This is a genomic window from Aliiglaciecola sp. (assembly GCF_039982535.1).
Taxonomy (GTDB): domain Bacteria; phylum Pseudomonadota; class Gammaproteobacteria; order Enterobacterales; family Alteromonadaceae; genus Aliiglaciecola.
Genome location: NZ_JBDWYG010000038.1, coordinates 461,370 through 519,040, shown reverse-complemented (window position 1 = coordinate 519,040; position 57,671 = coordinate 461,370). Strand labels below are relative to the sequence as shown.

General features: G+C 40.3%; 38 protein-coding genes (2 of these 38 cut by a window edge). 12 read left to right on the top strand and 26 right to left on the bottom strand.

Features of this window, described 5'->3' with window-relative positions; all coding sequences use genetic code 11:
• From ABJV04_RS11410 to ABJV04_RS11400, 3 genes are all read right to left on the bottom strand, one after another.
• On the bottom strand, nt 1-282 hold the beginning of the coding sequence (locus tag ABJV04_RS11410; RefSeq protein ID WP_348491644.1) for a DNA polymerase II. The gene continues 2,094 nt to the left of window position 1, outside the view; the window shows 282 of its 2,376 coding nt (coding positions 1-282); its start codon is at nt 280-282; the stop codon falls past the left edge of the window.
• A 126-nt stretch (nt 283-408) separates the two neighbouring features.
• Complete coding sequence (locus tag ABJV04_RS11405; RefSeq protein ID WP_348491643.1) at nt 409-2,316, bottom strand: GGDEF domain-containing protein; 1,908 nt, start codon at nt 2,314-2,316, stop codon at nt 409-411.
• Nucleotides 2,317-2,442: 126 nt separating this feature from the next.
• A complete protein-coding gene (locus tag ABJV04_RS11400) occupies nt 2,443-2,916 on the bottom strand; it encodes a histidine phosphatase family protein (RefSeq protein WP_348491642.1) in 474 nt (157 codons plus the stop codon).
• 246 nt (nt 2,917-3,162) lie between these two features.
• On the opposite strand from ABJV04_RS11400, the gene ABJV04_RS11395 reads away from it, so the two are divergent.
• Nucleotides 3,163-4,002, top strand: coding sequence for a DUF2797 domain-containing protein (locus tag ABJV04_RS11395; protein WP_348491641.1), 840 nt, complete (start codon nt 3,163-3,165; stop codon nt 4,000-4,002).
• 81 nt (nt 4,003-4,083) lie between these two features.
• Here ABJV04_RS11395 and ABJV04_RS11390 read toward each other — a convergent pair whose 3' ends face one another.
• Together ABJV04_RS11390 and ABJV04_RS11385 are read right to left on the bottom strand one after the other, a co-directional pair.
• On the bottom strand, nt 4,084-7,188 hold the full coding sequence (locus ABJV04_RS11390; RefSeq protein ID WP_348491640.1) for an efflux RND transporter permease subunit: 3,105 nt from the start codon (nt 7,186-7,188) through the stop codon (nt 4,084-4,086).
• On the bottom strand, nt 7,188-8,228 hold the full coding sequence (locus ABJV04_RS11385) for an efflux RND transporter periplasmic adaptor subunit (protein WP_348491639.1): 1,041 nt from the start codon (nt 8,226-8,228) through the stop codon (nt 7,188-7,190). Before ABJV04_RS11385 ends, ABJV04_RS11390 begins: the two co-directional genes overlap by 1 nt.
• 470 nt (nt 8,229-8,698) lie before the next feature.
• On the opposite strand from ABJV04_RS11385, the gene ABJV04_RS11380 reads away from it, so the two are divergent.
• The gene (locus ABJV04_RS11380) at nt 8,699-9,118 is read left to right on the top strand and encodes a hypothetical protein (protein WP_348491638.1); all 420 of its coding nucleotides are present in this window, start codon (nt 8,699-8,701) and stop codon (nt 9,116-9,118) included.
• 52 nt (nt 9,119-9,170) lie between these two features.
• Complete coding sequence (locus tag ABJV04_RS11375; RefSeq protein WP_348491637.1) at nt 9,171-10,961, top strand: hypothetical protein; 1,791 nt, start codon at nt 9,171-9,173, stop codon at nt 10,959-10,961.
• A 41-nt stretch (nt 10,962-11,002) separates the two neighbouring features.
• Here ABJV04_RS11375 and ABJV04_RS11370 read toward each other — a convergent pair whose 3' ends face one another.
• The 6 genes from ABJV04_RS11370 to ABJV04_RS11345 all read right to left on the bottom strand — a co-directional run bounded on the left by ABJV04_RS11370 (nt 11,003) and on the right by ABJV04_RS11345 (nt 19,993).
• The gene (locus tag ABJV04_RS11370; RefSeq protein WP_348491636.1) at nt 11,003-12,307 is read right to left on the bottom strand and encodes a PAS domain-containing methyl-accepting chemotaxis protein; all 1,305 of its coding nucleotides are present in this window, start codon (nt 12,305-12,307) and stop codon (nt 11,003-11,005) included.
• Between the two features lie 450 nt (nt 12,308-12,757).
• Nucleotides 12,758-13,750 carry a two-component system response regulator gene (locus ABJV04_RS11365; protein ID WP_348491635.1) on the bottom strand — a complete coding sequence of 331 codons (993 nt, stop codon included), beginning with the start codon at nt 13,748-13,750 and terminating at the stop codon, nt 12,758-12,760.
• Between the two features lie 14 nt (nt 13,751-13,764).
• Nucleotides 13,765-17,103, bottom strand: coding sequence for an MHYT domain-containing protein (locus ABJV04_RS11360; protein WP_348491634.1), 3,339 nt, complete (start codon nt 17,101-17,103; stop codon nt 13,765-13,767).
• A 434-nt stretch (nt 17,104-17,537) separates the two neighbouring features.
• Complete coding sequence (locus ABJV04_RS11355; RefSeq protein WP_348491633.1) at nt 17,538-17,810, bottom strand: DUF2845 domain-containing protein; 273 nt, start codon at nt 17,808-17,810, stop codon at nt 17,538-17,540.
• A 150-nt stretch (nt 17,811-17,960) separates the two neighbouring features.
• Entirely contained in the window at nt 17,961-18,794 is an 834-nt protein-coding gene (locus ABJV04_RS11350; protein ID WP_348491632.1) for a nitrate- and nitrite sensing domain-containing protein, read from the bottom strand.
• Nucleotides 18,795-19,264: 470 nt separating this feature from the next.
• Complete coding sequence (locus ABJV04_RS11345; protein WP_348491631.1) at nt 19,265-19,993, bottom strand: hypothetical protein; 729 nt, start codon at nt 19,991-19,993, stop codon at nt 19,265-19,267.
• A gap of 306 nt (nt 19,994-20,299) precedes the next feature.
• On the opposite strand from ABJV04_RS11345, the gene ABJV04_RS11340 reads away from it, so the two are divergent.
• The 5 genes from ABJV04_RS11340 (at nt 20,300) to ABJV04_RS11320 (ending at nt 25,290) form a co-directional block, all read left to right on the top strand.
• Entirely contained in the window at nt 20,300-21,304 is a 1,005-nt protein-coding gene (locus ABJV04_RS11340; protein WP_348491630.1) for a 5'-methylthioadenosine/S-adenosylhomocysteine nucleosidase, read from the top strand.
• A 509-nt stretch (nt 21,305-21,813) separates the two neighbouring features.
• Nucleotides 21,814-22,413: a PepSY-associated TM helix domain-containing protein gene (locus tag ABJV04_RS11335; protein WP_348491629.1), complete on the top strand. Its 600-nt coding sequence runs from the start codon at nt 21,814-21,816 to the stop codon at nt 22,411-22,413.
• 12 nt (nt 22,414-22,425) lie between these two features.
• Nucleotides 22,426-22,956 carry a DUF2271 domain-containing protein gene (locus tag ABJV04_RS11330; RefSeq protein WP_348491628.1) on the top strand — a complete coding sequence of 177 codons (531 nt, stop codon included), beginning with the start codon at nt 22,426-22,428 and terminating at the stop codon, nt 22,954-22,956.
• 21 nt (nt 22,957-22,977) lie between these two features.
• Nucleotides 22,978-23,811 carry a DUF4198 domain-containing protein gene (locus ABJV04_RS11325; protein ID WP_348491627.1) on the top strand — a complete coding sequence of 278 codons (834 nt, stop codon included), beginning with the start codon at nt 22,978-22,980 and terminating at the stop codon, nt 23,809-23,811.
• Nucleotides 23,812-23,832: 21 nt separating this feature from the next.
• Nucleotides 23,833-25,290 carry a sulfite reductase flavoprotein subunit alpha gene (locus ABJV04_RS11320; RefSeq protein WP_348491626.1) on the top strand — a complete coding sequence of 486 codons (1,458 nt, stop codon included), beginning with the start codon at nt 23,833-23,835 and terminating at the stop codon, nt 25,288-25,290.
• A 223-nt stretch (nt 25,291-25,513) separates the two neighbouring features.
• On the opposite strand, the gene ABJV04_RS11315 is transcribed toward ABJV04_RS11320, so the two are convergent.
• The 4 genes from ABJV04_RS11315 to ABJV04_RS11300 all read right to left on the bottom strand — a co-directional run bounded on the left by ABJV04_RS11315 (nt 25,514) and on the right by ABJV04_RS11300 (nt 29,284).
• Nucleotides 25,514-26,908, bottom strand: a complete 1,395-nt coding sequence (locus tag ABJV04_RS11315; RefSeq protein WP_348491625.1) for an NAD(P)(+) transhydrogenase (Re/Si-specific) subunit beta — start codon at nt 26,906-26,908, stop codon at nt 25,514-25,516.
• A gap of 29 nt (nt 26,909-26,937) precedes the next feature.
• A complete protein-coding gene (locus ABJV04_RS11310; RefSeq protein ID WP_348491624.1) occupies nt 26,938-27,219 on the bottom strand; it encodes an NAD(P) transhydrogenase subunit alpha in 282 nt (93 codons plus the stop codon).
• Complete coding sequence (locus ABJV04_RS11305; protein WP_348491623.1) at nt 27,219-28,382, bottom strand: NAD(P) transhydrogenase subunit alpha; 1,164 nt, start codon at nt 28,380-28,382, stop codon at nt 27,219-27,221. Before ABJV04_RS11305 ends, ABJV04_RS11310 begins: the two co-directional genes overlap by 1 nt.
• Nucleotides 28,383-28,687: 305 nt before the next feature.
• Nucleotides 28,688-29,284: a YigZ family protein gene (locus tag ABJV04_RS11300; protein ID WP_348491622.1), complete on the bottom strand. Its 597-nt coding sequence runs from the start codon at nt 29,282-29,284 to the stop codon at nt 28,688-28,690.
• A 492-nt stretch (nt 29,285-29,776) separates the two neighbouring features.
• On the opposite strand from ABJV04_RS11300, the gene ABJV04_RS11295 reads away from it, so the two are divergent.
• Entirely contained in the window at nt 29,777-31,681 is a 1,905-nt protein-coding gene (locus ABJV04_RS11295; RefSeq protein WP_348491621.1) for a propionyl-CoA synthetase, read from the top strand.
• Between the two features lie 209 nt (nt 31,682-31,890).
• Here the strand turns inward: ABJV04_RS11295 and ABJV04_RS11290 are convergent, their stop codons facing one another.
• From ABJV04_RS11290 to ABJV04_RS11280, 3 genes are all read right to left on the bottom strand, one after another.
• A complete protein-coding gene (locus ABJV04_RS11290) occupies nt 31,891-33,747 on the bottom strand; it encodes an EAL domain-containing protein (RefSeq protein WP_348491620.1) in 1,857 nt (618 codons plus the stop codon).
• 293 nt (nt 33,748-34,040) lie between these two features.
• On the bottom strand, nt 34,041-34,910 hold the full coding sequence (locus ABJV04_RS11285; RefSeq protein WP_348491619.1) for a tetratricopeptide repeat protein: 870 nt from the start codon (nt 34,908-34,910) through the stop codon (nt 34,041-34,043).
• Nucleotides 34,911-35,070: 160 nt separating this feature from the next.
• A complete protein-coding gene (locus ABJV04_RS11280) occupies nt 35,071-37,749 on the bottom strand; it encodes a bifunctional acetate--CoA ligase family protein/GNAT family N-acetyltransferase (protein ID WP_348491618.1) in 2,679 nt (892 codons plus the stop codon).
• A gap of 69 nt (nt 37,750-37,818) precedes the next feature.
• Here ABJV04_RS11280 and ABJV04_RS11275 point away from each other — a divergent pair, with 69 nt between their 5' ends.
• On the top strand, nt 37,819-38,748 hold the full coding sequence (locus ABJV04_RS11275; RefSeq protein WP_348491617.1) for a histone deacetylase family protein: 930 nt from the start codon (nt 37,819-37,821) through the stop codon (nt 38,746-38,748).
• Nucleotides 38,749-38,837: 89 nt separating this feature from the next.
• On the opposite strand, the gene ABJV04_RS11270 is transcribed toward ABJV04_RS11275, so the two are convergent.
• The 3 genes from ABJV04_RS11270 to ABJV04_RS11260 all read right to left on the bottom strand — a co-directional run bounded on the left by ABJV04_RS11270 (nt 38,838) and on the right by ABJV04_RS11260 (nt 43,122).
• Nucleotides 38,838-39,785, bottom strand: a complete 948-nt coding sequence (locus ABJV04_RS11270; RefSeq protein WP_348491616.1) for a PfkB family carbohydrate kinase — start codon at nt 39,783-39,785, stop codon at nt 38,838-38,840.
• A gap of 87 nt (nt 39,786-39,872) precedes the next feature.
• Nucleotides 39,873-41,387: a mannitol dehydrogenase family protein gene (locus tag ABJV04_RS11265; protein ID WP_348491615.1), complete on the bottom strand. Its 1,515-nt coding sequence runs from the start codon at nt 41,385-41,387 to the stop codon at nt 39,873-39,875.
• Nucleotides 41,388-41,400: 13 nt separating this feature from the next.
• Nucleotides 41,401-43,122 (bottom strand): hypothetical protein, encoded by a 1,722-nt coding sequence (locus tag ABJV04_RS11260; protein WP_348491614.1) that lies wholly within the window; start codon nt 43,120-43,122, stop codon nt 41,401-41,403.
• 630 nt (nt 43,123-43,752) lie between these two features.
• Here ABJV04_RS11260 and ABJV04_RS11255 point away from each other — a divergent pair.
• On the top strand, nt 43,753-44,076 hold the full coding sequence (locus ABJV04_RS11255; RefSeq protein WP_348491613.1) for a hypothetical protein: 324 nt from the start codon (nt 43,753-43,755) through the stop codon (nt 44,074-44,076).
• Nucleotides 44,077-44,090: 14 nt separating this feature from the next.
• Here ABJV04_RS11255 and ABJV04_RS11250 read toward each other — a convergent pair whose 3' ends face one another.
• A complete protein-coding gene (locus ABJV04_RS11250; RefSeq protein WP_348491612.1) occupies nt 44,091-46,532 on the bottom strand; it encodes an MMPL family transporter in 2,442 nt (813 codons plus the stop codon).
• Nucleotides 46,529-47,431 carry a VacJ family lipoprotein gene (locus tag ABJV04_RS11245; protein ID WP_348491611.1) on the bottom strand — a complete coding sequence of 301 codons (903 nt, stop codon included), beginning with the start codon at nt 47,429-47,431 and terminating at the stop codon, nt 46,529-46,531. Before ABJV04_RS11245 ends, ABJV04_RS11250 begins: the two co-directional genes overlap by 4 nt.
• Nucleotides 47,432-48,079: 648 nt before the next feature.
• On the opposite strand from ABJV04_RS11245, the gene ABJV04_RS11240 reads away from it, so the two are divergent.
• A complete protein-coding gene (locus ABJV04_RS11240; RefSeq protein ID WP_348491610.1) occupies nt 48,080-50,149 on the top strand; it encodes a response regulator in 2,070 nt (689 codons plus the stop codon).
• A gap of 4 nt (nt 50,150-50,153) precedes the next feature.
• On the opposite strand, the gene ABJV04_RS11235 is transcribed toward ABJV04_RS11240, so the two are convergent.
• The 3 genes in view from ABJV04_RS11235 to ABJV04_RS11225 are tightly spaced (at most 11 nt apart) and all read right to left on the bottom strand, a layout consistent with a single transcriptional unit that may run on beyond the window.
• On the bottom strand, nt 50,154-53,177 hold the full coding sequence (locus ABJV04_RS11235; protein ID WP_348491609.1) for a sigma 54-interacting transcriptional regulator: 3,024 nt from the start codon (nt 53,175-53,177) through the stop codon (nt 50,154-50,156).
• 11 nt (nt 53,178-53,188) lie between these two features.
• Entirely contained in the window at nt 53,189-54,958 is a 1,770-nt protein-coding gene (locus ABJV04_RS11230) for an EAL domain-containing protein (protein WP_348491608.1), read from the bottom strand.
• Nucleotides 54,948-57,671, bottom strand: partial view of a two-component regulator propeller domain-containing protein gene (locus ABJV04_RS11225; protein WP_348491607.1) — the 3' portion only. The gene runs 1,839 nt beyond the window's last position; only the last 2,724 of its 4,563 coding nucleotides appear in the window; its start codon lies beyond the right edge, outside the window; its stop codon occupies nt 54,948-54,950. Before ABJV04_RS11225 ends, ABJV04_RS11230 begins: the two co-directional genes overlap by 11 nt.

The window sequence follows — 57,671 nt, the reverse complement described above, 5'->3', positions numbered from 1 at the left end:
ATAAAAAGAAGCTGTTGTTGAGAAATAAACAGCATTAACAGGCACTTGTTCAAAGGTTTTTAGCTCAACCGGTTTAAACTGAGCATTCAGACCTGCTTGGTTTATTAGTTTCTTAGCCGTAGATACATCTTGATTTGCTAAAAACATCACCGGCTTTTGTTGCTCAGTGATTAGTTTTACCGGCCCTTGCTCGGTACTCAACCAAAACTCGATATATGAATATCCACTTCGCTCAATCACTTTGCGGGTGAGAATAAACCCTTGCTGTGGGACTTGTTGCAAAAGTGGAAAGGCTCCCAAGGAATGATCTGAAAGGTCAAATTGTACAGCCTAGGCGCATTCCAATCCAGACTAAAGATTTTTACCTAATTGGTATTTTGGGAAAGTTTATAAAGCAGACAATTAACGTTATAGAGCCAGTTGCATTGAAGAAGGATTTTGACTATCGAAGATCACTATCTGATCTCGACCACTGCCTTTCGCCTGATAAAGCGCACTATCACATTGCAACATCAAATTTTCTAATGTCATTCCCGCAACATACTCAGTTAAGCCAATGGAGATAGATAGTGTAAGGCCATTCAAGTCAAACGATATGGGTAACTTTTTAACGTTATGTGACAGTAGCTTTAGGGTCTGTTCGGCATCATGTAGTGACGTGTGTGGGAAAACGATAACAAACTCCTCACCGCCAATTCGCCCCATCACATCCGTCTGACGAAAAGTATCTTGGCATAATTCCCCAAATTTAGTTAACACCTCATCACCTGAAGCATGACCAAAGGTATCATTTATTTTTTTGAATAAATCGATATCAATAATGGCAACTGACAACTGAAATTTATGGCGATGGGCTAAATCAATCTGCTTTTGCAGTAATTCCAGAGCATTTCGACGGTTGGCCAGTCCAGTTAAACCATCAACATTTGCTAGCTCTTCTAATTTGGTTCGATTTTGTATCGTGCGATAAACCATCACAATTAACAATCCGCAAATAATTAACGTGGCTCCAAACAACATGAGTAGCTGTAAGTTTTTAGTTTCTACATCGTTAATACTGATTTGTTGTGATGCGTTTTTTTGCTCCAACAGTTTATTTTCTCGATCTTTAATTTCAATTTCGTATTTGGAGCGCAAACTATGCAATTGTTGCGTACTTTGTTGGCTTAAAATACGCTGTTTTAAAAAAACTGTTGAATCTAGCAGTTCGAATGCCTGACGATGTTTACCCTCTAACGCTAATAATTTTGCATTCATTTCTTCAAGTGAAATATTTTGCAGTGGCATTTGTTCTGGGTCGACATTAGCTTGAGCAGCAGCTAAATATTGCTTGCCAAGTTCAATATTCTTTTCTGCAATAGCCACGCGTAGTAACGACAAATTAGTATCGAGAAGCATATATACATTCTGGCTTTTTTGAAAAATACTAGAAGCTTGTTGTAACTTTGCTCTGGCCTCTATAAATCTTTTTTCTAATAACAATATCCCAGCTAATTCCTTCAAAGCATAAGCAACACCTTGCTCATCCCCTACTTGCTCAGCTAAATCTTGGGATTGTTGGAGTTGCGTACGTCCAATTTCGATATTTCCAATGTTTTTATGTGCCCTTCCTAAACCGTATAACGCAATACTCAACTCTAAATAGTTTTGATTTTGCTCATGAAAGTGCACAGCCTCCTGAAAAAACGGAATGGCAAGGGCATCTTCCCTTCTATATTCATAAACCAAAGCCAATACACCAGCAACATCGCCTTGACTATGTAGCTCAGTTTGAGGAGCCAACTCATACGCCAATTGCAGATCACTCAAGGCACTTTGGTAATCCAACATAGAATTGGAAATTATTCCTCTGACATATAAAGCGCTAACTCGTAAATTGATATCCTTGTTTAGCTCCGCCCAAACTAACGCGGCGTTACTGGCTGCTAACCCTTCTTTAGGTTTTCCTGAGAGGTCCAATGCGCGCGCTTCGTTGAGCTTAGTCATATGAAATAACCAAGGTTGTGTACTTGGGTCAATGAAAGTCAGAGCAGTTTGAGCATGCTGCAAAGCTTCTTTAGGGTAAGTAAGAGAATAGTAAATTATACTTAATACAGAATGATATTGGCCATGCTGTAGATAGTTTTGCTCTTGAGTTGGAGTTTGTTTAAGTAACTTTTGCAACACCTCTGTAGGGGCTTTTGCGGTTTGAAGTATCAACTCTTTGTAAGGCGATTGCCACATAGAAATAGGCTCAGCTTGTGCTTTGAAACTGCTAAAGAAAGTTGTCAGCAAAATAGAGAACAAGGCAACTTGAAGCCATCTAAAATGGTACAAATGTGTTCCTTAAATAAAGCTAGATAAAAAACAGGGTTTTCATTGTAGAACAATTTTTGTGCAAAATATTATATTATTTTTTATCTAACCCACATTTATTGACCGTTAAACATACTTTAAATGTGTTTATTTAGACGGGATCATGACACTGTTAGTTTCTACTTTGTCTTCAGATATTTGCAATATAAACAGCTCACCGTACTCACTTTCATCAATTTTTTTCGAAGCTCCACCCAATAGTGAAACTAATGAGGGAGTGGTATTACTGTGACCGACAATAAGTACATTACGTTGAAGTGATTGAATAGTTTCTGCAAAAGTGGCTAATTGTTTAGGTGAGTAGAATTGTATTTCTAACCCAGAAGCCTGTGCGAAAGGCTGTGCGGTTTGTTTAGTTCGGTGATATTTAGTTGAGTAAATATGTTGAATATTTTTCGACAGTAAATAATCAGCAAGCGCATTGGCACGGACTTGACCTTGTTGGGTTAGTCCCGGATCAGTACCACCTGATAGCTTTTCAAAATGTCGGATAAGATATAGGTCGTAACAATAACCATTTATAGGTAATAATATTAACGCTGCAAAAATCAATTTAATCATAGTTATCTCCATGCCTATTGTTCACCGATAGACTATTATTTTAAACACTAAGTTAACCTGAAATTTAACCGAACAACACACTAAACCTGTATCTTTGTTTAACAATCGCATTTGCTTTTTGATATCAAGTTAAGATTCTATTAGCATGCGTCACTTTATAGAATGAACCGATTTAGGTTGGTTCACCAATAGATTCATTATTCTGACGGCGATTAATTGCGCCCAATAAACTAAGAAGTAACGTTCATGCCCATTTATTCTGGAAATATTCGCAAAATGCACGGTGAAGCTGAGATTGGCTCAACGGTTGAGTATAAATTACCCATTGGTGATTCACATATCAGCATGAATTCGTTGATTGGATCCTCTGTGAAAGTCACCCATACAGGAATGATTAATTGTATTCACTGCAATAACAAAACCAAAAAGAGCTTCAATCAAGGCTATTGTTATCGCTGTTTAATGAAACTAGCTCAATGTGATACTTGTATTATCAAACCGGAAACCTGCCATTACGATCAAGGTACCTGTCGGGAGCCGCAATGGGGTGAAGATAACTGTATGAGCGACCATTTTGTGTATCTAGCCAATACAGGTACGTTAAAAGTGGGCATCACTAGACATGTTAGCGACGGAGTTTCAAGCCGCTGGATTGATCAAGGGGCCACCCAAGCCATCCCCATTTTACGGGTTAAAAACCGATTACTTAGTGGTTTAGTGGAAACGGTTATTAAGCAACACATTGCCGATAAAACCAATTGGCGCACAATGTTAAAAGGCGAACCAGATCAAGCTGACTTAATCGCCATGCGTGAGCACCTATTTGGTTTAGTGGAGATGGAGTTAGACGATATTGGCTCTCAATATGGGATCCAAGCAATCAGCTTAATCGATATGCCAGCCATTGATATTCAATACCCCGTAAGTGAATACCCGAATAAAATAAAGTCAATTAATTTGGATAAAGAATTGGAATTTGAAGGGGTCTTAAATGGCATTAAAGGCCAATACTGGCTATTGGATAATGACCGGGTGATTAATATGCGCAAATATTCTGGTTACCATTTAGAGATTGCTACGAATTAATCTATTTCAAAATAGCTAACATTACAGTTAGCAGTGGCAGAGCACAGTTTATGCTGTGCATCTGCCATCAACAGTGAATAATTAATCTACAGCGAGACCGGCTTCACTGGCTTTATCTAACTCTTCATCTAGTCGCTTGGCTTCATCTGCTCTGGGTTTAGTAAACCTCGCCAGACCTAAATACAATACAGGCGTCAGATACAAGGTGAATACGACGGCAATGCCAAGACCACCAAATACAACCCAACCAATTGCATTTCGCGCTTCAGCCCCTGCGCCTGTGGATAAAATTAGTGGCAACCCACCTAAAATAGTAGACACCAGTGTCATCATAATCGGCCTTAGTCTCACTTTGCCCGCTTCGATAATGGCTTGATACACACTGTACCCTTGGTCACGCATTTGATCAGCAAACTCCACCAGCAAAATGCTATTTTTAGCCAATAAACCGATCAACATAACCAAGCCAATTTGCGAATAAATATTGAGGGAAATTCCCGTGATATATAAGGCGAATAAGGCTGCTGCAATTCCAAAAGGTACGGTTAAAATAACCACTACTGCGCTATTTACACTTTCAAACTGCGCCGCCAGCACCAAAAGCACGATGATGAAAGCCAACACATAGGTCATTAGGACCTGTTGGGATGTCTCTTCAAATGTTTTGGCTTCACCAAGAAACACTAAGCCTATTCCAGGTGGCAGGGATTCTTGAGCTAGTTGGCGAATACTATCCACAGATGTTTGCATTGACGAATCATCAATTAATTCTAATTCCAATTTAATTGAACGCCGTTGAGCATGGCGTTCAAGTTCAGATGCTACTCCTTCTTCGGTAATATAGGCGAGACTGGATAATGGCACTAACCCGCCATTGTTAGAAGATACATAGAGATTAGTAAGATCCGAAGGATTGGCTAAATTAGCATTAGATGCCTGCAAAATGATGGGAATGGCTTGATCCCCCACATTTAAATCGGCAATGTCATCACCATTGATAGCCGCTCTCAAGGTGGTGGATATATCAGAAAATGATACTCCTAGCTCTTCTGCTCGACGCCTATCAATGTTCACTCGCAATTGTGGTTGAGTAGGTTGATAGGAAATTTGTATATCACCAAAGCCTGTAAGCTGTTGCTCAATTTTCTCTTTAAAATCTAGCGCGGTCTGATAAATTTCAGCATATTCTTCGCCGGTCAAAGCGAGTTCTAAACCACCACCTTGACCACGCAAATTAAGGCTGTTTGAGCCAAAAGCACGTCCAGGAGCGCCAGGAATTGTTCCAACCTCTGCCTGTAATTGTTCAATAATTTGTTGTTGAGACTGGCTGCGCTGATCCCAAGGGACTAACGGAGCAGTAATAAACACAATATTCGGATCCCACTGTCCTACTACTGTATAAATTGATTTGACTTCACCTTTTTCCACATAGGGCATCAAGGCGTTTTCCATTTTCATGGCCTGACGATCCATAAAATTCACCCCAACGCCATCAGGACCTCGGGCAAAAATACGAATGTTGCCACGATCTTCACTAGGCAGCAGCTCATTATCTAAAGATTGATATAAGTAGCTGGCATATGCTGCGGCGGCTAATGAAAGCAATACGATTAACCAACCGAAACGTAGGCTCCAGGCTAGGCTGCGTTCATAACCTCGCCCGCACCACTGGCCAAAGCCCCCTAGAAAGTGCTTAGTATTTTGTTTAATTGGCAATCTTGCTGTTAATGCAGGCACAAGGGACAGGGCCACAAAGGATGAAATAATCACCGAACTGGCTAACACACCACCAAATTCGCGAAACAAACGCCCTGCCGTTGATGGTAAAAAAGCGATGGGAATAAATACAGCTGCCAAAACGGCTGTTGTGGCGACTACGGCAAAAAACACTTCACGGCTGCCGATTACCGCTGCAGCCCTAGCCCCTAAACCTAAAGAGCGTCGACGCTGAATATTTTCAGAAACAACTATGGCATCATCTACGATCAAACCGGTGGCCAGAACTAAGGCTAACAATGTAAGAATATTGATGGAGAATCCCAGCATCCACATCACCGCCAAACCACCGACTAACGAAACTGGAATAGCAAAAGCTGGCACTATGGTGGCGCGACCTGAGCCAATAAACACCCACAGAGTCAACACCACCAAGGCGATAGTAAACGTTAAGGAGGTAATAACTTCTTCCACAGAGCCCCGAATAAATTCCGCATCATCAGAAGTAACTACAATGGTCAGCTCAGGGAATCGCTGTTGCTGTTGTTTGACCATTTTAAGCACTTCATCGGAAATTTCGATGGTATTGGAACTAGCTTGACGTAATACCCCCAAACCAATCACTGGCGTGCCGTCAAGACGCACTAGACTTTGGGCATCCGCCGGGCCAAAGTACACACTCGCCACATCTGCGACTCGGGTATCCCCTCTGATGACGATATTTTCCACTTGATCGGTAGTTACCGACGTTGCATCAGCCCGCACTATTAGGGTTTGGTCCGTCGATCTAAGACTTCCAGCGGGAACGTCGAAAGGAGCTAACCTTAAGGCATCAGCAACGTCAGTAACGGATAGGCCAAAACTGGTTAAGCGTAATGGATCTATGGTGACTCGCAGGACCCGTTCTCTATCGCCATTGAGCCGTACATCAGCCACTCCTGGAATGCTGAGAAACATAGGAGCCAAGTCGGTTTCCACCATTTCAGTCATCGCTTCCATACTCATGTTGTCACTGGAAACGGCTAAACTCACCACTGCTTGAGCGTCATTATCCGCTTTGATAATAGAAAGTCGTTCGACTTCATCGGGTAATTCACGTTGTACCCGGCTAATGGCTTCACGGGTTTCATTGGCAGCATCTTCTAAATTGATCCCTGGCCGGAACTCCACAACGGTACGGGAGTTTCCTTCTTCACTTTGGGCTCGGATAGAGTCAACACCACTCACTCGCGCTATTGCCCCTTCTAAACGGCTGGTAACTTCCCTATCAACAGTTTCTGGTGAGCCGCCTGGATAGCTTGCTGATACCGTTAATCTAGGGCGATCAACATCTGGTAATTCACGCACTTCAAGACCACTTAGCGCAGCAATTCCGGCAATAATAATAAGTAAATTAATGACTACGATGAGCACAGGTCTGCGAACAGACAAAGACGGCAGGTCTTGTTGATGGTGGTTAGGTGCAGTCATTACTCCCCCTCCAGTGTTCGAGCTTCCACTGCCTGCCCTGGTCGCAAGCGTTGAATGCCTTCTACTATCAACTGCTCGCCTTCGTTGATATCTCCTTCGACTAGCAGATAACCGCGCATACGTTGCTTAATTTGCACTTCAATTTTCTGGGCTTTGCCGTCAACCATTTTCCATATATAAGCACCGGTAGCCCCCCAGGAAAGTCCGGACTCAGGGATTATCGGATAAGCTTGCCCTTGCACACTAATATTAACGCGAAAACTCATACCTGGTCGGTACATATCTTGATGATTATCCAATATAGCTCGCGCTAGAATAGTACGATCGGCATCACTTATTCTTGAGTCTAACTGAGCGATTTCGGCTTCTAAGGTTGCATCTCGATTAGTCCATGGCTGCACTGTGACAAGGCTGTTTTGCCCCAAGGTGTTGGCGGCAGATTCAGGGGCACGGAAATTAATAAATAACTGACTTCTGTCATCTAAGGTAGTGATCAGAGTTTGTTCAGTAATACGGTCGCCCACTTCTACATCAGTCAATCCCACGTAACCGCTAAAAGGAGCAATAACCTGTCTATCTTGTAATTCAATTTCTGCGTCAATCACATCCATTTTTGCCAATTCTTTTACGGTTGAAGCAATATCTAATGCACTTTCGGTTACCGCCCCCTTACTGCGACTTTGCTGTAAACGCGTTAAATTCCGAGTCGCATCGGCAAGTTGAATTTTTGCCCGTTGTAAAGCTGCTTTTTGGCGACGAGAGTCAAGCTCCAACAAAACCTGACCCTTAGTTACTTTTTGACCTGGCACGAAATTGATGGAGACCACTTTATCTGCGGTGGCAGGAAAGATATCAACTGATTTTACCGCCTCAGCAGAGCCCACCGCTTCCACTGAAGATTTTTGTGTATCTAAGTGAACACTATCAACGATAACTTCTGTTGGTCCTTTTGTGCCAAATTGCTGAGCATTGGCAGAATAACTAGTCAAAAGTGCCATCAATAAAATAGCAGGCAAAAGTAAAGTAGTGATGTATTTCATCCGTTTATGCACCATGTAGTGTTTTGAAGTGTTACGAAACCAACGTCTATTTTGATTTTATTTGCAGCAAAAAAATAGAATTCCAAGACCGTAATTTAAATAATAGAGTTTTGCCCCGCCTGCGTGAAACAACCAATATCAAAAGTTATCAGTTATTAATGGGTTGTCATGAAAGCATTACAAGTTGTTAAATACAACCGAGGTCAACGCAAATAAAAGGCACTGGTCGAAATAGTTAAAAACAAGCTAGATATAATAAATGATTTTAAACCTGAATTCAGATACTTTCATTAAACAAAAACTCGCCATAAAGAATGCATTTTAATCACTTTTCAATACTTTTAGCGTCAAAATCAAAGAAAAAGTTTTATAATTTAGTTTTCATTTCAATTGTTTTAGTATAATTTATTTTTCTCATAATGAGCCCCCGTAGCATTTACGGATAAAGTGTATTACTACAAGGAATGACGATGAAGTCGGTTATTTTAATGTTAATGACGATTGCACTATACGGTTGTGCAACTAAAACGCCAACGGAAAGTGATAAAGCCTATTTAAAGGCACATGCAAAATGGGAAGCCCAACAAAAATTGTTAACGTCAGAAGAATTTGAACAAACAAATGGCTACTTAGAACAAATAGAAGAACTTTATGCTAAGGCTGATACATGCGCCAATAAAAACGTCGATATCGTATTATCCCTTGATGAGGAAGGTAAGGTATTTCAATCCTGGACAAACATAGATGTTGAAACCAATCAGTGTTTTTTAAAACTTGCGAAACAATTAGAGTTTACTCCCCCTCCCATGGCTCCTCTCTATTTTGCAGTGAAAATGGAGATTGATGCCTATAAAAATCCATTTCCTCACGTATTTGGTCAATATAACTAAGCTATCCACGGCAGTGTTTGCATAAAAAGTTAATTTTATAATGGAAAATTTAATGAAAAAATTGATTGTCATGTTTGTGTTTGGCATTTTTCTAAGTGGTTGTGCCACCTATGAAATCAAATCAACACGTTTAGATAGTAGTCAGCCTCTTGCACATAATCACGGTGTCGTTGCGCTTCAAGTGATAAATAACACAGGGCGTTTAGCACCACTGCATGCTGGGTGGACTGAAGTTATCGCGATAAGAATGGACAATCACGAACTAATTAAACAGGCCGCGATTGATGAGGCAAAAGCAAAAGCGGCAGCTAAAAACAAGCCATTCAATGCCGATGAGGTCGAGTGGGATCCTGATGCTTATACTTTTTCACCTAACTCTCAAGGTGTGGTAGATAGTCAGCTTTTTGCGGGTAGTATGCCTGAAGGACAATACTTAATTGCTTCCCTTTATAGTTTTTATTCAGATGGCAATATGAGTTCTTGGCTAAGTATGCCAGTGTATGCTTCTGCGGGTACTTTTAACGTAAAGGCTGGGGAGTTTACCAATTTAGGTAGTTTGGTGTTTCAACCTTTGTTGAACATCAAAGAAACATCATTTTGGAGCAACCGTTCATCAAGTAAAGCTTATGTCACTCGCCTCAGTGACACAGAAAACCTGCAAGACTTTATTATTGAACACTTTCCAAATTTGGCCAGCAGCGTCAATTTTGAGCAACCTTTGGGTTGGGAAGAAGATAAATTCGCCCAATTTCGCAACAAATTAAGCCGCCTTTCCCGAAACAATGCCTATGGTAGTCAGGCCCTAATTTTACAAGAACATAAACAGCGGGCTGTAGCTTCAAAGTTTGGACAGTTACACGTTGTTGATAATGACAATAGTTGGAGTCAGATTAACCTACCAACAAATGGACAACTTACCAGTGTAATCGAGTTAAACGGCAAAATATTAGTTGGCTCTGAACGCGGACAAGTATTTGTCAATGATAGTTTGCAAGGAAGTTGGACAGCAACTCAACCAGTTTCCGCGACTGAATCGGTTATTTGGTTTGGCAAGGCCAAAGAAGCTCTTTTCGCTGTGACCGCATCGGCGAAAAAGCATTTCTTTTACAGTATCAATAAAGAGGATTTAAGCTGGCGCCGTATCGGTGACTTTGAGCGCAAAAATCCCAATGATTTTTGGGTTCAAAACGGTGGATTATTTCCAATATTAACTGCCGAGGGCCAACTAAGAGTACTCAACGATAATAAACTTTATGATTTTGACGCCAACACCAATCAATGGAGTAGTGTGAAGTCCTCGCCAATGGTACAGGTGGCACAACTTGAGAATGGCGTTTTAGTTGGTTTAGAGGTTAGTCAGTGGGACGGAGTTGGCGATCAAGCAGTTAGCTTTGACTATGGACAAAACTGGATATCACTTAGCCGCAGTTTAAAGACCTTTGGAGACAATGGAACAGATCGTTCGTTACCTTTTGTACTGGATGACAAAACCCTAATCACCCTTGGACGACCAGATAAAACCGTTAAACAACTACAAATTATCAGTACTACCAGCAATGGTGAAGATGTTTCCAGAAAAGATTGGGTAATGCGCGGTACCGCTAAGGTTGATTGCGAAATAGCACTGCCCAAATTAACTCACGGGCAACGTATCTACTTCTTATGTGATCAGGGGCAAATTGTCAGTACCCATGATTTTGGTCAAACCTGGAATACTGACGTAGAAATGGATATTGCGGCTATGCAAGGGGAATACGAAAGTTTGTTAGACGCCCTGAAAGCTGAAGATGAAAAAGAGGAAGAAAAAGAAGCGCAACAGCAAGCATCTTCTGACGGTCAATAAACTAGAAACAGTGCCCTAGGTAGATTAACCGCCAAATCTATCTAGGGTGTATTGCCAGATAATCCAGCAACAGAGTGGGATACATTTTCCGCGCCCTGTTTAATTTCATGGATCGATGTTTCAACTTCCTGCAGCAAATCAGTGCCTTTTTTAGCGGTGTCAGAAACCGATGATATATGCTTAGTGACTTCATCCGTTAACTCTTGGTTTAAACGGACAACGTCACCAATTTCATTGGTGGAATTACTTGTACGGGCAGCAAGTTGACGTACCTCATCAGCAACAACAGCGAAGCCTCTACCGGTATCTCCAGCTCGTGCAGCCTCTATCGCAGCATTAAGGGCTAATAGATTGGTTTGGTCTGCTATGGAGCTTATTGTCGATACTATGCTCCCAATCAAATTAGATTGCTTACCTAAATCTTCAATTAATGCCACAGATTCAACTACTTGCTTTTCAATTGCATTAGAATTTTGCACTGCATCTTTTAATCTATCGGTGCCTTGTATTGCTATTGCTGCGGTCTGCAACGCAGTGGAATATGCCACTTCAGCAGCTTCGGATACCGCTAAATTTTGTTTTACTCTATCGGAGATATCTGCGGCAAATTTAATTACTTTGGTAACTTCCCCCGATTCAGACTTAATGGGGTTATAAGATGCTTCTAACCAGACCTCTTGGCCCGTGAGTGACTTTCTCACAAACATACCCGAGGTAAGTTTACCGTTTTCTAAATCATCCCAGAAATTTGGATAATCCTGATAGAATTCATCTGAGCAAAAAATTCTATGATGTTTCCCTTTTATCTCTTCTAACGTGCATCCCATGGTCTGCAAAAAATTCTTATTTGCATACAAAATGTCACCTTGGGGCGAAAACTCAATAACGGCCATAGATAAATTTAGGGCTTTGCTAATGGCTAGTTGCGTTTGTAATGACACATATTTGTCGGTGACATCCGTGGCAATTTTAACTATTTTGCTCACTTTTCCATTATGCATAATGGGAAAATAGGTAGCATCCAACCATAGTTGATCGCCACGTTTATTTAAACGCGAGAAGGTCCCTGAAAAACTCTCTCCTGATTGTAGTTTTTGCCAAAACTCAAAGTATTCACGAGAATTAACATAATCTGAGTCACAAAAGATACGATGATGTTGGCCGCTAATTTCATTATTTGTAAACTGGACGACTGAGAGGAATAAAGAATTGGCAGTTAAAATAATGCCTTCTGGAGAAAATTCAATGTAAGCGACATTATTTTTAATTGAGTCCACTAACGAAATTTGCTCTTGTAGTGACTCTTCTAATTCTATTACTTTTTGTTTTAAATTACGGTTAAACATGACAACTTCTCTTTTTTAACTGTCACTAAGACAGTGACAGTCCGCTTTTAGAACGGAGTTAGCTGTATAGTCAGGCTAAGAAAGAGGTTTGATTCGGTCCATCTATGAAATTCAACAACCTTAGTAAATCATTACAATCCATATAAAAAATAAGATTTATTAATACCGCTATACAATTTGTATTACTTAAGCAAAGTTACCATAAAAAACATGCAAAACAACGCTTAAAACACGAAAATGAGGATAATATGACGCTAACATCCTTCATTGGTAAGGAAAAGTGCCGAAAACAGATACACAAAACAACGTCCCTAAACTTTGTCGCCAGCCAACCCTTATCATACCTCTGGCTTTGGTGATAAATCATTTACTCACTAAAGGCTAAAATTAGCAGCAATGCTTATGAAAAAACAACAAGTATCAACATTGATAGCTTGTTTAATTCACCATTTAATCTTCTTGGAAGCGATTTTTAACTTCTAACATCTGCTCAAGGTTTTGTTGAAATAACTCTACGATTTTAGGATCGAAATGCTTTCCCTTTTGTTCTTGCAAAAATTCCATGGTTTTATCAATTGACCATGCCTCTTTATAAGGGCGCTTACTAGTTAGCGCATCAAAAACATCTGCTAAGGCAACAATTCGGCCATGAATAGGAATATCTTCACCAGCTAAACCTTTAGGGTAGCCAGTACCATCCCACTTTTCATGATGAGTTAAAGATACCACTTTCGCCAAGTCGATAAGCTCAGAATCCGATTCACCTAAAATTTCAGCTCCAATTTCCGGATGTTTTTTCATCACCTCAAACTCTTCGGGAGTAAGACGTGCAGGTTTAAGCATAATATTATCTGGAATACCGATTTTTCCAATATCATGCATAGGTGCGGCATGAAACAAATCATCTGCGGCACACTCTGAAAAACCATAAGCGAGCGCCAATAATCGAGAGTAATGACTCATGCGCACTACATGCATTCCAGTTTCGTTGTCTTTATATTCAGACGCTCTTCCTAAACGTTGAATAACCTGCAAACGCGTACTGCGCAACTCTTCTGCGTCAACTAACGATAAATGTGTGGCCACTCGGGCCTTCACAACAGCCGGAGAGATTGGTTTGGAAATATAGTCGACCGCGCCGACTTCAAAACCTTTGGCTTCGTCTGTTGCATCAGCTAAGGCGGTAACAAAAATAACTGGGATTTGTTTGGTAGCTTTGTTTGCTTTAAGGCTAGTACAGACTTCGTAGCCAGTCATACCAGGCATCATCACATCCAATAAGATTAAATCAGGCTCTATTTTCTGAGCCAATTCCAGTGCTTCAACCCCACTTTTAGCAAAGGTAAGAGAATAGTGTTCTCTGAGGACTTGATTTAATATTCTTAAATTGGTTGGTTCATCATCTACTACAAGTAACTGTTGACGCTTAATTGTTTTATACATAGCTTGTTTCTTCTCTAGCTAGACCGCAATTCAGTTTGCAATTCTTCAATTAAATCTAGGGTTTTCTCGAACTCGAAATCATTTAACACTTCTACAATTTCTATCATTTTAGAAAATAATGGATGCTCAGTTTGTGTAGATAATTTATCAATTAATAATTCATCAAATTCATTTTTTCTAACAAATTCGGCTAACTCATCTAATAATAGCAGTATCGAATCATTACTGAGTGATTGCTCTTCAGAAATTAAACTTTGGTTTAATTGTTGATTTCGCATCCCTATGATTTTGGCAATTTTATGTAACTCGTCCATTAACAGCTGAACCAAACTCAATAAAGTTTTGGGGTCCGCTTGTGCAACGCTGTGCTCTAATTCTGTCGCAATATTTGCAAATCGAGCTAAGGATAAATTCCCAGCCACTCCTTTTAATGCATGCACACTGTTTTCTAGTTCGGACCACTCGGCTATTTCAATAAAAAAGGTGAGTTGCTCTAACTTGCCTTCACAGTCCCGAATAAAATCACCGACTTGTTGGAACAATGTCGTTTTTGAACCCCACAAGTTAGTACCACTTTCAATGTCTATGGATAAAAGATGCTCGACCTTTTCTTCAATAGATTTGTTTCCATCGTCAATTCGGTGCAATTTAAGTACTTTAGCAATTTCAAAGGTGAGCAATTCAAAGTTTACCGGTTTATTAGCAAAGCCTTCCATGCCTGCCTCTAATGCTGATAAACGGTCTTTTTCCAAAACACTGGCCGTTAAGGCCACTATGGGAATATGCGGCAGTTTTTCAGATAGTTCTTGTTCTCGGCGTGTTTGAGCTGCAGTAAGTCCGTCCATAACTGGCATTTGGATATCCATTAATACAACATCTGGCTGATCATTACGCATTCTGATCAGCGCTTGCTCGCCGTCTCGTGCAGCGAATACAGTATGTTCTGCTCGGGTTAGAAGAATCGTCAACAAATCAATATTTTGTTGCAAATCATCGACCACTAATATGCGTAATTTAGGCAGTTTAGTGGGTGCGAGTTTTTGCGACTTTTGAGTTTTGCTCTCCACTTTTTCGAGAGGAAGGATGAAACAAAAAGTTGATCCAACATTGAGTTGACTGGTTGCATAAATACTGCCGCCCATTAACTCAACTAACTGTTTACTTATTGTGGTACCTAAGCCAGTGCCTCCAAATCGTCGGCTCATTGACTCGTCCGCTTGCTCAAATGCTTCAAAAACATTTTCTAGCTGGGCATTGGACATCCCTATACCGGTATCTCTAATTTCAAACCTAACCATGTCATCCGCATGTTTAGACAATTTAATCGTTATATTTCCTTTCTCGGTAAACTTGACTGCATTGCCCACGAGATTCGTTAAAATTTGCCGAATCCTATCCGGTACACCATGGTAATTTCCTTTAATTTGATCGGCGATTTCGAGATCTATGGACAGCCCTTTCCTTTGCGCTTGCAACCAAAGTGTAGATACAACAGCATCGATTTCTTCGACTATCGAGAAGTTACGGTACTCAAGTTGAAATTTACCTTTATCCAACTTGGCACTATCCAAAATATCATTCAATATATGCATTAAAGATTTAGCCGATTGATTGATGGTAGAGACATGTTTTTTCTGGGTAGATGAGAGCTCACTGTCAAGGAGGATATCGCTAAACCCAACAACGGCATTCATGGGTGTCCGAATTTCATGACTCATATTGGCAAGAAAAGCGGCACGGGCAGAAGCAGCTTGTTCAGCCTTGTTTTTAGCTTGAATTAACTCTTGCTCTATAGTTTTCCTTTGTGTGATATCCATAATGAAGCCATCTAAATAACATTCACGACCATCTTCGCTTTTAACTGCTCGGCCATATCCCAGCATCCATTTGATTTCACCAAACCTATCAATAATGCGGTAGTCAATAACATAGCCATCAGGGTGATTAAAATCGGTTTCGACTACATGGTCTAAATCATCAGGATGAATAAAGTCAGAGAAGTTAAACTTGTTATTAGGTGCAATAAAGTCGTTGGCTGGATAGCCTAAAATATTTTCAACTTCGTCACTAATAAACAAAAGTGGCCATTCCTTTTCGTTGATACAACGATAGGCAATACCTGGTAAATTTCCTAACAGGGAACGAAAGCGAGCTTCGCTTTCGCGCATCTCCGACTCCATTTGCAAACGCCCACGCAGGTCACATAAGAAAGCCACAAAAAGATGCTGATTTTCCATTTCAACATGACCAATACGCAACCTCACTGGAATAGTCTGGCCCTGCTTAGTAAGTGCCTCAACATCTCTGCTCGCACCAATAATTTTTGCTTCTTTGGTTCGCAGATAATTACTAATATAACTATCGTGCGCGTCATGGTGGGGAGCAGGAACGACCTTATTAACATTATTCCCAACTAAATCCTCGGCTGACCAGCCCAGTAGTTTTTCAACCGAGCGATTAACACTGATCACTTTACCCCATTCGTTAATGGTAATAATTGCGTCTAAAGCGGTATCCATAGTTGCAACTAAACGCTTTTCATTCTCTAAGGAGTGCGCTGAAATATCTTTATATTTGAAGACAAAATTAAGGGCAATAACAAGCGCTATAATCACAAAGGTAACAACCGCAATGGCTAAAGCCAAAAACAGTGATATGTGATCAGATTGCTGGGATAACTCCATTCCTTCAGGCAAGACAAATCGCGCTGCGGCCATTCCAGTGTAGTGCATTCCGGAGATGGCGATACCCATTACCACACTAGCGATACATATTTTAGAGGTACGATTAAGCCTAATTAGGGTAAGGTTGTCTAAGCCGAATCGAAAATAAAGGGCTAGGATAGCTAAAGCTACGGCGACTAGAATGGAAAGCATAAACATAGAAAGGTCATAACGCAGCAGCGGGGCCATTTCCATAGAGGCCATGCCAATATAATGCATGGAACCTATTCCAGCACCCACCAATACGCCACCAAGGATAAGTTGAAGAGCATTTAAATTATCTTTAATAAGAAGATTTTGGGCGACCCATGATGCGGCTATGGCTGGAATTAAAGAAACCACAGTGAGAGTCATACCGAAAGAAACATCGGTGCAAAGGTCAAAAGCTAACATACCAATAAAGTGCATGGACCAAACACCGCCTCCTAAGGCAATGCTGCTAACCATTAAGGCCAAGTGTCGTCGCTTTACCGATAAGGTTTTAGAGGCTTGATAACTTACTTGAAATGCCATGAATGAAGCGGAAATGGCAATAATGACTGAAAGCAAGACTAACCAAAAATTATAATCACCGATGACTAATAAATTGTTAGGTACTTCTTCAAAAACAGTTTTTATAGAATTAATCATCCAAATAGAGCCTTGTGGTTAAAACATTTCGCTACTGCTAGAAATATTGCCTTATAAGCACTAATTTCTGCCTATATCCATAAAATACGGCTACCGAAATTTGTCAGCTTAATCAAAACTAAAGCAAACGTCTAAGAGGTAACGTATATGAAATCTAGTTTATGTTTTAATAAATATATTAATTGAGGTAACTATCTGGAGTTAACTAACCCCTCACCCACTTAATTTACAGGTAAAAAAGGTAAATTAACATGCCTAAACTATCAACTTTAGTAGCATAAGCAGAGTGTATCGGCATGCTTTAATAAAAGTTAATACGAATATCAATTACCAGTATGATTGAGGTGTATTGGGTAGCAAACATAGAGATAAAGCTTAGCTAAATGACTAATGCATTTCTATTCTTCTGTTACCCGTGTTGAATTTCAATTGGGCTAATCTGTCTTTTTACTTCTTGGTCCATTTTCTATTTTGATTAGCACCCCATCATGGAATTCTAGAATTTTATGAAATTTACCTTTAGGTTGCGTATATAAAAAGCGCACTACTTTCACACTGCGGTGTTTTTCTGGATGGGAACTTAGGTCTTCTTTATAGGTGGGCTCGCCGCAGGTCAACAATACATCTAGGGTTGAATCTCCGGTTTTAATTAACTTAGAACCGCACCGCAGCGTGTCTGCATTAACAGAATGACTTACTAAGCTCATGCAGAACAACAATCCAATGCTAAATTTGTAATCGCACATATACATTGTGACTTCCCTAAGGTTGACGTTATAAAATGTAACATCAGTGACTTTAAGCAAGTCATTTGGGAATATCAAATCGATGATAAGTAAATCACAACAAATATGGGTTTAGGTGTAGGCTTTGATTCGTTTAATTTCGTTATCTAATAGGCTATTCATCGTTTCCATTGTATTACTGGCCATAATAAAATAACTATCACTATCAACATTAATATTTTGTGGCGCAATAAGTTCTTTTTTAATGGTATCCGTAAATATTTTGCAGGCATTTCGGGCTTCAATAATTAAACTCTTACTTTCTTCGTTTGAAAGGCCAGCCAGTAAACTAAAGGAAGTCAGTGAGTACTCTTGAATTTTTTGTTCTAAATATTTCAGCTTATTTTTATCTTTGTTAGTTATCTCACCAGACGTGGCCACTGCCATCCCAATTGTCCGCGCTTGACCAATAAATTCCACCGCCATAGGTAACTCTTTCCAAATACACTGAAGGTCTAATATTTCTCTTGGTAGCTTATGGGTTTTCTTCCAATCATCGGCAGCAACTTCCATGAGCCTTAGTAGGTTCTCAATCAAGTTAGTATGTTGTGCAAAGCTATCTCTAGAAGATAATGTAAAACACTTTTTCTCAAGACGAGGCCAATGGTCAATAAAGCTCAACCATCTTGCTTGTTTGTTAAACACATCATCTTTATTTAAATCTACAATGCCAATATTGATTTTTTGACGCAACTCAACAATCAATGGTTCAACCCTAAGGTTGCCATTTATATAGCCAGCAGATAATCCTCTGTGCCTTTGTAAGTTACCAATTAATACTTTAAGTTGGCTAATAACCTCGAGGGCACGGATTAACCTAATACGGTCAGTAAGTCTCGTGTACGCTCTCACGAAAACTAATGAAAATATTAAAACGGTTAATATGATGGTAAATGTCTCTAACATGTATCTCCTAATCGAGGTATCAAAGTATATTGGAGGGTAATCGTTTTCAAATCATAAGCCGCTTATAAATTTAGGCATAATGCCACTGATATAAAGTTGTTGCATGGCTCGCGATTATAATGATCATGAAATCTGTAATAATGTTTGAAAAGCAATTATTGAGCCACTACAGAGTTTTAAGAAAGGAGATGAGAATTAAAATGCCTCATAGAGACAAAACACAAACAATTATTAATCTATTACTTCTTAGCAGGCTAAATATCGTACTTTGATATCTGTTCTGTGACGAATTAGCTCTACTTTTTGCACACAACCAGTACGCATGCCCTTTAATGGTGCACCTATTATGCTCGTTATTCCCTTAGGCAAATTGAATCGAAACCCATTAAGCAGTTTAAAAGGCTACCAGCTTGTGTATTTGCAATTAAAAAGATCAAGACTAGATCGCCAACCAATAGCGCTGATGTTGATTACCGCCTAATAACAGTAACACGCTTTCCACAGCTGACATTTGCTAATATATCTTCGGATGAATGAACAGCTAGTTTGCCACTATTTTTTGCATCCCGTATGGACTTTTCTAATTTGTCTTTTAATCCTAAATGTCTCTTATTCACGTAATGATAAAGTGGTAACTTATGATCAAGGCTTGGGGTAAATTGAAACGAATCCAATTTGGACGCGCAAACAATTCGCTCAGCCTCAATGTCAGTTACAAAAATCACATCAACTAGTCCGGTGTCTAATTTTTTCGCGATGGAATTAATACTTTTAATAAAGTGACATTTAATATTAGATTCTGCGCAAAAATCGACGGCACCACGAAAACTTGATAACACCCCAATGACGGAGGTCTCATCAACGACACAATCACTTTTATCTAAACAGATGAAACCAATTTGTATGTGGCCTATAGCTTCATCAATTTTAACTAATTCACTGAAGTGTTCGCCCACAACGTTGAGCCTAAATGCTTCGGCATCTAACACCCCCTCATCGACCATCTTTAAGCCACGCTGAGACGGATAAAATGTGAACGAGGGTTTTATATCAACAGTTTGGTAAATATCTGTATAATATTGAATCACGTTCGGAGCATCTTTATCATCTTTTAATACCCCCACAACATTGACAGTAAAATTGTCAGCTCTACTTGAAAATGCGATGGACAAGAGGGTTAAAATCAATAGTAATTTCATGATCTACCAATTCACTTAGATTAAGTTAAGTTTAGCAGAAATACGCTTTGTGTAACCACAATTTGCTCACTTGCAGCTGTTTTCTAGACTTTTGATTCGCAAACTCAACTTGGTGTAATTTTTGCTGGTAGCCTTATTAAATATGTTATTGATGTTGTTAACATTGTTCTTTTGCAGTTAAAAGTCTTGCGATTAAATCATTTTCTGCAACTGCTTTCTGCGTTAACAAAATCCTAATAACACCACTCGAACTGCTTGTTATCGTTGTGCAAAGTTACACAACCTTATCCCGCTTACAGGAAAAAAATGATAAAAATCACCACAATATTTACTTTGATATTCAGTATTAGTTGCTTTGCATCTTCGCAAAACACAGGAAAATATGGGCCGAAAACCTTCCCTAGTGAAGAAAAGTGGACGGCAATTGTAGCTGCCTACTCACCAGAAATTAAAGCCATCGATGCGGCCTTTTCACAAATCAGTGATGCGCAAATTGAACAAACACTGACAATTAAAGGAGTGAAGTACCAATTAGGACATTTTAAAGGTGAGCCTATAGTGATTTTCACAACAGGTATCAGTGTTCCTAACGCAGCAATGACTATGCAAATGGCACTCGACTACTTTCCAATTGATAGAGTTGTGATGATGGGTATAGCAGGTGGTGTAAACCCTGAATTTCAACCTGGAGATATTGCAATTCCGGAACGCTGGTATTTTCACGATGAATCCGTTTACGCCAATCCTAAAGCAGGCAAAAAAGACGCTTATATACTTCCTGACTACTATGAAAACGCGCTAGAGCAATATCAGAAACGTGAAGAAACTGATCCCAATGCCCCAAAATATGAAAGCTTCGGTTTTATCCACCCTGAAGAGATGTCAGTCATTAAACAAGGCTGGTCTAAACCTCAACAAATGCCCTATTTTACTGTCACTCCAGAGCTTCTAGACTTAACCCAAAAAGCGCTTGCATCAATGGCTACGATTAAAATGCCGTCGGGACAAGCTATCGACATAAAAATTGGTGGCAATGGAGTAACTGGTTCGGTATTTTTGGACAATGCTGAATATCGAAATTGGCTTCAGAGGGTTTACGATGCGCAGGTGGCTGAAATGGAATCAGCGGCGGTGGGTCAAGTGTGTTTTGTTAATGAAGTAGATTGGATCGTTATCCGTTCCATCAGTGATTTAGCTGGCGGGCAACAAGGTAAAAATGTTGAAAATGTATTCGACGCTATCGCCTCTGGGACTGGAGCTCAGCTATTGGTAGGATTATTAGACCAAATTGTAAAATTTCAGGCGCAGTAGTCATCCTCTACATTATTTAAAGCATATTATTGGATAGTTGCCCTTCCACTGAAGGGCAACTTCAATTAGGGCCATTTCATCACATTACTAACCAGAGCCTGACCTCGCATATATGCAAACCTTTCCAACCTCCTATATTTTCTAACTTGGTAACTCTCTAACTTCTAACCTTTCAATCTTTCAATCTTTCAACTTTCCAACTTTTCAACTTTCCAACTTTTCAATTTTTAAACCTCCCTTTTGAGAATGGTTCTTATTAATATTTACATTCTAATTATTTTTATGTAGTATTTCTGCGGTCGATTTTAGCCCTTATAGAAGTATTAGAATTAAGACTAAAATTACAAATTTGTGCCAATAATAGTAGCTTCAAAACTTACTTCACGGACTTGTCTAGGAGCACTAAGGTGAAGCATGATTCTGAATCAAAACTATACAACCCCGATGGTTTAGACGGCGTGAGTAAATGATAAGAACGTTAACTTAGCAGTAGATTATAAGGTAGAAAAATGGGGTTTTCATTGGGCACAATTAGGCAATGGCACTGGATTAGCGCCTCTATTTGCATGGCAGGTATGCTTCTTTTCGCAGTAACTGGCATTACCCTCAACCATGCTGCCGACATTCCCGCAGAACCGACATTTATTAGTGTTGAAGAACAATTGCCAACGCCTTTATTGCAAGATTGGTTGAGTGCAAATTCATCTCCTGAAAGGCTTTCAAGCAAGATTAATGATTGGCTTTATGCTAACCATAAAATTGCTCTACCTAGACAATATAATAGCGAATGGGATGGGACTGAGTTTTACCTTCCTTTAGCGCGTCCGGGGGGAGACGCTTGGTTAGCCATTGATACAGAAACAGGAGAATTTATTTACGAAGATACAGATAGGGGTTGGTTAGCATATTTTAATGATCTACATAAGGGTCGCGATAGCGGCACCGTTTGGCGTTGGTTTATCGATATATTCGCCGGTGGTTGCATTATTTTTAGTGTAACTGGCTTAATTTTATTATGGCGTCAATCTTCCCATAGACAAGCAACAGCTCCATTAGCGGCGTTAGGTGTTTTAATTCCGCTAGTCCTTATGCTGTTATTTATTCACTAAAAGAGTAACGATATGAATACACCCAAAATATTAATAGTTGTGAGCGCTATCTTTAGTATGTTTTCAGCGGCTGCGAATAGCGAAACACTGACACTTAATGTTGAAATTCCGCAATTAAATGTCGCTGAGTATCACAGTCCTTATGTCGCAGTTTGGTTAGAAAGCAAATCTCGAAAGTCGACGCAAATAGCTCTCTGGTATGACGTCAAGATGGCTGACAATGAAGGACAAGAGTGGCTCAAAGATATACGTCAATGGTGGCGTCGAGGCGGGCGCAGTTTAGATCTGCCATATGACGGTCTAACCTCAGCCACTAAAGGTCCAGGAAGTCATCAAATTACCATCAATTTAAACAAAGCAGAATTAAAAGACCTCGATGCAGGCGATTACAAATTACGAATTGAGGCAGCTCGGGAAGTAGGTGGCAGAGAGTTAATTGAGATACCTCTCACTTTGCCTCTGGATAAATCTGCTCTACCTATTTCTAAAAGCGGCAAATCAGAGCTGGGCAAAATTAGCCTGAGTTTACAAACTAACAATTAATTATTTACCGGAGTAAATTATATGAACACCTCAAATTTATTAAAAGTTATCACCGCAGGTATTCTTACTGCTTCAGTTGCGATGCAAGCCCAAGCGCATAGAGCATGGATGCTTCCTAGCTCAACAGTATTATCAGGTGATGCCCCTTACGTCACCTTTGATGCAGCAATTTCCAACACCTTGTTCTTCCCAGATCACGTAGCCATGAATCTTGCAACAGTGAAAGCCTATGGTCCACAAGGTAATGCCGTAGAACTTTTAAACGCTGCCAAAGGTAAATACCGCAGCACATTTGATATTCAGCTAAACGACGAAGGTACATACAAAATTGCTACCAGCGGTGGCGGTTTACGTGCCAGATGGGAAGATGAAGATGGCAAACGTAAAATGTGGCCAAGACGTGGACAAACGGCTCAAGAATCAGAGTTTGACACTGCAGTTCCTAAGGATGCGAAAAAACTACAAGTAAGTCGCGGTTACCGCCGAGTTGAAACTTTTGTTACCTTGGGAGCACCGAGCGATAAAGTGTTTACACCAACGAATCAAGGTATTGAAATGATTCCACAAACTCACCCTAATGATTTGTATGCCGGTGAAGCGGCAACTTTTACGCTTTTAATTGAAGGGGAGCCAGCCAAAGGAGCTACCATTGAAATTATTCCTGACGGTGTGCGTTACCGTAATCAACAAAATGAAATCAAGCTAACCGCAAATGAAAAAGGTGAGTTTGAGGTAACGTGGCCAGCAGCAGGACGTTATTTTCTAGAAGCAGAATATGAAGATAACAAAGCTGCCTTACCTGCAACTAAACGTACTGGAAGTTATGCTGCGACTTTTGAAGTGTTACCCATGTAACTTAACTGGAACGATACGCAATTGAATGAAACAGTACGGATTAGTGTAGCGGTTATTCTAACGCTAGCATGGTTATTTTGGTGTGTTGGGTTGTATGTGCGTCACAAACGCGCGCAACCTAAAATCAACTTAACGGCATCAACCTTAATTGCTTATGCCAGCCAAAGCGGCTCTGCTGCTGCACTAGCTGTGAAAAAAGCACAGCAAATCGGTACTCAAGAGGCAGTAAACTTGCTGCCTCTTGACCGCGTTGACTCGCAAACCTTGCAGGCCACTAAACAAGCTCATTTTGTAGTAAGTACCTACGGTAACGGCGAGCCTCCAGATAATGGACAACGTTTTTATCAAGACATGTTGTCAAAAAGGTCGGCTGTTGATCTGTCACATTTGCACTACAGTGTAACGGCTTTAGGTGATAGCTCTTATGAACACTTCTGTGCATTTGGCCACAATTTACATAGTGTTTTAGCCAATTTAGGCGCAAAATCAAAAGCTGATGTGATTGAGCTTGATAGTCAAAGCATGCAGCTAATGGAATCTGAAGAGCAATCTCCTCACCTTTGCGATTGGCAACTAACGGCACGACAATGTCTCAATCCTAAAAGTGGTAATCCCCCTCTATATTTGCTTACTTTTCAGGTGAACTCTGAACTCCCCAATTGGCAAGCTGGTGATGTGATCTCAATTCTGCCTTGTAATGATCAAAAAAGTGTTGATGCTTGGTTACAAAAATATCAGTTAGACGGCAGTATGCTTGTCTCAAAAGATGGTATCAAGCAACCGCTAAAAAACCATTTAACAAGGTGTGTATTACCAGAGCACTTTAGCTCTGCAAAGACTGATGCTGGGATTTGGCTAACTTCATTCAAACCTTTACCAAATAGAGAGTACTCAGTGGCGTCTGCCCACCATGAAGGTGTGTTAAAGCTAATTGTACGATTACAGACCCACACAGATGGTAAACCAGGAATTGGCTCTGGTTGGCTGACCCAATACAGTAAAATTGGGGATATTACTCAAGGTATCATTCGCAGCAATATTCGTTGCCATATTGAAAATGCATCACGCCCACTAATATTAATTGGGGCAGGAAGTGGAGTTGCCGGCTTGCGGGCGCAATTAGCTCAAAGATCACAGCACACCAAAAGTGCACCTGTATGGTTGATTTATGGTGAACGAGATCCGAAACATGACACCATGATAAATCCTGAACTCGAAAGTTGGCAACAAAAGGGCTTAATCTCAGAGCTTCATTTTGCTTACTCAAGAGACCCAGACAAAAATGCTTATGTACAAGATATTTTGCATATAAATTCGGAGAAATTGAAAGCCATGGTGCATAAAGGGGCTGATATCTATGTATGTGGTAATAAAGCGGGAATGGGTGATGGAGTCCATCAAGTTTTAACAGAGTATTTAGGCCAAGAAAATGTATCCGCTTTATTAACCTCTGGACGTTATCGTCGAGACTTATATTAAGTTAGAAGTTGTTCTTTAATAACACTAGGGGTGAATAGTAACCCACAATTGCAGAAAGCTGATGTAGGGGTTTATTGGAACTTACCAGATTCGCCACTAAGTTTTTTATTATCATTATACGAGCAGAATATTAGGTAAATGGAAACGAGTAATAAGGCTGTTGATAAAGTGCACTTTTCAAATGAAAAGTGCACTTAGTAGTTAGATAATACAGGGCAAGAAATTAATCTGCAAACTGCCTAATGATTGATCCTAAGGTTTCTTTTGCATCCCCAAATACCATACGGCAATTAGGCTTAAAGAATAGTGGATTATCCACCCCTGCAAAACCGGAAGCCATGCCTCGTTTAAGTACAAAGACATTTTTTGCCAAGTCAGCGTTAATTACTGGCATACCATAAATGGGGCTACCTTTCATTTCACGAGCTGCTGGGTTAACCACGTCATTAGCACCAATTACCATGGCCACATCAAAGTTTTCGATACGCTTATTGATTTCATCCATTTCAAACAACTGCTCATAAGAAACATCAGCTTCGGCTAAAAGTACATTCATATGTCCAGGCATGCGTCCAGCAACCGGATGAATGGCATAAGCCACTTCTGCACCATTATCTTCAAGCAACACCTGTAGTTCTTTCATCGCATGTTGTGCTTGTGCAACGGCCATACCGTAACCTGGAATGACGACAACTGATTGAGCTGCTTCTAACACGTAATAGGCATCATCGGCAGACAAGGGTTTCACTTCGCCCTCAATAACCATATTCGACTCAACAACTGGCATAAACCCACTAAATAGTACGTTAGATAACGAGCGGTTCATTGCTTTACACATAATACTCGTCAGAATAATACCACTGGCACCAACCAAGGAGCCTGCCACAATAAGTATGTTGTTTTGCAAAGCAAAACCAGCAGCACAAGCAGCAAGTCCTGAATAACTGTTTAATAGGGAAATAACCACCGGCATATCGGCTCCGCCGATAGGTAAAACCAGCATAATTCCAAACAGCAACGCTAAGCCCATCAAGCTATAGAGTACAATACTAAAACCGGGAGAAAACTCTGGCTGCGCAATAAACAAGTAACCACCAAACAAAATGGTAGCAACTAATAGTAGGTTAAAAATCACCTGACCTTTGAAGGTTACTGCTCTGCCGGTAATTCTTTCGCTTAGTTTTGCCCATGCAACCAAACTGCCTGAAAACGTTACAGCACCAATAAGCAGCGCTAAAAAAGTCACAAACATTATAAAGCCTGAAAACTGGCCATTTGATTCAACGGTTGACCAAGCCACAAATACACTGGCGAGACCACCTACACCATTTAGTAGTGAAACCAGTTCAGGCATAGATGTCATGGCAACTAACCGAGCGGCAAAAAAGCCAACAATACTACCGGCCAGAATAGCAATGGCTATCCATTGAAAACTCACAATATTTTTATCAAACATGGTGACCACAATTGCTAGAAGCATACCCACGGCAGACAATAAATTACCTTTTCTTGCCGAAGATGGGTGTCCTAACAATTTCAATCCGAAAATAAATAACGCAGCTGCCAGCACATAAGTAAGATTAATTACCAACGCTGAAGTCGAAGTAGTTTCTATCATTTTAAGTTCCTCTTAATCTTCAGTTTGGATTAGTTCTTTTTCTTAAACATGGCAAGCATACGATCGGTAACTAAGTAACCACCTACCACGTTAATCGTGGCAAGAAAAACCGCGAATGCACCCAGAATCTCAGCGTACTGCCCTAAGCTATCATCTCCAGCTAAAGCTAAAGCGCCCACTAAGGTAATACCTGAAATCGCATTAGCACCAGACATTAACGGTGTATGCAAGGTAGCGGGGACTTTTTGAATAAGCTCAAAACCAACAAAAATCGATAACAACAAAATAAATAATAAATATATGGCTTCCACTACGCTTTCTCCTGCTGATTATTGGCTTGTTCGTAAAAAGACTTAATCATCTTATTTACCACATTACCTTGGTGAGTAATGATGCAACCAGACTGCACCTCATCTTCAACGTCTAACTCAAAACGGTTGTTGTCTTTTGACCAAAACTCGCTAATTAAATTGTATAAGTTGCTGGCATACATTTGAGTGGCATGTTTGGCTACGCCATTGGCCCAGTTACCCGTTCCAACTAAACTAACGCCATGTTTGATTACCGTTTCCCCTGGGACTGAACCGGCGACGTTTCCACCTGTCTCGGCCGCCATATCGACAATCACACTTCCCGGTTTCATCATTGCAATAGTGGCATCGTCAATAAGTTGAGGTGGTTTACGACCAAACAATTGTGCAGTAGTGATCACGATATCTGAGTCGGCGATACATTTAGCTTGTTCGCGCTGTTGAATTTGCATTTGTTCAGGTGTTAACGCTTGCGCATAGCCCTGGCCAGTCTCACCAGTTTGTCCCAGATCAATATCAAGGAATTTAGCCCCTAAAGATTGAACCTGTTCGGCAACGACAGAGCGGGTATCAAATGCGGTAACACTCGCGCCTAAACGCTTGGCGGTCGCGATAGCTTGTAAACCTGCTACTCCAGCCCCGATTACGAAGACTTTAGCGGGTTTCAAAGTTCCAGCAGGAGTCATCATCATAGGTAGGACAGAATCGAGGGTATTGACTGCCTGCATGATCATTACATAACCAGCTAAACTTGCCTGAGAGCTTAACGCGTCCATTTTTTGGCAGCGACTAATTCTGGGGATCATTTCCATACTGATACTAGTAATATTGGCAGCACATAATTGATCGACAAAAGCAGGTTCATTGAACGGATCCAAATAACTAACAATGAGGGCTTCGGGTTTAAGCAAACTGATCTCATCCGCGGTTAATTTGTGTAAGCTCAGTACAATATCAGCTTTTTTTAATAGTTCGTCTCGACTGGCGATAACTTCAGCCCCTGATGCTTGATAATCACCATCCTGAATGTTAATCGCTGCACCTATACCAGACTGAATACATACATCAGCACCTAACAATGTGTAAGCTTTAACATTGATAGGCATTAATGAACAACGCTTCTCACCAGGCTTAGACTCTGCTGGAAAAGCAATAACAGGCATATACCTTCTCCTAATTTTAATAATTTAATGTGGATACTATGCCCGTATATGTTGCCAAATAGTTATTCATATTGTTTATATAGAATATCAAATTAATAAGTAGCGCTTAATAAATGGCTGAGATGAAATTCACATATAATGCGACAACTGGCATTTGAGGGCAGTAATAACAAGGGCTATAGCCAGTTACTAGGCTATATTTGACGGCTTTAAAGCTTAGGTTTTTGGAGAAAAAGTGAAACAAGTATTTAGATTTTGGTGTGCTATATGAAACATATTTATAAATAGATTGGGATAAATAATTCTTATGATTGAACGACTTGTATACCTACATTGTTACAAGTTGCAATAAAAGCTGGTATTTCTGACTCTGGAAGAGACACTTGAATGTGCACCCTCTCTGCGTATTCACACTTATCAATGACTCCTAAATGCTCATTAGTGAGGTGCCGAATGAACTGTTCGTGTTTAAAATCTGTGTGCAAATTTAGAGGCTCTAACCTTATTTGTTGTTTTACAGGTAAAACCTCTATCACTTGTTGTGCAGAACTTGAATAAGCCCTTACTAAACCGCCTGCACCAAGTTTAATCCCCCCAAAATAACGAGTAACGATCAGCATAATATCGCCGACATCTTTATGTTGCAGTACATTTAGAATTGGTTTTCCAGCGGTACCACTTGGCTCTCCATCATCCGACATTGCGGCGCTAATCGGAGTCTTAGGATTTCCTAACAAATAAGCCCAACAATGATGTCTGGCATCGGGATATTGCTGTTTTATAGATGCAAGTTGAGCCATAGCTTGCTCTCGACTATCGGCAAAACTCGCGCAAGCGATGAACTTGCTCTTTTTGACCTCATAGGTCAATTCAGTATTTTGTGCGGGAATAGGATATGACATAAGCTTGCTATTATACCCAATTCTGAAGAAAAGGTTCTAGAAGAACCTAGTTATTGCAAATAGCCTAATAGAGATGCATTTGCCTATCACAAGAAGAAATACTGTAAACTTTCAACCTTAGTTACAAAAATCACAAAGATAATACAGATATTGGGTAGCCTTAAAACCCATGGTGGCAGCCTAAACACCCTAAGGATCTATTTTACAATCCCCAAAATTGTCTACACTTATTGTATCGAAAGACTGACAAAGCCACCTAAACCCCTTATAAAATGTAGATCGCAATCCAGAAAGAATGGAAATTTAGAGCCTTATTCTATTGGTTAGAATGTCGCAGTTAAAATACTACTTATATACGCCCAAGGTCTTATCCACTTTATTTTTGTTTTTTCGTATGATCAATAGACTGAAAACTTACAAGATGACTTACAGATCAAGTTAAAAGAAGTTGCAAAACTAGATACAAGTTAACTTACACATGCGAGAAACAAAATGTCTTACAAAACTGAATATGAGCAGTCAATTACTCAACCAGAAACATTCTGGATGGAAAAAGCCGCGAAGTTACCTTGGTACAGTGAACCTAAAAACATTTTGAGCAAGGACATAAACGGCATTCATCGTTGGTTCGAAGATGGTTTAATGAATACCTGTTATATGGCAGTGGATTATCACGTTGAGCAAGGCTTGGGAGAGCAAATAGCAATGATCTATGACTCCCCTGTTACCAACACAAAAGTCAGCTATACCTATAGTCAACTGCAACAGCAAGTGGCTCTTTTTGCGGGCGTTCTTGCCAAACAAGGTGTAGGCAAAGGCGACCGAGTGGTAATTTATATGCCTATGGTTGCAGAAGCAGTAATTGCCATGCTAGCAGTGGCGCGTTTAGGCGCGATTCATTCCGTTGTATTTGGCGGATTTGCGCCACACGAACTTGCCATGCGAATTGACGATGCAGAACCTAAAGTGCTAGTTACGGCTTCCTGCGGAATCGAAGTGTCTAAGATAATCGAATATAAACCTTATGTAGATGAAGCGATTCAGCAAGCAAGCCATAAAGTTGAGCACTGTATTGTTCTACAACGAGAACAGTGTAAGGCAGAGCTCATAACTGGTCGTGATATAGATTGGCACAGTGCAATGAAGTCAGCTCAACCCGCAGACTGCGTGCCGGTAAAAGGTACAGATCCCTTATATATTCTGTACACCTCAGGTACCACAGGTAAACCTAAAGGTGTAGTAAGAGATAATGGCGGCCACGCCGTAGCATTACACTACTCAATGGAAGCCGTGTATAACATGAAACAGGGTGAAGTGTTTTGGGCGGCATCAGATGTTGGTTGGGTGGTAGGCCATTCATATATCGTTTACGGGCCACTGCTTAAGGGCTGCACTACCATTGTCTATGAAGGCAAACCAATCAGAACGCCAGATGCCAGTGCTTTTTGGCGCGTGGCTCAAGAATATAATGTCAAAACCTTATTTGCTGCACCAACTGCTTTTAGAGCAATTCGTAAAGAAGATCCAGAGGCTAAATTATTAGCAGACTTCCCTCTGCAAAACCTGCAAACCATTTTTATGGCAGGGGAACGACTCGATCCACCCACATATCAATGGACCTGTGAAAAGACCGGAAAACCAGTCATCGACCATTGGTGGCAAACCGAAACGGGTTGGGCAATTTGTGCAAACATGCTAGGAATAGAAGAAAAACCGGCAAAACCAGGCTCAGCAACTCTTCCTGTGCCAGGCTTTGATGTGCAAATTTTGGATGGTGAAGGGAACCAGATGCCTCCCTCGAAACAAGGTTCTATTGCAATTAAACTCCCCATGCCACCGGGTTGTTTACCAACAATCTGGGGAAATCAAGAACGTTTTGTTGCCGGTTACCTTACTCAATATAAAGGGTACTATTGCTCAGGTGATGGCGGATATAAAGATGAAGACGGATACGTTTTCATCATGGGCCGAACAGATGATGTCATTAACGTTGCAGGCCACCGACTTTCTACTGGAGAAATGGAAGAGATTTTAGCGGCCCACCCTGCTGTAGCGGAGTGCAGCGTTATAGGTGTTCACGATAGTTTAAAAGGTCAGGTTCCTATTGGAATGGTACTTCTTAAAGACGGAGTCGATATTGATGAAAGCAAACTTCAAGCTGAGTTGATTGCCAATGTAAGACACGAAATCGGCCCTATCGCATGTTTTAGCCGTGCTATTGTTGTTAAACGTTTGCCTAAGACTCGTTCAGGTAAAATATTGCGTAAATTATTACGACAAATATCAGCCGGTGAATCATACAATATACCCTCTACTATTGACGACCCAGAGAGTGTTACTGAAATAGCTTCGATTATGGATAAACAAGGTTTGATTAATATAGATAAGGCGTCATAAATATTAAATATCAATAAGTTAACTGCGGTCATATCTTTGACCGCAGTTTGATATGTTTTGGTGTAATTCCCAACGCACCCTTGCTCACGTTAAGTGGGCTTTTTTATGGCCACAAAAAATCGACAAGCTTAAATTTAATACCTATATTTACGTTCAACTGGCAAGAAATAGCGGATTAACAAAAACGGCAAAAAGAGCCAAGCACAAACTCACAGGCTTGTAGCTATAAACTTTTTGAAAATATCAAATTGCTCAGCCGGAACTGGTTTTTGGAAAAAGTAACCTTGTCCATACTGACATTTTAAGTTTCTTAAGAATTGATAACATTGATAGGTTTCTATGCCTTCGGCAATTATTTCCATATTCAATTCATGACCCATGGCGATTATTGTTGATGCAATAGTGTTATTTGCCGGCATAAAGCTTTTATCTATTTTCAATACATCGAAAGGCAAGTTTTGCAAATAGCTCAAACACGAATAACCGGTACCAAAATCATCAAGTAGTAGTTTTGCACCTAACTCTGACAATTCATGTAAGGTCTGAACACTCACTTTATCTTCAGTAATGGCACTATTTTCAGTGATTTCAATATGCACACTCTCAGCAGATAGTGCGTGTTTATTTAAGGTATCCGTTAATCGTTTAGTAAAATGTTTATCTTTTAGTTGATAGGTGGATACATTGATTGCCATAGCGTGATTTTTTGCACCTGCGTCGTGCCAAATTTTGCATTGTTTACATGCCTGCTCTAAGACCCAGCTACCAATATCTACAATAAGTCCGGCATTTTCAGCAATAGGAATAAACTCATCCGGTCCGATAACGCCATTTTCAGAATTCGTCCATCGTAAAAGCGCTTCACTGCCTATAGTTTGGTTATCAGGTAAATGTACTATTGGTTGATAAACAAGGCTAAATTCATCGAATTTAATTGCTTGATGCAGTTGAGCTGCCAAAGTGAGTCTTCGATTAAGTTTGCTACCAGACTGCATATCGTAAGATTGAAATTGATTTTTACCGGCATTTTTCGCCTGGTACATGGCTGCGTCAGCATGTTTTAAAAGAGAGTTACAATCTTCACCATTTTGCGGGTAACAAGCAATACCAATACTGGCGGTGATATAAGACTGCATGCTTTCTAATTCGATTGGTTTCCTCACGGCTTCTATAATTCTATGGGCAATATTGTCAATTGTTTCAATAGAGTCAAAACAATCTGTCACCGCAACAAATTCATCACCGCCGAATCGCAGCACTGAATCACTCTCACGAACAGTGTGGGCTATGCGTTTAGCCATCTCAACTAACAATGTGTCGCCTACTGAATGCCCTAGGGTATCGTTGATATCTTTAAAACGATCTAAATCGACGAACATCACCGCGAACTGGGCAGCCTGTCGATCTGCTTTAGCAATAGCGGTTTCAATCGTATGTTCTAATAAATTTCTGTTGGGTAACCCAGTTAATGAGTCTTTGTAAGCTAACTGTTTAATGCGCTCTTCACTTTTCGCAAGAGCCTTCATTGCTTCAGATCTTTTGTTTAGAACAGCAGTCACTGCAGTTCCAATTTTGTGGGTAAAAAACAACACTAGAATGGACATGACTATTATTATTAAGATAGTAATATGAGTCACGAATTCTACAGTTTTTTGAACTGGGGCTTCGAACAAGATGGAGTTTTGTTTAAACTGACTTAAGGCTGAGACTAATTCATTTTGTAATTCTTGTAAGGTTATTTCTTGATTTTCGTATTGCGCGATTAGCCGTAAAGCCTCATTTGCAATAGCTAAATCCTTCTTGCACAAGCTAATGATTGCATCAGTATTAATTGCTTCCATGAAAAATCGTTCGAAAAAACCGACCATGTTTAAGCATGATTTAGGTTGTTCACGAATTTTCATAATAACTTCGCGAACGTCATCAATAGAGTAGAGATTGTGTCCCGATTCTATGGGTTTAGGGATGGTAATTAACGCATTTAACTCGAGAGTATGTTTAAAATGACGGATATTAAGCTGATGGAAATGACTACTTTTGTCGACCTTAAAAAAGCTCCATACCATTACAACTGAAAATAAAAAAATAATTACAGTGAGGAAGGTGAGAGCCTTTTTAATCCTACTATTTTCAATAACCATCAATTAATGTGCTCTGCAATTTACTTCCATCGACATCCGTATTTGGAATCAAACAAGAACAGCTCCTGTTTGATTCCAATTAGTATTTAAGCTTATTTATAGCACAGTTCATTGAATCGTGAAGTTAAATAATGATAAAAAATTAACCATCTTAACTTGTTTTCTGTGCCATAAAATACAACTGCAAAAGCGGTATTGATCAAATAAGTAAAATAGCTTTATTCAATTCTGAATTTACTGGCGATAAGCATACCAATGGCTCGTTGCATTTCGGTGTGCAAACGTTGTGCATCTTCTCCAACGAGGGCGTTACAGGACATCATTTTGGCGCACGTTTGCCCAGAAACACGGCTTCCGGTGCCCACTTTAGGGGAAGGTGTGTTACGTAGAATTTGCAGTTGATCTATAAAAAAGTGCTGCAGGTCTTGAGGGGTTACAACAATACGCTCTATGTCCTGATCACTGCCTGGAGGCATAGGTAGGTTTAACTCGGTAAGACGCTCTCTAGCTGCCTCAATTTTGTATGCTGCCTTGTTGTAATAAGCAATGGATTTATCTTGGTGTTCAGCACCAAACAGCTGACTGTCATACATTTTAGCCAACAAATAACTTGCTCTAGACATGTTATTTTCGGACGCTAAAGTCAACCATTCTCTAGCTTCATCATAGTCTTTCTCTACGATTTCTCCTTCTAAATAGACTACACCAAGGACGTAAGCGGCATCGTAAATTTTGTTTTTAGCCGCTTTTTTAAGGTAACTAATTCCCTTACTCGGCTTATCATCTGTGGCTTGTGATATATACATTAAGCCCGCTTTATACTGGGCGGTAGCTTGATTCCATTTTGCCGCCTTTTTGAACATCCGCAGTGCTCGAGAAGGATCTTTATCAGTGCCATAACCAACAATATAAAAGTTGCCTAATGCTTCCATTGCACTTGGATGACCTTTTTTAGAATACTTTTTGAAGTCTTTAAAGGTTTTAACACAATGATCTTCACTACACTGTTTGAAATCAAAGGCTAATGAATATGGTGTGAATACAAGTACGCTTACAAATAATAATATTTTTCTAATGGGTAAAAACATAGTTAAAACTCTCCATGTAATAAATCAATTCAAACTCAAAGTTGCTGCCGCAACCACAACTTAATACTTTACTCGCATATTTATTTTGACCACTATGACGTTTTATTGAAAAGGTGTCACCTTTTAATGTTAAATTTCAGCCTATGACATTCACAGTTATTTACTGCTGAAGATACTTCACCACATTAAAAATAGAGCGGTCTTCTGCATCGCGCTTGATTTCAAAGCCTAGGCTTTCACAAAAACCTAGCATGCCAGTATTTTCAGCTAAAACCATTCCTTCCATGCGTTCCAACCCTTTTTGTCTTGCACTTTCAATTAACGCATTCATTAAACGCACAGCAATGCCCTTACGATGCCAATCATCTGCTACCACTACGGCAAATTCACAGCTTACTTTATCAATATTGGTAATATACCGAGCCACACCTATTTCACGGTCCATATCACCACTGCTAATGACAGCGACTAAGGCCATTTCCAAGTCATAATCTATCTGAGTAAAGCGGACCAACATGCTTTGCGGTAATTCTTTAATGCTTTGCATAAAGCGAAAATACTTAGCTGTGGGTGACAAAGAACTTACAAATTGACGCTCTAAATTAGCATCTTCAGGTCGAATTGGACGAATCTCTAACACCACACCAGAACTTAGCACTTCTGTTGTCGCCAACTCCATAGGGTAAGGATGAATTGCCATATGATCATAGCGCCCTGCTTGAGAGTGCGCTGCGATGGAGATTTTCGCATCTAAAGCAATGGCGTCATATTCATCTACTACCAGCGGATTAATGTCCAACTCTTTAATCCATGGCAGCTCACAGGCCATTTCAGATAAACGTAATAAGACGTGTTCAATGGCCCCCATATTACATCCTGGTAGTTGTCTAAAGGGCCCCAACATCTTGGCAATACGTGTATTGTTCATTAATTCACGGGCTAGGGTTTTATTCAGAGGAGGGATTGCCACCTCTCTATCTCCCATAATTTCGGTAGCAATACCACCAGCGCCAAAGGTAATTATCGGACCAAAAACGGTATCATTGGATATACCAACCAATACCTCTCTGCTGCGTTTTTTAATGTACATGGCTTCAACGGTTACACCGCTTATTTCGGCTTCGGGGAAGTATGTGGAAACCGAATCAATAATATCGTTATAAGCATTTTTAACCGCATCAGCGTTTGAAATACCTAGTCTCACGCCCCCCACATCCGACTTATGGGAAATGGTTTTACTATAAACTTTCATGACAACGGGATAACCGACGTTTTTAGCAATTGCGATGGCTTCATCAATATCGTGTGCCAAACTAGCGTGTGTCGTAGAGATATTGTATGAATCAAGGACAGCCATTGATTCAAGGTCAGTTAAGACGGTACGCCCCTCGCTCAACGCTTTCTCAATGATTAACTTAGCCCCTTCAGTATTAACCTTTTCCTCTTTTTGCAAAGGTTCTGGTGCCTGCAATAACAGCCGTTGGTTTCGAGTAAAGTTACGTAAATAAGAAAATGCTTCAATAGCGGCCTCTGGGGTAGTGAAAGTCGGCACTTTATTATCTTCTAAATAAGTCCTGCCTTCCGCCACCATTTCGCCGCCCATCAAGCAGCAAATAATCACTTTTGAGGATTTCTTCGATGCTTCAACTATTTCCTTAGTAACTTGCAAAGGCTGAGTCATAGATTGTGGTGACAAAATGAGCACAATTCCGTGCATAGTTTTGTCGTTTAAACATAGCGACAATACTTGTTGATAACGTTGTGGCGGTGCGTCACCAATAATGTCGATTGGATTGTCTTTAGACCAATTGGCGGGAAGCACTTCATTTAATTGGGCTTGTGTATCCTTACTTAACGAAATTAAATTCAGATTCAAATCAGTAGCACGGTCTGCTGCAATGGCACCGGGCCCGCCGCCATTAGTAATAATCGCTAGGTTTTCGCCTTCTAAACGTTTGTTGGTAGACAATACTGTGGCACCCACAAAAAGGTCGAAGACACGATAGCCTCTAACCGCTCCAGCTTGTCGTAACACCGCATTAAATACGTCGTCTTCACCAGAAATCACCCCAGTGTGCATTTGTGCAGCCATGGTGCCTTTATTGTGGCGTCCAACCTTTAACACCAACACCGGCTTAACCCGAGAAGCGCGTTTTAATTCACTAATAAACGAACGAGCGTGATTGATACCCTCAATGTACAAAAGAATGCTCTTAGTCTGAGAGTCGTAGGTGAGGTAATCGAGTAATTCACCGAACTGCACATCGGCAGCACAACCAATGGATACCACCGCAGAAAAGCCTAACTTACGGGATTTTGACCAATCAAGAATAGAGGTACATAAGGCACCTGATTGAGAGACAACCGCCAAGCTACCTTGATTGATGTCACCACTGTGGAAAGTAGCATTAAGGCCTGTTATTGGACGCGCGACACCCAAGCAATTGGGGCCAATGAGTCGAATTTTGTGTTGTTTGGCGGTGTGCTGTACTGCTTCTTCAAGTTTCTTACCTTCTTCATTGGCTTCCCCAAAGCCCGCTGACAAGATAATCGCAGCTTTCACACCATGCTTTCCACACTCTTCTAAAATTTCATTGGTTACCGAGGCTGGAGCGGCAATCACAGCTAACTCAATGGGTTTATGGATCTCAGAAATATGACTATAACAATGACGACCAAGCACTTCTGGATGGCGAGGATTAATGAAATAAATAGGCCCTTTAAAGGCACTTGAGGTTAAATTTAGGGAAACAGTCTTTCCGATGGTTGATTCACGCTCGCTTGCACCGAACAAGGCGATTGAACTTGGGGAAAAAAACGAATGTAAATAATGTTTCATTTAAAATCTCTTAGATGTTGGCGCGATTGTTTTGTTACTATTATCCCATACTACTTATAGGGTTATTTTATGTCTTCTACGGCTTTTATTACACATCCTAATTGTTTGCTCCATGAAATGGGAGATGATCATCCTGAAAGTCCCGCTCGTCTGCATGCAATTCAAGACGGTTTAATTCAATTTGGATTGGCTGATTTCATACTTAATATCCCTTCCCAAAAAGTTTCTAAAGATCTGTTAAAACAAACTCATACTCCAAAACACGTTGAACAGATTGAACAATTTTCACCGGTAAAAGGCCAGTACTTTCCGATAGATGATGAAACCAGTATGAATCACGTATCATTCGAGGCCGCTTTATATTCTGCTGGTGCAGGTATAGTTGCTATTGATGGTTTATTCAACCATCAATTTAAAAATGCATTTTGTGCAGTAAGACCTCCAGGTCACCATGCCGAGAAAGATAAAGCCATGGGTTTCTGTTTTTTCAATAATATTGCAGTAGCTGCCACCTACGCGAAAAAGCAATATAATCTTACACGAATAGCTATTTTAGACTTTGATGTACATCACGGAAATGGCACCGAAGACATTTTGAAAGACGACCCAACCATTCTATTTTTATCGTCTTATCAATATCCTTTTTATCCGTTCACCATACCTGAAAAAGCCGCTGATAATTGCTTGCATTACCCATTACCTGCGGGCACAGATTCCACCGCATTTCGACAATGTTACGCTGAACGGGTGCTCCCCGAATTGATAAAGTTCGAACCAGAATTAATTTTAGTATCCGCAGGATTCGACGGTCATCATAGCGACCCTATGGCAGATTGGGATTTATTAGACTCTGATTATACTTGGTTAAGCCAACAGCTTGTTGACATCGCTGAGACCCATTGCGAAGGTAGAATAGTGTCATTTTTAGAAGGGGGATACAGTTTGCCAGCACTTAGAACAGGGGCAATTGCACATATTAAAGCTTTAATGAAAATTTAAAGGTGAAAAGACGCAGTCAGTTAAATTTGGCAGCCACAAAAACCTGAACATTGCTGTGACTGCCTTATTTATTATGTATGTTGCGCTAGTTACGCTTGAAGGCTATTTATTAGGGTTTCAACTTCCGCAAAAGTGGGCGGATTACAGCCAACTTTTTCAACATTTAGACCTGCAGCGACGGCCCCAAACCTGAGACCATCTTTTAAGATGCTTTCTTCAGCGGATGGGCTGAGTGCGTTATTTTTCAATAACCTAGCCAGCATAGCAGAGAAAAATGTGTCGCCGGCACCCACAGTATCACCAAATACAGCTGGTTTGTGGACAGCTTGAAATAGATTATATTTATCAGTGATTAAATGAGATCCACCTTCACCTAACGTTAACACCACCATGCCATTTTCCATTCGATCTAACATGGATTTAGCATGAAATTCCGGTTTGCCATAGAGACCTTTTAATTCAAGATCCTCATCACTCACTTTAACAATATCGGCAAACTCAACAAACCGCCATATGGAAGCGACATATTGATGGTGGTTAACTTCCACACCTTTACGCACGTTAACATCAATACTGATTTTTACCCCGCGTGATTTGAGCGTTGTAATAACAGGGATTAGCACTTCTAACATCTCAGGCACTATTGCAAGGGAGCCCGTATGAAAAAGCTCTAAATCATCGGGTAACATCGATAATAGTTTTTCCGACGTGATATCCAGATCTGCAACACACTTACGATACAACCGATAGCTAGGTTTACCATCCTCGGCTTTATAGACCAACGCCAGTGACGTATTTTTTTCTGAGCGATTATCTTCAGGAACTTGAATACCGTCACTCTTCACTGAACTGAGAATTTTTTCACCCAAATAGTCCGTAGAAATTGGGGACAAATAAGAACAGTCAATATCTTGCTTCACAAAACTTCGAGCGACATTGAAAGGTGACCCTCCAATGAAAGGTTGATAACTGCCGTCTTGTTGTTGAATCATGTCAAACAACGCTTCACCAAATACAGCAACTTTAGGATTCGCCATAATCACTCCAAAATGCTAAAAATAAGCCAAGTCGACTAAAGCTAGACGAGCTTCGGCAAAATAGTACAAATAATAACTTAAATACCGTTAAGACACAGCTAAACTTGTTCTATTAAGAATTAGCTGCATGTGTTTTTTGATATTAGGATCAGCATAAATTGCTTTAGTCTGCTTTCTGTAGATATCCAAAAACTCTTGATTTTTACTTAAATCACCAAAAATTGAAGTGAGCTCTAAAAATGAGTCAGGGTTGATAGAATATTTAGCCGCTGCAACGTGCAACTCATCAGCCATGACATCAATAATAGTGATCGCTTTATTGTGACGATCTGTTTGTTTATCACTGTAGTAACACCATGCAGCCAAAACCAACGTAGCACACTGTATATCCCCTTTATTTTGCAGATTGTCGTTAATCGTTGGGATCAAAAACGTGGCTAACTTAGAGGCGCTTTCAGAACAAATTCGAGTTAAATGATCTTTTATATTTGGGTTAGCAAAACGCTGCAGTAAAGTTTGCTTGTAGTCATCTAAATCGATGCCATTAACGGCAGGCAAAATAGGCGTAACTTCAGAATCCATAAACAGTTGCAAGAACTGGCTAAAAATTGGATCTTGAACACTTTCGTCAATGGTTTCAAAACCATGTATCGAGCCCAAAATACCTAGTACTGAGTGTCCCGCATTCAACAATCTTATTTTCATGTTTTCGTAGGGTGTAACATCTGGCACAAATTGCGCGCCCACCTTTTGCCACTGGGGTCTACCAGCACTAAACTTATCTTCAATTATCCATTGATGAAAAGGTTCGCAAGTTACAGGCCATTCATCTTGCAGATTAAACTCTGCCTCTAAATATTCTATATCTGCAGGTGTGGTGACAGGTGTTATACGGTCAACCATTGCATTTGGAAAAGGCACTTCTTGTTCAATCCATTTTGCCAATTCAAAATCGACTTTTTGGCTGTAGGCTAACAACATTTTTCGAGCCACATCACCGTTATGTTGAATATTATCGCAAGACTGCACGGTAAACGGCGGTAAACCTCTTTCCATACGGAGTTTCAATGCCGCAGTTAAGAATCCAAACACTAACCGAGGCGCATATGGATTAGCTAAATCATGAATAACATCTGGGTTATCGAAGTCAAACTCATTAGTCGCTGGGTTGAAGTTGTAACCACCTTCAGTAATCGTCAGGGAAACAATCTTTGTGCTGGCATCAGCCATTTTCTGAATAACCGCATTGGGTTCATCACAGCCTAGCAAGAAATCGGTCATACAACCTATCACTTGATTTTCAATAGAGCCATTAGGGTGCTTAACGATCAGCGTATAAAGATAGTCTTGCTGCTCTAAAATCGACTTCATTTTGCGATCGGCATCTCTTAATCCAACACCGCAAATTCCCCAATTAAGGTCGCCTGTTTGGTTCATGTAAGCGTCAGTATAATAAGCTTCGTGAGAACGATGGAACCCGCCCACTCCTACGTGCACTATTCCTGCTTCAACTTTTTTACGATCATAGTTAGGCACCGAAAAACTGCTCGGTAATTGTTGAAGGTTAGTGTCATTAAGACGAAATTTAGATTGAGTATTCATTAACCTTCCCCTACTACGATTGCGTAGCTAATTGTTTTTTACGCTGCATATTCCAATATGCAGTTACGAAATAAATGATAGTGCAAACAAAGCCGACCGTTTGGAACAAATCGCGATTGGCTTCATAAGCAGGTATCCCGGCACTGTAAAACATGGTGTTTATTGCAAACAAAGTAGTGATCAATAAACTGCCAATGGATACAAACTGAAGCACTTTAGAGAATAAACTGGTGTCAATACTTTCTTCTGGCTCAAGGTGAGCTTGTTGGGTTTGATACTCTTCTACACGCTGCTCAAAAGCTTCCATTTTCTGCTGCTCGTGAGGGTATTCTTCCGAAGCACCATAAAATTTAGCCAACACCACATAACACACAGTTGTAAAGAACCAAGTAGGGATGAATAAATAATAAAAAGACAAAATATCGAGTGCGTTTAGTCCAAAACCAAATGTCAGTCCAAGTCCCCAAGATGCAACAGCTGGAACACTGTGTGTAAGATTTTTAAAGGTTACCCAGTAACGAGTAAAACCAATACGTGGAAATATAAAGTGTTCAGCAAACACAATTGCGCCAACCGGCACAACTAAGAGCCCAGCGTAAGTTAACAGTGGTAGCATTTTATTAAAAACGAATGGGAAACAGGCAATAAGAACGGCTACAACCCCGACAACTAGGGTCGTTTTATTTCTCGATTGGTTTTTGAAAATGGCTTGGGCAGCCAAACCCGAGCGATAAAGGTTTGCATTTGCTGTAGTCCAACCAGCCACGATTACGATAACTAGGCCAGATAATCCTAGCGCTTGGAATGCAACGTCACCGGGGTCTAATTCAATAATCGATTTTTTAACAATAACCGCTGTACCCGCACCCATGATGCCAGCTGAGATCCAAGCAATATAATGTCCAAATAACATACCTGCTGAGGTACACAATCCGTATGCGCGTTTTTTCGCATAACGTAACAGCGCCATATCAATCAAACCCACATGAGTTATAGTGTTAGCAGCCCAAGAAAAACCAATCACTTCTAGCAAACCAATACCAGGTTCACCATTTGCGTTTAATCCGGTCCAAACGGACAAGCTACCAATTTCCATAAAGTCGGCCCAGCCGGTCAAGCTTGTTTCTCCCAAAACATGTTGTGACAGAGCAGGCAACAGCACTAGAGGACCACACACAAACATCACGAACAACCAAGGCGCGCATATACGAGAGAAGTTTGAAACTGCGGTAAAACCGTACATGGCAACTAAAACCACGATAGTTCCTACCGCCAAGACCACACACACAAACCATAAATTAGTAGGGTACCAGTCCAGTTGTGCCGGAATATTCAAAGCAAAACGCACAGCAGTGGCCGATACCGTAATCATGGCGGCAGATATAACCGTAAAAATAATAACGTTTACCCAGTTATACAGGGTTGTCATAGAGTTACCGGCTATTTTTTGTAAATAGGTATACAAACTTAACCGCGTTTCAATGGCAATGGGCGTGGTAATTAAAGTCCAACTCAATACAGCAAGAATGTTACCTATTAGTAAACCAAGTAGAATATCTGACATGGTTGCACCAAGGGCAACGAAAGTGGCACCAATAACAAATTCAGTAGCCGCAACGTGCTCACCTGCATATAAACCTAAAAAATGCGTCCACCCCTTTAACTTATGTTTGGGGATGGGTAATTGCTCTTCATCTACAGTATCTAGATTAATTTGATATTTATCAGGTGTCATCATTATTACCTGTCATTAAGTTGTCGTTGTGGGCGAGTAGTTCCCAATAAAATTAATTGAATCAATATAATAATTAAACTCACCATTACTATGCATCGATTCGCCTTAGCTATCATTTGGGTTTTCTGTTGAAAACACCAATTATGCGCAAATGCTCAACATGTGGGCATATTCCCACAAATTAACTCTAAAGGTCAATATATTGTTAATTAAATATCCTTAAAAAATTCCATTATTGAATAATTTGTTAAAGTAATGACGTCAAAAAAAGTTCTCTTCGCCCTTTAGAAATTAAAGAAAAAAACATAAACATCAAAAGGATAGATATTATTGAAAGAATTTCAAATCGCCATTATTTAATATTTAAATTAAACACATAGATGTTAATTAAATTTGACAAGGAAAATGTTAAAAACTTAATACCGAAATGCAGTTATTCCATAGAAAAATAAAAAACTGGCCTAAAAACCCCATCCAAAACCACGGTTTGTGCACATTTAATCTTTAAGCTTATCCCCTTACGTTCCCCCATAACTCACGATTTTTAGGGCTTTTTAGGGGCTAGGAGGTTAACGCATGAGAAACATACGATGGTTTTAGTCGAACTCTACAAATATATTATTTCTTGTGATGGTGGGGACATTAGTAGCTGCATGTCATGGTGAGAGCATAAACATAACAGCAGCGGATTTCGATCAAGATACATTCAGTAATGACAATGGAACCGCTTATACAACGGACTCCACCGATGCTGTACTTTGTATCTATTTTTACAATGAGCAGAATGAATCAGAATCAGTCTCGCCAAGTAGTTATGCAGATTGGACTTGCCATGGCACGTATAGCAACTTAACTGCTAACGGCATACCCGACAATGCTTGTAGCCTTGGGGACAATAGTGGCAGTTGGAATATTGAAGTGGCAGCTAAAGACAGCTGTACTCTTGCCCTATAATCGATAATCGCAACTTAATGTTTAACAAAACGTCTTAAAAGCACTGGCAATAAGGTAGAGTCTGTTAGCAGCGCCATTAACATTGCTAGACCTGTTAGTAGCCCGAATAGAATACTCGGTACAAAATCAGAAAAGCTCAATAATGCAAAACCGATTGTGATGATGGTAGTAGTAAATAACAGCGCATAACCGACACTATTAAAGGTGTTTTTGATTGCTTGTTCTGCTCCAGTGGCGTGTTTAGCACCAAGGCTGTTTTTGGCACCAAGGCTGTCTCCAGTATCAGTGTTTCTGCTCGCTTCAAGATAGCGGTGGATAAAGTGAATGGTATCATCCACGGCTATCCCCATGGCAATGGCCGAAATGGTAATAGTCATTAAATCTAAAGGGATCCCCAGCAATCCCATCACACCTAAAATAGTAAGGGTGGTGAGGATATTAGGAATAACCGCGATTAACGCGATTCTTATTGAGCGAAATATTGCCAATAACACTAAAAATAAAGCGATAAAAACCAACCCCAATGTCATAATTTGCGACTTGAACAAACGCTGCAATATATCCTGATAAAGTACAAAAAGGTTAGTAACCAGATAATCTTGTCTGTCGACACCAATTGCTTGCATATCTGCATTAAGATCATCTAAAAATTCAGCTCGGTTAAACTCTGCTGTGCTGTCTTTGATTCGCGTGCTTATTCTAAGTTGATTAGTTTCAGGATCAAAATACGCACCTAACAACTTATCTTTTAAAGATTTATCAACCAAGGTATAGATTGCTGTTAACTCATACTCGGTAAGAGGTTTATTTTCATTTATTGCCATTGCCAACTCAGTAAAATTATATACTGAGGTAACATTCCCCATGGCCTCAAAACTTGTTAGTACCGCTTGGACTTTTTGTAAGCTTTGAATTGCCTCAGCAGTCAGTACTAAGTCTTTGTCCCGTTGCTCAGTGGGAATGGTATAAACCACGTCCATAGGCGTAGAACCACCAAACTCTTGGTCGATGAAAGTTAGTTCCTGACGCACTTGGGTAGACTCTTTGAAATAGTTTAGAAAACTATTTTCCACATCTAAACGTGTTATCCCTACAATAGATACAACCACCAACACCACACTTAACACGCCTATTGATTTTGTATAATTGAGACTCAGGGTCGTGAACCCTTTAATAATCCATTGGGTAAAACGATTTTCACCACTTTCATCCTTATGAGATAACACCGATAAAAATGCTGGAAAAAGTAGCAAGCTAACCAGAATAGAAATAACCATAGCGACTATCATCATCCAGCCGAAACTCACAACAGGTTGAATACCGCTGAAAAGTAACGAACCAAAACCAACAGAAGTCGTTAAACCCGCATAAAGACAAGGTTTAAACTTGTTTTTTAGGGTCTTTTCTAATAGCTGAGATTGACTGTCTTGTTTATTCTTAACAGCAAGTTGCCGATACTCCACAATCAAATGAATCATCACGGCTAGCGTCAGGATCAATTGCAGCGCTATGAAGTTTGAGGATATAACCGTGGTTCGCAAATCTAATAAACCAAAAATCCCCACAGTTAATAACACACTCAACCCACAAGAAACTACTGGCAACACCACCCAGCGAATCCGACGAAATAAAATAAACAACATCACCACAATAGCGCCGCCGATTGCACTGCCAAATAACAGCAGATCCCGCTTTATAATATCAATCATCTGCTGACCCAGAACATAGGCGCCACCTAAATAGAAGTCTGCATCTTGTTGGTATTCTTCGGTTATCTCGTAAATCCTATCTATCTCTTGTTTGCGCTGTTTTTTCAGTTTTTGCTCAATGGGATCAGCTTGAGCTTTTAGTTGGCTTATTTTTTTCTGCTGCTGTTCCGATAACTCACTCTCAAGGGCATTCTTCTGGATATCAATAATCTGATTTTGAATATCGACTAGTTGTGAATTCTTTTTAAAAACAATTTGAATGGCTGTCGCGGTTTGTGCCTGGTTGACTAATAAGTCGGTAAACAAAGGATGCTTGTTGAACACCTGTTGCATTTGTTGCGCTGAATATTTTTGAGATTGCCAACTATATTGTTCGGGGTTTAAATCGGCACTTAGGGAAGTGGCATTACTCAACAGCGGAACGTTAAGTATATTGGTCACCGACTTCACTCTAGGCAGCGCTGCGAAAGCATCACTTAGTTGTTCAAGTTGCTGAAAGGTTTTATCTGAAAACACCTCGTGATCTTTTGGTTGGTAGGCCACCAAAATAAATTCATCAGGTGAAAACTTTTGATTCATCACCTGTGATTGAATATAAAGTTGGTTGTCTTTTACTAGTAAAGTGTCCGCTGAGGCATCAATCCTAAATCGCTGAGCAAAGTAGGCAGACACAATTCCCAACACAATAAAAGTAAGCAATATCCATTTGCTCTGACGGATCAACAATTGTTCTAAATTAGATTTCACTGTTGCTCTTCCCCTTCAGGTGAGTCTACATTTTTGTGTTTAACACGATTTTTTTCACTGTTTGCAGGTGAAGGCGAGAATTGTTGAACGCCACCGTCAAATTGCTCGTCTCTTTCAACGCTTTGTAGATACAAGTTTCTAAAAAATGTGTAGGGATCATCAGATTGAGCGCGTAACTCTTCATAGGAGGGAGCGGTAGGTACAAAATCATTAAATCCATCAAGTCCCTGAAGGTAAGTAGATTCGGGTGAATCAGAAATAACATGAACCGGACTAAGTAGGCTTTCACCTATGGTAGAAAAGGCATTTCTGAAATCTGACTGGCCAAGTATGGGTAACACTAGATAATTACCATAGCCGACATCATAGGAGGCCAAAGTATCACCAATTGTAGTGGTCTCCTCTGGCATATCAAACCATGCATCAGCGGGATCAAATAACCCTAAAAGCCCCACCGTTGAATTAATTAAAAATCGACCTAAATTGGTGCCAGATTTTTTACCTTCACCTTGCGCCAAATTGTTTAATAAATTGAGAGGCTCGCGCAAATTACTGAAAAAATTGCCTATACCCGTTTGTACTGGATCCGGCACTACCGCATCGTAGCCTTTGCCAACCGGAATCAGAAAATAGCGATATACAACATCATTAAAAGCAAAAATAGGCCGATTAATAGACTCTAAAGGATCATCAAAGGTTACAGGATCATAGGTGACAACTGTTGGGGTTAAGACTTGCTCGCCTTGAGAAGTATTGATGACAATTTCTTGATTACTAAGCGGTTTTTCAGAGACCTGATCAACTTGGTTGGAACTACATCCACTGATGATCAGAATACTGATCAAGCACACGGATTTAATATATGCGGTGAATGGATTTAGTATTTTAGAATCCAACATAGTTTGTTCTCATTTTTATTGTAGCTATGAATTTCAATTTCGCTTCAGGCAGTTTCCTAAAGGCGACCTGTCAGTCAGTCATTCATTCTTTCTTTAATTATAATTAGCAATTTACTTGCCAAACGCAGGGATGCTTAAGATGAACGATAAAATTACCTTTCTAAGGGATTACGCTGAAACAACAGCGAAAGGATCAAATCCTTGTTAAGCAAGGAAATTAGTAGCTCAAAGGCTTAATAAAGGTGATGAGTTAAAAACATTATTCGAAAAACAGACGAGATGCTTTTCGAATAAAAGCAAAAGCCGCCTAAAAAATATGGGGGAAATTATCAAAAAAAATTGTAAAACTTACTCAACAATAGAAATTGCTACAGTTTGTTAATCGTCCTACATTTATTTTAAAAAGTACGACTCAACATTTAACTAAACACATATAACTACACTCATCGACACACTAACGTAAATTGTATGCCTAAAATTTTTCCTCAGCTATTGCATTTGCCGATAGTCTCTTTAATCTAACCATAACGCTTTTTCAGACAAGCAAAGTCTTTGTTAGTTAACCTATTTAGTAAACATCTCTCTATTAGAATTCGCTACATACTGGCGCTTTGCCTGGTAGGCGCGACTGTATCAACATCCGCCTTAATGCTCCGTTATATCTTTAAAGCCCAAATGAACGATGCTTATGTTGTTAATGTTGCTGGTCAACAACGTATGTTATCCCAGCGCATCGCTCTTTTTGTCACTCGTATATCCACCTGCCCAGCAAACTACGAAGAACTCAATGAGACCCTAAAAACTACCATTGAAAAATTTGCAGGGAACCGAGAATACTTAACTCAACTACCGAAGCTTCCTAGCAACATACAAGAAATATATTTTGGCAAGCCCGCACTAGACTCTAAAACTCAAAACTATGTAAAAGCAGCTCAACAATTTAGTGGTAATGGAAAGAACTGTGGATTGATCCCCTCCGACTTCAATGCTAAAGAAACTAACGAACTGCTTTTTTACTTAGACAAAGTTGTACAAGAGTTTGAATTAGATGCTCGTGATCGGGTAGAGCGCGTTGAAAGCATTGAATTGGCTTTATGGTTATTTACACTCTTATTGTTAGTACTTGAAGCATTGCTCATCTTTCACCCCATGGAAAAGAAAATCAAAACCTCCTTAGCCTCTTTACGCAAAGCTTTACGCAAATCTAAAGATGCAGAACAACAAGCAAACGAGGCCAATAAAGCAAAATCTGAATTTCTAGCCAGCATGAGTCATGAGCTACGCACTCCAATGAATGGGCTTTTCGGCATGATAGAATTGGCCATTGATAACCCGAGCAAAAGTAACGATTACTTGAAAAAAGCCAAGAGTGCTGGAAAACAACTATTAGTGCTTATTAACGATGTATTAGATCTATCTAAAATTGAAGCTGGCAAGCTGCGTATTGAAAGAACTCCTTTTGATCTAATCCAATTATTGGATGACGTGTCCTCTGTACAATCGGCCAATTGTCGAATAAAGAACTTAACCTTTGATTTTCAAAAGACAACTAGCTTACCAACTCGAATCATCAGCGATCCCACACGTCTATCTCAAATCATGCAAAATTTATTAAATAATGCCATTAAGTTTACTGAAACTGGGGGCGTAACCCTCTCTGCAGGGGTCAAGATTAGAGATAAAAAATACTGGTTAACTATTAACGTCAAAGATACAGGGATAGGCATTGATAGCCAGAAATTGGCCTCTATTTTTAACAAGTTTGAACAAGCAGAACAATCAACCACAAGATTATTTGGTGGTTCAGGATTGGGATTAGCCATTAGTAAACAGTTAGCTGATTTAATGAAAGGCGAACTTGAAGTAACCAGTGAATTAAATACTGGAAGTTGTTTTACTCTCTCAATTCCCATTGAAATAGACAGTGAAAAAATTGAAAACATTAACCCTGAAGTCCAATTAAAATGCGCAATTGTCGATGACTTGATCACCAGTAGAGAATATATTCAGCACATTGCCGAGCTTCAAGGTGTGGTGACATCTACCTTTGAATCAGCTAGAGAATTTTTAGCAACTGATTATTCTGAATACGACATTTTAATCGTCGATTTATCCATGCCTGAGCTGACGGGTGTCGATTTGATTGAGGAAATCGTTAAAAGGAATGCAGCCAGATTACCTTACATTATTTTGGTATCCGCAATGATTGAACATTTAGAATGTTCTGATGAAGTGAGAAGAGTCATATGGCGTACTCACGCTAAACCTATTCTGAGACAGGAACTAGAAGTTGATTTGCGACAATTGCAAAAAATTCATGTACGCCAAGACTCAAATATTGTGCAGCCGCAAACGAAATTTAAAATTTTAGTCGCTGAAGATAATGAAATTAACGCTGAGGTAGTGAAAGCGATGCTTGAAGCCTCTGGTTACGATGTTTCGATAGTCGGTGATGGAGAAAAAGCCATTAACGCATGCATATTCGAAGAGTTTGATTTGATTTTGATGGACTTACAAATGCCAGTTATGGATGGCTTAACCGCAACGGCTAAGTTGAAAACTGATATAAACTTTAATAAACCTATTATCGCCCTGACCGCTAACGCTTATGTGGAGGATCGAGAAAAGTGTAAAAACGCAGGAATGACTGACTTTTTATCCAAACCCATAGATAAAGTGTCATTGATTACTATGATCCAGAAATACTTAAAAGATTAACTTTTTACCCTTGATACTGTTGGGTTATTTTACGTAAGGTCGGTTGAGTAACATCCAATAGTTTGGCTTTATGTTGCTGTGTTATTTGTTGACGGACAACAATTGACTGCATGATGGACTCTAAAGTAGGCCAAAATTTAGGAATAGTATCCCGCTCAACAAAGCGCTGAAGTAACTCATTATACTCTGTACTCAGGCTATCTAATTGAGGATGAGCTATATTCACGTCTTTCAACTTTGTTGAACGTCTCCTTAGAGTTGACTCTGACTGATCCAGGTTAAGCGCCATTTGATACAGAGTTCCCCACTTTTCTAAACACAACTCTATCCACTGTTTTTCCAACCAAGTACTGATTGCAAATGGCACTGACTGCTGAATAGCCACTGAAACGACTTTATCGACGAGGCCCGATAAAGCTTGCATCAATTCTTCATCACTATCTTGATTGATGTGGCTAGATAGGTCTTGTTGTGAAACCGGTGTCGTCTGAGGTAAAGAAAAAGATTGTTCTTGTAGACTCAAATGCTCAGGCTCTAGGTAAGCTCCAGAACAAGTGATAACTGCACGCATAATGCAATTTCTTAGTTCTCTAATATTACCCGGCCAGTTGTATAGCCGAATTTTATCCACAGCTGATGCAGACAGGTCGGTAATTTGTTTATTGTATTGATGACTAAACTTTTTCAAAAAATGCCGAGCTAAAAGCAAAGCATCATTGCCACGCTGGTTCAACGGCGGCAGATGTAGCGTAAATACGTTGATTCGATAATAGAGGTCTGCACGGAAACGTCCTGCAGCCACCTCATCAGCTAAATTTCGATTGGTTGCTAATATCAACCTTACATCCACTTTTCTAACTCTTTGATCGCCCACAGCAACAAAGGTTTTCTCTTGAACGAAACGTAATAACTTGGACTGTATATCGAGGGGTAACTCTCCAACTTCATCAAGAAATAGTGTGCCGCCATCGGCCTGGGCAATTTTACCAGGTTGATCACTAGTCGCGCTGGTAAACGCGCCTTTTCTATGACCAAAAAGTTCGCTTTCCATAAGATGAGTAACGATAGTACTGCAATCTACGGTTATAAAAGGTTTATCGGGTTGTATACCGTGAGTATGAACTTGTTTAGCAATGACTTCCTTACCGGTCCCCGATTCACCGATAAGCAACACGGAAGCATCCGTAGGGGCGACTAATTGCACCTGCTGCATTAAGGTTTGCATTGCCGCAGATTCAAATAAAAACTCGTGCTCACTAGATTCATCTGCAGTTTTATTTTCCACCGGCTTTTGACTTTGGTCCAACAATAGAATTCGTTCAATTGCAGTACCTAGGTTCGCAGAAACTTGCTGAAGCAACTCGGTGTACTTTTGCGCTAAAGACTGATCTTTCAATGGCCAACGTAATACAACGGCTCCCTGACAACTACCACGAGTAACGAGGGGGACGACACTTTGCACACTAGTGGCGTTAAGTTTTTGTACCTTAGAATACGCTGTGCTATTCCCGTCACTTACTAAGTTATCAATGTTAACCTTAGATGTTACCCACTGATTGACATCATTGACATCGACTGTAGGTCCATTAGTTTCATAGGACAGATTAGTTAAACCGCCACCTCTGTTGATATAAAGCCCTGCATAAACAGGTAACATTCCAGCAAAAAGTAAATGGCAAACCTGCTTTGAAAAGCTTTGTAAGTCGTGGGTATTGCCGATGATACGAATTACATCCCACTGCAATGTTATGAGTTTAAAGTCTGCGTCTGCGGCATCTGAGAATTTACCACTCATACGGTCCATATTAGCGAGTATGTTGGCATCGAATTTAGGTTGCCAGCACACTAAGGTACCGCCACCGATACTTCTTGCCGCCTGTAGTGCTGCATTGGCCCTGCGGAAAAGCTCAAGTGGAGACTGTTCATTAAGTTGTTCTTCCGACTCAATAGTGGCTAATCCAAAGCTAAAATCCAAACTAACTTTTTTATCTGAGAAGCGTTTTTGCCTCAACATTTCGCGCATTCTAGACGCTAAAACCTGCCCCTGCTGCTCATTGGTGTCAGGCAGATGTGCAGCAAAAACAGCGCCACTGAAACGGCTGGCAAAATCGTCAGTTCGTAATAAATCCGACATGCACTGAATAACTTCAGCTAAAGCCTGATCGCCCATTTCGCGACCATAGCGTTGATTAAACGCCGCAAAATCATCAGGATTAACCAATAGCAGTGTAACAGGCGCACCGTTTGCCGCGCTTTGTTCCTGCCACTCCTGAGTTTGCCAACTAGCAACTTGACGAAAAATTAATAGCGTTTCATTTTGATTTAATGGACCTGCAAAGCCGTCCAGCATCACCACTGAGTGCTTTAATTTAACCGGAAATGGCGGCAGCCTCGTCATCGCATGGGTTCGGCTCATGTCAGCCAATATTTGCAACATTCGGCGTTTAGCAATAGGTGATGGAACGTTTAAACAAGATAGTAAATCTTGACCAATAACAATATCGCCAGTGTCTACCATCTCTTCTAATAAAGGTGCATTTACCTCCACTATGCGACCGTCAGCGTTTAAGGTCATGGACATTTCACCAAGACACTCGGATAACATTGAAAGTTTGTGCTTACTACGCTCTAAATCCTTGCTTACCTGACGATGCTGTTTCAATAATGACAATATTGGTAATACAGCGTCTACTTGTGTCCAGTCCAAATACCAATGCTCTGCTGCGTTAGTTTTTGTTGGAACATGAGGGGCATCTTGGGATAACCAGAAGACTTGCCGATTATCTAAGTTGAAGCGTTTAATCAGAGACTCAGCATGGCCTTGATTCTGACAGAGAACTAATATTGGGGAGCGTAAGTTTTGACTCGATAAACCTGAGGTAATTAGAGTGTAGTGAGACCCATACCGCTGTCGAATTGATACAACTGCGCCTTGGTACGTCAAATCTTCGGCTAAATCATCATCCACAAAAAGGGTGATGATGCTTTGATTTTCTGGGACAGTTTCAACTTGCAAAGACGATTTCATTATTATTGTTCTTATTGGCGCATCAAGTGACTAAAGTTCTGGGTTAACAAAGGCCCTATATATTCAGCGGCCAAAGGCCTAGAGAATAGGTAGCCTTGCAACAGTAAATGTTTACTATTTTTCAGTATTTCTATTTGACCAGCATCCTCAATCCCTTCGGCTATAACCCCTAGGTTTAGACTCTCCGCAAGGGCCAAAATGGCCTCAACTATTGCCACGTCATCAGGTGCTGAATCCAAGTCGCACATGAATGAGCGATCAATTTTAAGGATATCAATAGGGAATTTTTTCAAATAACTCAAAGAAGAATAACCAGTACCAAAATCATCCACCGCCAAAGTAACACCAAGGGTTTTTAATTCAATTAGCCTTGCGATATTTTCTTCAGCATCGCTCATTATCACCGATTCGGTTAATTCCAATTCAAGTAATTCGGCAGGTAAGCCACTATTGCGTAGGGCTTCAGCCACGATTTCTGTGAAGTTATGCTGTTTAAATTGATGTCCTGATACATTCACTGCGACTCTAACTGGAGTATCTTGAGTTAACCATTGTTTAGCTTGTTGGCAGCTTTGTTCGAGCACTAACTGCCCAAGGATATTAATCAGTCCAGTTTCTTCAGCAATCGCAATAAACTCATCCGGTGGGATCATACCACCTTGTGCGGGTAACCACCTTACAAGTGCCTCAACGCCTACAATCTGTCCCGTTTGAGCACAGACCTGTGGCTGGAAAAAAGGCACAATTTCGTTACTGTCGAGGGCCTGACGTAAGTCTTGTTCAAGTTGTAATCGGGCAGCAGCCTTGGCGTTCATTGAGTCGCGGTAAAATTTATAACAGCAGCGACCAGCTTGTTTTGCTGAATACATTGCGGTGTCTGCATTTTTAAGTAAGGTTTCCGCATCTTCCCCGTCATTAGGAAACATTGAGATACCAATACTTGGCGTAATGACAACCTCAAACTGTTCGAGTTGGAATGGTTTACTAAAGCTACGAATCACTCTTTCGGCAACTAAAGTGGCTTCATTAGCTGTATTTAATTGATTCAAAAATATCGTAAATTCATCACCACCAAAACTTGAAAGTTGGGTTTTATTTGCCGAAATATTTTCTCCAACTCGCACAAACACATCACTGTCTCGCAAGTTAGTTTGTAATCGATGAGCCACTTTACGAAGCAATTTGTCACCATTACTGTGGCCCATGGTATCGTTAATGCGTTTGAATCTGTCTAGATCAATGAATAACATTGCAGCTTGATGTTGCTTACGCCTAGCGAGTGCCAAAAAGCGTTGCAGGTCTTGCATCAAGTATTGCCGGTTTGGTAAACCCGTAAGAGAATCATAAAACGCCAGTTGATGGAGTTCTTTTTGTTGCACAACTAAATCAGCAAAGGCTTGACTCGCCCGCAGGATATACTTAACTCGTTCGCCTAAAATCGGCCATCGAATAGGTTTCGCTATGAAGTCTGTAGCTCCAACCGCATATGACCGATGGATGGAGTCAAGATCGTCGGAGCCAGTCACCATTATAATTGGAACATGTTTGCCATTTTCTTGGCTACGAATACGTTCGCATACTTCAAAACCATTCATTTCAGGCATGGAAACGTCTAATAAAACCAGTGACGGAGAGTGTTTCTGAAACTGCTCTAAAGCCCGTTTACCATTTTCTGCTTCTAACACTTCGATACTGTCACTGGTTAGTGTTTCTTTCATTAAAATTCTTGCGGTGAGATCATCGTCACTTACCAGAACTTTAATTTTCGATTCAACCAACATTTCTAAACGTCTCCAACTTCTCGCAACTTAGTATAAAAGTGGCTTGTATATTTTGGGCTAAAGTATCGACTCCTTCCGATTGCTGCTGTTTTGACTTGCTCTCTAACTCTCGACATATTTCGTACAATGCTTTAGCGCCAGAGTTCCCAGACATAGATTTTAGCGCATGGGCAATTTCTGCGACTTCGCTCAAATTCAATTCTGGGCTGTTAACTTGTTCAAATAACTGTGCAATTAATTTTTCTGCTTCTTGAATAAAAGCATCTAACACTCGAACAAACACTGGATTTCCCGTGTCTCGACTGATTTTTAGCAGTGTCTCCACAGTTGCCATATCAATTAACTGTGACGCCAACTCATCATCAGTCGCTTCACTATTTTGAGTCACTAAGTTATCACGGCTATGGTTATTTTGCGCGTGACTGTTTTGGCTGTCGAATTCTAGCGATTCATTTTCACCTTGCTCGTTCTTCGGTGGTTGTGACGGAGCACCTAAAAAGCGCGTCAACGTCTGCTCGAGTTCGCGCAGAGAAAAAGGCTTGGTCATAACTTCGTTCATACCTACACCCAAACACTGTTGACGCAGGTCATCCCCCATTCCCGCCGTCAAAGCGACAATTGGGATATTCGGCCATTTTTTTCTAATCTCGGTGGTTGCCTGATATCCATCCATAATTGGCATCTGACAATCCATTAAAACTAAATCGGGCTGATTAATATTTATTTGCTCAACTGCTTCAGCCCCATTATCCGCTAACCATGCTTCACACCCCAGCATGCCTAACATGCTTTTGGCAACTTCTTGGTTGGTTAAACTATCTTCTGCCACTAAGATGTTAGCGTTAAATTTCTGGTGATTGGGGTATTCGTTATTACTTACTTGACGATCAAGGGTTTTAACCCCTAACGCTTTATTTAAGCTATCTTGCAAATCTTTAAGGTGAATAGGTAAAGGTAAAATATTGCGCTTATCATGTTCCTGCCACTGGGAAGACGGCAACAGACATATCCATTTTTGCATTGGAATTTGCGCGTTTTTTATTGCCGATTCATATTCACTAAGACTGATCCATAAACCATTTTTAGCTGACGCTAATTGTCCGTTAACCCTTTGAACATGTACCGCTGTGACACCTAATTTACTCAACATATTAGATAATGCCAGTCCCAAACCGCCTTTCAGGTTAACCAAATGCACAGTTGGAGCTGTAGATGAAAGAAGGGTTTCAATTATCGGTTTTTGATACAGAGGCAAATCAACTTCTAAAGTAAACGAACTCCCCTCCCCGAGTTTAGATTGCACATCAATGTTACCGCCCATCAATGTTGTCAACTGACGACAAATTGCTAAACCTAACCCCGTGCCTCCATACTTTCTGGTGGTTGAGGCATCAGCTTGGGTAAACATTTCAAACACTTTTTGCTGTCTATCTGGTGCCATACCAATACCCGTGTCTTGAACTCTTATTTCAAAACCACTGTGTGGGCTTGCTTGTTCTGAGGAGTTATTATGCGCCTGATAACAAGGCACACGTCGGATACTCACATTCACTTCACCATGCTCAGTGAACTTAATTGCATTACTGGTTAAGTTAGCAATGATCTGTCGCAACCTTGCAGGGTCGGCGTACACTTCAGGAAGCGGCTCTGGAGACAAAATCGCGTTAACATAAAGTCCTTTGTTATATGCAGATTCACTAAACAAGTCACAGACTTCTTCGACTAAGGCTTCAAGATCAACAGGAACAGATTCAAGGGTCGCTTTACCTGCTTCGAGTTTCGAGAAGTCTAGAATATTGTTTAGCAAGTCTAACAATAGGCGACCTGAACGATAAACCAATTGCGCAAAGTGTTGTTGTTTTGGCTTTAACTCAGAACTTAATAAGACTTCTGTCATACCCAAAACTCCGTTCATAGGAGTACGAATTTCATGACTCATGATAGCTAAGAAATCACTTTTTTCTTTACTTGCTTGCTCTGCTAATTTACGCGCTTTTTCAGTTTCTTGCATACTGGTTTCAAGCTGTGCATTAGCATGCCGTAACTCTTTAGTACGCTCTTCTACTTTTTCTTCTAAATCAAGTAGTTGTTGAATCTCAGCTAAACGTTTACGACGATATTTCCAAATTGTATTGAGTACAATCAACACCACAATGAGTGAATAAAGACTGTATGCCCAAACCGTTTTCCATGGTGGCGGAAGCACATTGATTGGTAACACAACCCCTTCAGTGTTCCACAAGCCTTGGTTATTACTAGCCTGCACACGTAATGTGTAGTTACCCGCAGGTAAGTTGGTAAAGGTCGCTAAACGACGGTTTTCTAATTCAATCCAATCGGAATCCAATCCTTCCAATTTATATCGGTACTCGTTAAGCCCTGGTGCGTTAAAATCTAGTGAAGCAAACTCAAAGGAAATAAAATAATCTTTGTATCCAAGCTCAAGTTCTTGCAGTTGCTGATAAGGCACATCAAACCATACTTGTTCATTTAGTTTTTTTATCCTCACAACCACCACCGGTGGCACAATTTCGCTATCTTTAATGTCATCAGGATGGAAACGTATTGCGCCCGTTGGCCCGCCAAAATACATATATCCTTGGCTATCTTTAAAACTAGCTCCCCAATTCACTTCACTTTCTTTAAATCCTTGAGAACGGTCAAAATGTCTAATTTTACCGTTTTCTGTATTTAACCGAGTCAGGCCTGCGGG

Excerpts from the sequence above, each read along its gene's own strand:
- ABJV04_RS11240 (WP_348491610.1), top strand. The coding sequence starts at position 48,080 with ATGCTCCGTTATATCTTTAAAGCCCAAATGAACGATGCTTATGTTGTT.
- ABJV04_RS11230 (WP_348491608.1), bottom strand. The coding sequence starts at position 54,958 with ATGTTGGTTGAATCGAAAATTAAAGTTCTGGTAAGTGACGATGATCTC.
- ABJV04_RS11395 (WP_348491641.1), top strand. The coding sequence starts at position 3,163 with ATGCCCATTTATTCTGGAAATATTCGCAAAATGCACGGTGAAGCTGAG.
- ABJV04_RS11275 (WP_348491617.1), top strand. The coding sequence starts at position 37,819 with ATGTCTTCTACGGCTTTTATTACACATCCTAATTGTTTGCTCCATGAA.
- ABJV04_RS11295 (WP_348491621.1), top strand. The coding sequence starts at position 29,777 with ATGTCTTACAAAACTGAATATGAGCAGTCAATTACTCAACCAGAAACA.
- ABJV04_RS11365 (WP_348491635.1), bottom strand. The coding sequence starts at position 13,750 with ATGTATAAAACAATTAAGCGTCAACAGTTACTTGTAGTAGATGATGAA.
- ABJV04_RS11280 (WP_348491618.1), bottom strand. The coding sequence starts at position 37,749 with ATGAAACATTATTTACATTCGTTTTTTTCCCCAAGTTCAATCGCCTTG.
- ABJV04_RS11270 (WP_348491616.1), bottom strand. The coding sequence starts at position 39,785 with ATGGCGAATCCTAAAGTTGCTGTATTTGGTGAAGCGTTGTTTGACATG.
- ABJV04_RS11265 (WP_348491615.1), bottom strand. The coding sequence starts at position 41,387 with ATGAATACTCAATCTAAATTTCGTCTTAATGACACTAACCTTCAACAA.
- ABJV04_RS11385 (WP_348491639.1), bottom strand. The coding sequence starts at position 8,228 with ATGAAATACATCACTACTTTACTTTTGCCTGCTATTTTATTGATGGCA.
- ABJV04_RS11375 (WP_348491637.1), top strand. The coding sequence starts at position 9,171 with ATGAAAAAATTGATTGTCATGTTTGTGTTTGGCATTTTTCTAAGTGGT.
- ABJV04_RS11255 (WP_348491613.1), top strand. The coding sequence starts at position 43,753 with ATGGTGGGGACATTAGTAGCTGCATGTCATGGTGAGAGCATAAACATA.
- ABJV04_RS11245 (WP_348491611.1), bottom strand. The coding sequence starts at position 47,431 with ATGTTGGATTCTAAAATACTAAATCCATTCACCGCATATATTAAATCC.
- ABJV04_RS11330 (WP_348491628.1), top strand. The coding sequence starts at position 22,426 with ATGAATACACCCAAAATATTAATAGTTGTGAGCGCTATCTTTAGTATG.
- ABJV04_RS11380 (WP_348491638.1), top strand. The coding sequence starts at position 8,699 with ATGAAGTCGGTTATTTTAATGTTAATGACGATTGCACTATACGGTTGT.
- ABJV04_RS11360 (WP_348491634.1), bottom strand. The coding sequence starts at position 17,103 with ATGATTAATTCTATAAAAACTGTTTTTGAAGAAGTACCTAACAATTTA.
- ABJV04_RS11370 (WP_348491636.1), bottom strand. The coding sequence starts at position 12,307 with ATGTTTAACCGTAATTTAAAACAAAAAGTAATAGAATTAGAAGAGTCA.
- ABJV04_RS11285 (WP_348491619.1), bottom strand. The coding sequence starts at position 34,910 with ATGTTTTTACCCATTAGAAAAATATTATTATTTGTAAGCGTACTTGTA.
- ABJV04_RS11335 (WP_348491629.1), top strand. The coding sequence starts at position 21,814 with ATGGGGTTTTCATTGGGCACAATTAGGCAATGGCACTGGATTAGCGCC.
- ABJV04_RS11340 (WP_348491630.1), top strand. The coding sequence starts at position 20,300 with ATGATAAAAATCACCACAATATTTACTTTGATATTCAGTATTAGTTGC.
- ABJV04_RS11355 (WP_348491633.1), bottom strand. The coding sequence starts at position 17,810 with ATGAGCTTAGTAAGTCATTCTGTTAATGCAGACACGCTGCGGTGCGGT.
- ABJV04_RS11235 (WP_348491609.1), bottom strand. The coding sequence starts at position 53,177 with ATGAAATCGTCTTTGCAAGTTGAAACTGTCCCAGAAAATCAAAGCATC.
- ABJV04_RS11305 (WP_348491623.1), bottom strand. The coding sequence starts at position 28,382 with ATGCCTGTTATTGCTTTTCCAGCAGAGTCTAAGCCTGGTGAGAAGCGT.
- ABJV04_RS11390 (WP_348491640.1), bottom strand. The coding sequence starts at position 7,188 with ATGACTGCACCTAACCACCATCAACAAGACCTGCCGTCTTTGTCTGTT.
- ABJV04_RS11350 (WP_348491632.1), bottom strand. The coding sequence starts at position 18,794 with ATGTTAGAGACATTTACCATCATATTAACCGTTTTAATATTTTCATTA.
- ABJV04_RS11260 (WP_348491614.1), bottom strand. The coding sequence starts at position 43,122 with ATGACACCTGATAAATATCAAATTAATCTAGATACTGTAGATGAAGAG.
- ABJV04_RS11290 (WP_348491620.1), bottom strand. The coding sequence starts at position 33,747 with ATGGTATGGAGCTTTTTTAAGGTCGACAAAAGTAGTCATTTCCATCAG.
- ABJV04_RS11315 (WP_348491625.1), bottom strand. The coding sequence starts at position 26,908 with ATGATAGAAACTACTTCGACTTCAGCGTTGGTAATTAATCTTACTTAT.
- ABJV04_RS11300 (WP_348491622.1), bottom strand. The coding sequence starts at position 29,284 with ATGTCATATCCTATTCCCGCACAAAATACTGAATTGACCTATGAGGTC.
- ABJV04_RS11325 (WP_348491627.1), top strand. The coding sequence starts at position 22,978 with ATGAACACCTCAAATTTATTAAAAGTTATCACCGCAGGTATTCTTACT.
- ABJV04_RS11400 (WP_348491642.1), bottom strand. The coding sequence starts at position 2,916 with ATGATTAAATTGATTTTTGCAGCGTTAATATTATTACCTATAAATGGT.
- ABJV04_RS11345 (WP_348491631.1), bottom strand. The coding sequence starts at position 19,993 with ATGAAATTACTATTGATTTTAACCCTCTTGTCCATCGCATTTTCAAGT.